Consider the following 57,184-nt stretch of genomic DNA (forward strand, 5'->3'; position numbering starts at 1 on the left):
CCCCCCCCCCCCCCGCCCCCCCCCCCCCCCCCCCCCCCGCGCCGGGGGCGGGCGGCGCCCCCCCCCCCCCCCCGGGGGGGGCGGCGGCGCCCCCCCCACCGCCGATCGCCAGATCGCCGGGCAGCGAGACCTCGAGACGACGGCCACCGACCTCGACGACCACGGTCTGCCGCGGAACGGTGTCCTCTTCCTCGATCGGATCGCCACCGGTGAACGGCTCGACCGTGTTGTTCCACTCGGTCTCGATCCAGCGGGTGTGCACGTCGAACTTTTCTCCGTCGCCGATGAAGGCGGGATCGGAAACCACGGCCCGGTGGAACGGGATCACGGTGGCCAGACCCTCGACATGGAATTCGGCCAGGGCCCGGCGCGACCGGTCCAGTGCCTCTTCACGGGTGGCGCCGGTGACGATGAGCTTGGACAGCATCGAGTCGAACTGGCCACCGATGACCGAACCGGCCTCGACACCCGAATCCAGCCGCACACCGGGGCCGGTGGGGATGTCGTAGCGGGTGACGGGTCCGGGGGCGGGCAGGAAGCCGCGGCCGGCGTCCTCACCGTTGATGCGGAACTCGAAGGAGTGGCCGCGCGGGGTCGGGTCCTCGGTGATGTCCAGCGCCTCGCCGTTGGCGATCTTGAACTGCTGGCGCACCAGGTCGATGCCGGAGGTCTCCTCGGTGACCGGATGTTCCACCTGCAGGCGGGTGTTGACCTCCAGGAAGGAAATCAGGCCGTCCTGGCCGACGAGGTACTCCACGGTGCCGGCGCCGTAGTAGCCGGCCTCCTTGCAGATGCGCTTGGCGGACTCGTGGATCTCCTTGCGCTGCGCGTCGGTCAAGAAGGGGGCGGGCGCTTCCTCAACCAGCTTCTGGAAGCGGCGCTGCAGCGAGCAGTCGCGGGTACCGGCGACGACGACGTTGCCGTGCGTATCGGCGATGACCTGGGCCTCGACGTGGCGCGGCTTGTCCAGGTAGCGCTCGACAAAGCACTCACCGCGGCCGAACGCGGCGATCGCCTCACGGGTGGCCGACTCGAACAGTTCGGGGATCTCCTCCAGGGTGCGGGCCACCTTCATGCCACGACCACCACCGCCGAAGGCGGCCTTGATCGCGACCGGCACGCCGTACTCCTTGGCGAACGCGACGACCTCGTCGGCGTCCTTGACCGGATCCGGAGTGCCCGGCACCAGCGGCGCCTTGGCGCGCGCGGCGATGTGACGGGCGGTGACCTTGTCACCCAGATCGCGGATCGACTGCGGGCTGGGCCCGATCCAGATCAGTCCGGCATCGAGCACGGCCTGAGCGAAGTCGGCGTTCTCCGACAGGAAGCCGTAACCCGGGTGGATGGCGTTGGCGCCGGACTTGGCGGCTGCATCCAGAAGCTTTTCGAAGACCAGGTACGACTCGGCTGAGGTCTGGCCGCCCAGGGCGAAGGCTTCGTCGGCCAGGCGTACGTGCGGTGCATCGGCGTCCGGTTCGGCATAAACGGCCACGCTGGCCAGTCCGGCGTCTTTGGCGGCGCGGATCACCCGAACCGCGATCTCCCCGCGATTGGCGACCAGCACCTTGGAGATCTTTGAGCTGGCGTGGTTGGCCACGGTGCCTCCTCGGCAGTTCTCTAAGAAACGTCTTTAAGAATCTATCGCGGGCAGTTTATGCGCCGCACCTTGAGGCTTTTGAAACCGGTGTCGGTTACCGGTGAGTAGCTTTCGGCTCGGATCTGTCAGGTGCTCCATCGCTCCTGCTGACAGGCAGAATTGCGGTCACGGCCGGCCGTCGCACACGACTCCTCTTGCTCCGTGGGTGAGGGGATCTTCGTCATCGTTGTCGGCGTGTTGGTGGGCGGGATCGTCGCGGCCGCACCGCGGCGCGTGTGGTGGATCCACGCAGTCCCGGAGGTTCGAGAACCCGGAAGCGAACGAACCCAGCGCCATCGCCTACGGGATGACCCGCGCCAGTGGGGTTTTCGTGATCTTTCTCGCGTTGTCCCTTGGCGGATCGATCATCTCGGACCACCTGAAAGCGGAACAACGCCGGGAAGTTCGGGAGCACCCCGACGGTCGCGGCGAAGAACGCGCCACTGGTGGTGAATCCCGAATTGATCGGGGCGCCTGGAGAACTCGGCGACCTCGCGAAGTCCGAACGCTGCCGCGAGGGCATCGGTCGCAAGGTCCATGAAACGTCACGCGTCGTCGACAGCTCGGTCGAACCGCCGCTCGTCAGCGTCCCGAAACTCACCGAGAAGATGTACCCGGACCCGTAACGGTCGGGCCCTCAGCCCGCGCGCAGTCGCCGTTTGATCCGGGCCAGCATGGCCGACATGCCGCGCAACCGCAGCGGGCTGATCAACGCGCCGAGTCCCAGTGCGGTGTAGAAGTCGTCGGGCACCGCCAGGATGTCGTCGGCTGACTGCCCGTCCAGCCCGGTGGCCAGGATCGCGGCGAAGCCGCGGGTGGTCGGGGCTTCCGGGGGAGCGCTGAAGAACAACCGCACATTGGCGCGGTCGGACGTGTCGACATCGAGAAACAGCGGGGACTGGCACTCCGGCACCGGCTCCATCGCCGCCTCTTCGAGGTGGGTCGGCAATGGCGGCAGCTCGTTGGCGAACTCCAACAGCAACTGCAATTTGTCCTGGCCGGCCACCTCCTGGAAGTCGGAGACGACCTCTGCCAGGGCGGCCGGCATCGAAGTCATGAGGCGCCCGGGGCGTCACCTGGATCGGGACCGACCGTCACCGGCACCCGCACGGCGTTGCCCCACTCGGTCCACGAGCCGTCGTAGTTACGCACGCCGGGCAGCCCGAGCAGGTGGGTCAGCACGAACCAGGTGTGGCTGGAGCGCTCACCGATGCGGCAGTACACCACCGTCTCGTCCTCCGGCCGCAGGAAGCTGTACAGGTCTTCGAGCTCGGCGCGGCTGCGGAACTGTCCGCTGTCCTTGGCGGCCTTGGCCCAGGGGATCGACTTCGCGGTGGGGATGTGCCCGCCGCGCAGCGCGCCCTCCTCGGGGTAATCGGGCATGTGGGTGCGTTCGCCGGTGTACTCCTGGGGCGAGCGCACGTCGATCAACGGCTGCTTGCCGAGAATCTCCAGCACGTCGTCGCGGTAAGCCCGGATCGGAGCGTCGTTGCGCTCCACGACCGGATACCCGCTGGACTGCCGGGTGGGCACCTCCAGGGTGGTGTCGCGGCCATGGGAGACCCACAGGTCGCGGCCGCCGTCGAGCAGCCGCACGTCGGGGTGGCCGAACAGGGTGAACACCCACAGGGCGTAGGCGGCCCACCAGTTGCTCTTGTCGCCGTAGATCACGACGGTGTCGTCGCGGCTGATGCCCTTGCGGTCCATCAACTCGGCGAACTGCTCACCATTGATGTAGTCACGGACGTTGGGATCGTTGAGGTCCAGGTGCCAGTCGATCTTGACGGCGCCCGGGATGTGACCGGTGTCGTAGAGCAGGACGTCCTCGTCGGACTCGACGATGGCCAAGCCGGGCCGGCCCAGGTTGCTGGCCAGCCAGTCGGCAGTGACCAGGCGCTCCGGGTGGGCGTACTCGGCAAGAGTGGGGCTGGGATCAGCAGGCAACGGCACACCATGAGCCTACCGCCGGGCCGGTACCCGACGCCGCGCCTATGCGGTGAACGCCACCTCGTAGGCCACGGCGTAGCGGCGGGCACCGTTGTTCGCGCGGAACAGTGAGCCGCCGTTCTGAGACCACGTCACCACCCGCAGCAGACGCTTACCCGGCGACAGGCGCTTGGTGATGATGTCGGCAAATGCGGCGCGCAACCGCTCCAGATCGCATGTTTCGAAGTCGCGTGCGACGCGAACATCCCACATTGTCTCTTCGACTGGCATTGGCCCAGTGTCGGTGCACAGCGGGGCGACCCCGGGCCTTTGACCACGGCGCGCCGCGCTTTGGAATTGTTGCAATTTGGTCACTGCGTTCTGTTTCCGTCGTGAACCACCACCGCCCGCTGCCGGTTTCTCCCGGCCGTGAGCGGGTACGTGACGCGGACCCACGCTTCGGGACTGGAAGGGAGTCGCGTTGAGATACAACGGTTTTGCCCCGTGGCCGATCCGATGAGCGAGGGCCAGATCCGCGCGCAGCTTGAGCAGATCGCCCAGCGGACGTTCGGTTGGTCCGAACTACATCCCGAACAGCTGGCCGCGATGGAAGCCATCATGGCGCACCGCGACGTGCTGGCAGTGATGTCGACCGGTTCCGGCAAGTCGGCGATCTACCAGGTTCCCGCGGTACTGACCGACGGCCTGACCGTGGTGATCTCGCCGCTGATCTCGCTGCAACGCGATCAGATCGATCATCTCGCCGATGTCGATGCGCCCCGGGCGGTGGCGATCAATTCCCGTCAGTCGGCTGGAGAGACCGACAGAAACTGGCAGGCCGTGGAGCACCGGGAGGTCGAGTACGTCTTCTTGTCGCCGGAGCAGTTGGCCAAGGACGAGACGGTCTCGCGTCTTGCCGCCGCGGATGTCTCGTTCATCGTGGTCGACGAGGCGCACTGCGTTTCGGCGTGGGGCCATGATTTCCGTCCCGACTACCTGCGGCTGGGCGATGTGATCGAGCGGCTCGGCCGTCCGGTGGTCGCGGCCCTGACGGCAACGGCCTCACCGATGGTGCGCAGAGAGATCGTCGAACAGTTGCGGCTGCGCGACCCACTGGTCATCGCAAGTGGTTTCGATCGAGAGAATCTACGGCTGGAGGTCGAGCGCCATACGAGCGACGACGACAAGAGGGACGCCGTTCTGTCCTGCGTTGCGGCGCTGGACAAACCGGTGTTGCTCTACACATCGACCAGAGCCGACGCGCAACGGTACGCCGACGAGTTGGGCCATCGCGGGCTTGCGGTCGCGGCCTACCATGCCGGATTGCGGGCCGGTGAACGTGACCGGGTGCATCGGCAGTTCATCGACGACGAAATCGACGTCGTCGCCGCCACATCGGCGTTCGGCATGGGTATCGACAAGCCCAACGTGCGCACGGTGGTGCATGCCTCGGTGCCGGATTCGGTGGACAGCTACTACCAGCAGATCGGCCGGGCCGGTCGTGACGGCGAGGTGGCCTGTGCCCGCTTGTTCTACCGACCGGAAGATCTCTCCCTCGGCCGGTTCTTCAGCACGCACCATCCGGATGAGACCTTGTTGCGCCGCGTGTACCAGGCCCTGGCGGCGGGCGGGCCGAAACGGTTGAAAGATCTGCGCGCCGACCTCGACATCCGCGGCCGACGACTGACCACTGCCGTCAACCTGTTGGAGCAGGCGCGCGCTGTGAGGTCCGGCCGCAAGGGTTTTCGCGCCGGTAATGAGGATGTCGCGACCGCGGTCGGACGAGCCGTGGAGATCGCCGAGAGCAGCGAGCGGGTCGACCGGAGTCGGGTCGAGATGATGCGCGGCTATGCCGAAACCAGGAATTGCCGGCGGCAGAACCTGCTCGGCTACTTCGGCGAAGAACTGTCGCAGCCCTGCGGCAACTGCGACCGGTGCAGCGAGCAACCCGACGCAGCAGCGGACGCCGGGAGTTCACCGGTGCCGATCGACACCCCGGTGGAACACGCTCAGTGGGGCGCCGGGGTGGTGATGGGCGGCGACCGCGACACGCTCACCGTACTGTTCGACCGATACGGTTACCGGACCTTGTCACTGTCGGTGATCCGGGAGAATCAGGTGCTCAAGCTCCCGGACGACCGGTGAGCACGCCCGTCACAGGATCGGCCGGCCGCCGGTGACCGCCACCCGGGCCCCGGAGATGTAGCTGCCGTCGTCGGACGCCAACAGCACGTACGTCGACGCCAATTCGGCCGGCTGCCCGGCCCGGCCGAGCGGGGTATCGTCCCCGAACGACTGGACCTTCTTCGATGGCATGGTCGAGGGGATGAGTGGAGTCCAGATCGGCCCTGGCGCAACGCTGTTCACCCGAATACCCTTCTCGCCCAATAGCTGCGCGAGGCTCGCGGAGAAGTTCGCGATCGCCGCCTTGGTGGCGGCGTACGGGGCCAGCGTCGGTGACGGCATGTCCGAATTGACCGACGAGCTGCCGATGATCGACGAGCCCGGGGCCATGTGCGGTACCGCCGCCTTCACCAGGTGGAAGTAGGCGCCCACGTTGACCTTGAACGTGTAATCCCATTCCTCGTCGTCGATTTCCTCCAACGTCTCGTGCGTCATCTGATACGCCGCATTGTTGACGAGGATGTCGATCCCGCCGAGTTCCTCCACCGTGCGGGCGATCACCGTACGGCAGTGCTCGGGGTCCGACAGGTCGCCGGGAATCAATACGCAGGTTCGCCCTTCTTCCTTCACCAGGTGCGCCACCGACTCCGCGTCCTCGTCTTCGTTGAGGTAGGCGATCGCCACGTCGGCCCCTTCCCGGGCGTATGCAATGGCCACCGCCCGGCCGATCCCGCTGTCACCTCCGGTGATGAGGGCCTTCTTGCCGGCGAGCTTGCCGGACCCGCGGTAGCTGCCCTCGCCACAGTCGGGCACCGGGTTCATCCGGCTCTGTAGGCCGGGCACCGATTGTTGTTGATCGGGAAAGCCCATGCGCTGCTCCCTCCATTTGGCTTCGCGTGGTTTCGCGCGCGGAGTACCCCGGCACCGGCGGCCGAAACGTACCGCCGACCTGCGCTGTTTGCCGTGGCGCCAGCGGGGTATACCGCTTGCGAAATGAAGGAGTCGGGATGAACGCGGTGGCAACCGATCTGGCGGGCCGGAGAGTGCGGTTCGCGCACCAGGTGCTCGACCTCGACGACGGACATCGGGTAGGAGTTTCGATCGGTGGGCACGGTGTACCGATGGTGTTCCTGCACGGCCTGGGCTTGAACCGGCGCCATTACCTGCGGCTGCTCGACCGGATCGCGGCCCTCGGGTTCCTCGTGGTGGCCGTCGACGTCGCCGGCCACGGAGACACCGGAGATCTACCTTGTGACGCAGCAGAATTGGACGACCGCGCTGATCTCGTGATGCGTACGCTCGATGCGCTCGGCATCCGGCGAGCAGTCTTCGCCGGCCATTCGATGGGCGGCCGCATGGCAATCCAACTGGCCGCGACCGCGCCCGATCGCGTCCTGGCGGCACTGCTGTTCGACGCGGCCGCAGGGGCATCGTTCGACGCTGCTCTCGAGACGGTCATGCGCTCGCCAGTTCAGATGGCTCGCACGGTCTTCGGTGCGGTCTGCGACATGTACCGCGACCCGATCCGCATGAAGATGGCAGCCGTCAACCGGTATCTGCGGATGCTGACGGCGGCGTCGATGGGCAGATTCCTGCCGCCCAGCGGGTTCGTCGGTGCGGCGCAGGCCCTCATGCGTTCCGGGGAGTGCGCCGCGTTGCTCAGGGCACTGCGGGAACGGGAAATCCCGACCATGGTGTTGCACGGCGCAAGTGACGGCATCGTGCCGTTCGACTGTGCCCTCGAACTGGCCGACGAGGCCGACGCGACGTTGTACCGGATACCCGACGCGTACCACTCCTGGCTCATCAACGATCCGTGGCGCGGAGCTGACGCGGTACGTCAACTTCTCGAGCGCGAACTCGGTGACGTGCTGTGCGACACGGCCGCGTCGATCGGTATCGAGGACTGGCGCAACGCGCAGGCCTGGGAAGAGGCGTTGATCGAACCGGGTGCCTGGCTGCGTCGGCTCAGCGTCGGCGCCAAGACGGTCGGCGCCGACAAGCCCCGGCGCGTCGAGATGGAACTCCTCCGTCGGGCCAGGCAATCACAGCCGGTGACGCGCATCGCCTCGGTCCGACCGGCGGCGAGAACGCGCATTCCGCGTACCGCGTGACGATTCTTGTGCTGCGGCCGGGCCGACAGCCTCAGTGCCGCGCCGAGGCTTCCCACAGCTGAGCGACCGACAGCCTGGCGTCGGCCAACATCCGGCGCAGCAGCGGCAGGCTCAACCCGATCACATTGGACGGATCACCTTCGATGCGGTCGACGAACCAGCCGCCGAGCCCGTCAAGAGTGAAACCGCCTGCCACCCCGAGAGGTTCGCCACTGTGCAGGTACGCCTGCAGATCAGCCTCGGTCGGCGAGCCGAACTGCACCGCGGTGATCCCGGTGTCGACCACACGATCGGTGACCGACCCGCCACGGACCGCCAACACCGCGTGACCGGTGTAGAGGTGAGCGGTCCGGCCGGCCATGGTCTGCCACTGGCGCCGTGCGGTCTCGACGTCTCCCGGCTTCCCGCACAGTCGGCCGTCGAGAAACAACATGGAATCACAGCCGATGACCACACAGTCCGCCGCGACGGCCGCGGGCAGCCGGGTGAGTACCTCGTCGGCCTTCGCCGCAGCCAGCGCACTGACCACCCGCTCCGGCGCGGCATCCGCCAACGAGGCGATGACCGCATCTTCGTCGACACCTGACACCACTACCAACGGATCGAGGCCGGCCTGGCGCAGAACGCCAAGCCGGCCTGTCGATGCCGAACCCAGGACGACCCGGGTCATCTGACCATCACTAGCGCCGCATGTGGGTGCGCTCCAAGAGCGTGACCCGCTGCCAGCTGAAGATCGAGTACCGCAGCTTGTCGACCGGATGGCCCCACATGTTGCGGTCGCGCAGCACCGGCTCGGCAGCGCCTCCGCCTGCCGTGCTGAGCACCGCCATCAACGCGGCCATCTCCTCGTCGGTGGGCGCGCCACGCAGCACCTTGATGTGTGCCTCGTGGTCGGCTTGCTGGGTGCTCTGCGCGTCCTCGGTCTGTTCAGCCACGGTCGCCTCGCTCGCGCTCACAGTGGAATGTTCCCGTGCTTCTTCGGCGGCATCTGGATGATCTTGCGCTCCAGCAGCCGCAGCGCGTTGGCCACATACCCGCGGGTGTGCGACGGCGGGATGACCGCGTCGACGTAGCCCCGCTCGGCCGCGATGTAGGGGTTGACCAGCGTGTCCTCGTAGGTCTGCTGCAGCTCCAGGCGCAGCGCGTCCACGTCCTCGCCCTTGGAGGCGGCGTCCTTGAGCTGCGAGCGGTAGACGAAGCCCACCGCGCCCGAGGCGCCCATCACGGCGATCTGCGCGGTCGGCCAGGCCACCACCACATCGGCGCCCATGTCCTTGGACCCCATCACGCAGTACGCACCGCCGTAGGACTTACGGGTGATGACGGTGACCTTGGCGACCGTGGCCTCACCGTAGGCGTAGAGCAGCTTGGCGCCGCGGCGGATGATGCCGTTGTACTCCTGGTCGGTACCGGGCAGGAAGCCGGGAACGTCGACCAGCAGCACGATCGGGATGTTGAAGCAGTCGCAGGTCCGGATGAACCGGGCGGCCTTCTCCGAGGCGTTGATGTCGAGGCAGCCGGCGAACTGGGTGGGCTGGTTGGCCACGATGCCCACCGGACGGCCGTCGACCCGGCCGAAGCCGACCACGATGTTGCCGGCGTAACCAGCCTGCACCTCGAGGAACTCGTCGTCGTCGAGGATGCGGGTGATGACCTCGTGCATGTCGTACGGCTGATTCGGCGAATCCGGGATCAGCGTGTCGAGCTCGAGGTCCTCGTCGTTGAGGGTCTCCTCGATCGAGCCCTCCACCGGGGCCACCGGGTAGTGCGGCGGCTCGGCGTAGTTGTTCGGCGGGAGGTAGCTCAGCAGGTCGCGGACGTACTCGAACGCGTCCTGCTCGCCGGAGGCGACATAGTGGGCGGTGCCGGACTTGGCCATGTGGGTGTGGGCGCCGCCCAGCTCCTCCATGGTGACGTCCTCGCCGGTGACGGTCTTGATGACGTCGGGGCCGGTGATGAACATCTGGCTGGTCTGGTCGACCATGATCACGAAGTCGGTCAGGGCGGGGGAGTAGACGTGGCCACCGGCCGCGGCACCCATGATCAGCGAGATCTGCGGGATGACACCCGAGGCCTTGATGTTGTTGTGGAAGATCCGGCTGTACAGGCCGAGGGAGACCACACCCTCCTGGATGCGGGCGCCGGCGCCGTCGTTGATGCCGATCAGGGGGCGGCCGGTCTTGATGGCCAGCTCCTGGACCTTGACGATCTTCTCGCCGTACACCTCACCGAGGCTGCCGCCGAACACGGTGGCGTCCTGGCTGAAGATGCAGACGTCGCGGCCGTCGATGGTGCCGTAGCCGGTGATCACACCGTCACCCAGCGGCCGGTTGTTCTCCAGGCCGAAGTTGGTGCTGCGGTGCTTGGCCAGCGCGTCGAGTTCGACGAACGAGCCCTCGTCGAGCAGGGCGAGGATGCGCTCGCGGGCGGTCAGCTTGCCTTTGGCATGCACCTTCTCGACGGCTGCTTCGCCGACGGGGTGCAGCGTCTCCTCGGCCCGCCTCTTGAGGTCAGCCAGCTTGCCTGCAGTGGTGTGGATGTCCACCTGGTGCTCGGCGGACGGCTCGGTAACGCTCGTCATGGGTCCCGATGTTATCGGTAACCCTAAGACGCGTCTAAGAGTGGTGGACGTGGCGCGCGTCACTATGGCGTGGCGAGTGTGCTGCGGGACGGCCCGCGGCGCCGAGGCGCGCCTACGCTTCGATCGTGACCAACGGGCCCGTTTTGTTGTCCGAGCTGGGCACCGACCCCGCATCGGTGCTGCGACTCGTCGGGCAGTTCGACGCGCTCGAGGAACAGGCCGCCGACGTCGACGCCGCTGTGCGGTTTGCCGCAACGGTCGCGGCGAGTCCGGTCGGCGTCCGCTGGCCTGACGGTGCCGTGGTTCGATACGACGCCTCCGGACAATCGGACTCCAGCGACCGCGCGGTGCCGGCACCGGATCGCAATGACGTCGTCGTGTGGTTGGAACGTGGCGGCCCTGGCCATCCACTCGATCAGGTGTTGCTCGACCGGCTGCGGCGGCTGGTACGGCGATTCGGTGCGCGGCCATCCGTGAGTGAGACCCCACATCTGGGCGACCCGGCGTTGCTTGAGGTCGTGCTGTCGGGCAAGGAACACCGCGAAGACCGGGCTCGGGCCATCCGGCTGCTCGGGCTCGACGAGACTCGGCCGACGTGCGTGCTGGCGGCTTCGGGCCATTCGCCGCCCGAAACGGTCCGGTTCATCACCGATGAACTGCCCGCGGCGGCCGTGCGGACGGCGGTGATCGGCAATGCCACCGCCATCGTGTGCCAGGGCGCTTTCGACATGCGTGAGCTCTCGGACCGGCTGGAGCAGCGCATCGTCGAACGGTTTCCCGCGGTGGTCAGCACGCACACGGCATCCGGCCCTTGGGTCGGAATCGGTTCTGCCGGAAGTGCTTTCAATGCCTCGACGTCGTGGAACGAAGCCGTGCGGGCGCTGCGGTTCGCGTCGTCGACCGGTTTTGGCAGGCGTGTGGTGGCCTACGAGCGGCTGAGTTCGTTGGAGTTGCTGGCCGACCTCCCGGCCGATCGGGTGCGCCGCAACCGAGATGTGGTCCGGATCGACGAGATCGCGTCGACGCCCTCCGGCGATCTGGATGTGCAGACGACCGAGGCCTTCTTCGTCTATGGATCGTTGCGACGCACCGCTGCCGAACTTCATGTGCACCACAGCACCGTGGCGGCGCGCCTGGCTCGCGTGCAGGCTGCGATGGGTTGGGATTTCGAAGACCCGGTGGATCGCTTCCTGGGCACGCTGGTGCTCATGGTCCGGCGGATCGCGCTGTCGTCGGCCGAACTCGCCGACGCCGACTTGTTGTAGGCGATCACAGCGTTGTTCTTTCGTTGTTCGCAGCGGCCCGACGCGCGTCGGGAAATCTGCGGACATCACCCGACGCGTGGCGGGTGACGAGCATCACCTCATTGGCCAAGATTGCGATGCAACGCCTAGCCCCGAAGGAGACCGACATGGCCGTCATCGATTCCACCCGCACCTGGCAACCGCTCGAAGAACGCCTGGCCGTCACGACCGACGAACGTCACCGGGTGGTCCTCGGCACGGTTATCGCACACATGAAAGCCGAGGCCGAACCGAACCTGGAACGGCTCATGGCCACCGTTGCACCCGAGGCGGACTACCACTTCTGGGCGACCGGCACAGACGACATCGGCCCGAAGTCCAAAGCCGGGGTACAGGCCTACTACGAGGCGTTCGTTGAGGGCGGCAGCAACGTGCTGGAGTTCGAGATCACCCGCCTCGTCGTGGACGATCACTGCCTGGTCACCGAGGGCTTTCTCAAGCAGATCTATCCCGGTGCGGCGGCCGCCGCGATCGGAATCCCCGTCGACGACGAGGCGGCCGATTATCTGGTCGTGTTCCGCCAGCTGCTGTTGTGGCCGATCGACGAAAACGGCCTCGTGCTCGGTGAAGACTCGTATAACCCTGGAGTGGTGAACGTGACGAAGCTGTCGCAAGAAGACCTGCCGCAGGCCTACCTCGATCTGCGGACCAGTGCCTGATGCCTGACCCGCTGCGGGACTCGATCGGTGCAATGCTGCTGGACCGGGTCGGCGACCAACACCTGGGATTGCGTACCCGCGACCGGGATTGGACCTGGGATGAGGTGGTCGCCGAATCGGCCGCGCGCGGGGCACTGGCCCAGGCGTTGCGCGTAGCCGGGCCGTTTCACATCGGGGTACTGCTGGAGAATGTGCCCGACTTCGTGTTCTGGTTGGGCGGTGCGGCGCTGGTCGGCGCGTCCATCGTGGGGATCAACCCGACTCGCGGTGCGGCCGAGCTGACGGCAGAAATCCGGCTCGCCGATTGTCAATTGATCGTCACCGACACCGCAGGCGCCGAGCGGTTGCGCGGCCTCGATCTCGGGTTGGCCCCCGACCGGTTCCTGGTGATCGACGCTCCGGACTACGCCGAGGCGCTCGACGCGCACCGGGTGGCGCCCGCGCTGGCGGATGGGGTCGATGCCGACTCCCTGATGCTGTTGCTGTTCACCTCCGGCACCACGGGCGCCTCCAAGGCGGTGATCTGCACGCAGGGCCGGCTGGCTGTCATCGCCTACGCGGCCGCCGAAAAGTTTGGTCACGTGCGCGACGACGTGGAGTACTGCTGCATGCCGCTGTTCCACGGCAACGCGATCATGGCGTTGTGGGCGCCGGCGTTGTCGGTGGGTGCCACGGTGTGCCTGACGCCGACATTCTCGGCGTCGGGATTCCTGCCCGACGTGCGGTACTTCGGCGCGACGTTCTTCACCTACGTGGGCAAGGCGCTCGGCTATCTGATGGCGACCCCGGAACAACCCGACGACGCCGACAACCCGTTGGTCCGCGGCTTCGGCACGGAGGCCTCGCCCGACGATCAGAGGGCGTTCCGCGGCCGCTTCGCCGCCGAGTTGTTCGAGGGTTACGGCTCCAGCGAAGGCGGTGGGGCAGTGGTGCTGGCGCCGGACATGCCGCCGGGCGCGCTGGGGCGACCGGCGCACGCCGGGGTGGCAATCGTCGATCCGGAGGCACTGACCGACTGTGCCCCAGCGGTTTTCGATGAGCACGGCCGGGTGCTCAATCCCGACGAGGCCGTGGGCGAGATCGTCGACAAGTTCGGCACCCGCACGTTCGAGGGCTATTACAAGAACGACGAGGCCAACGCCGAACGCATCCGAAACGGCTGGTACTGGACGGGCGATCTCGGTTATCTCGACGAAAACGGCTTCATCTACTTCGCCGGCCGGCGCGGCGACTGGATCCGGGTGGACGGTGAGAACACCTCGGCGCTGACCATCGAACGAGTGCTGCGCCGTCACCCCGATGTGGTGGCGGCCGGTGTGTACGCGGTGCCCGATCCGCGGTCGGGTGATCAGGTGATGGCCGCGATCGAGGTGGCCGATCCCCCCGGCTTCGATGCTGCGGCATTCGTGTCCTTCCTGGCCGGCCAGGATGACCTGGGCGCCAAGGGGTTCCCGCGGTTCCTGCGGATCTCGAAGAACCTGCCCGTCACCGGATCGAACAAGGTCCTCAAACGTGAACTGCAACGGCAGCGCTGGCACACCGACGACCACGTGTATCGGTGGATGGGACGCGGCGCGCCGGAATACCGGCTGATGGATGACGATGACGCGCAGGCGTTGGACGCCGAGTTCGCACAGTACGGGAGGCAGCGGTACCTATGAAGTGGGATGACCAGTGTGACGTCTTGATCGCCGGGTCCGGGGGAGGAGGCGTGACCGGCGCCTACACGGCCGCACGCGAAGGGCTGTCGGTGATCCTGGTGGAGGCCAGCGACAAATTCGGCGGCACCACGGCGTATTCCGGTGGCGGCGGGGTGTGGTTCCCGTGCAATCCGGTGCTGACGCGGGCCGGCACCGACGACACCATCGAGGACGCCCTGGAGTACTACCACGCCGTCGTCGGTGACCGCACGCCGAGAGAACTACAGGACACCTATGTCCGCGGCGGTGCCGGCTTGATCGAATACCTGGAAGCCGACGACAACGTGAAGTTCGCGCCGATGCCGTGGCCCGACTACTTCGGCAAGGCGCCCAAGGCCAGGACCGACGGGCAGCGCCACATCGCGGCCCGTCCGCTCAAGGTGGAGAAGGCCCCGCATCTGCGCGAGCTGGTGCGCGGACCGCTCGACGCCGACCGGCTCGGTGCCGAGCAGCCCGACGACTACTTCATCGGCGGCCGGGCGTTGATCGCCCGGTTCCTGAAAGCCATTGAGCAGTACCCGGATAACTCACTGCGGCTGAATACCGCACTGGTGGAGCTGGTCGTCGAGGACGGGGCCGTCACCGGCGCGATCGTCGAAACCGACGGGGTACGGCAGGCGATCCGGACGCGGCGCGGTGTGCTGCTCGCGGCAGGCGGCTTCGAGGGCAACGACGAGCTACGGCAGGAATATGGGGTGCCCGGGGTCGCCCGCGACACCATGGGCCCGCCGGCGAACCTGGGCCGTGCTCACCAGGCGGCGATGGCCGTCGGCGCCGACGTGGATCTGATGGACCAGGCCTGGTGGTCACCGGGCCTGACGCATCCCGACGGACGGTCGGCGTTCGCGCTGTGGTTCACCGGTGGCATCTTCGTCGACCAGAACGGGCAGCGCTTCGTCAACGAGTCGGCGCCCTACGACCGGATCGGCCGGGCGATCCTGGCGCGGCTCGACGACGGTTCGATGACGCTGCCGTATTGGATGATCTACGACGATCGTGAGGGCCTGGTGCCACCCGTCAAGGCCACCAACGTCTCGATGGTCGACTCGCAACGCTACGTCGAGGCCGGGCTCTGGCACACCGCCGACACGCTCGACGAGCTCGCCGCCACGATCGGTGTGCCCGCCGAGAACCTGGCCGCCACCGTCGAACGCTTCAACGCATTCGTCGCGTCCGGCACCGACGAGGACTTCGGGCGCGGCGACGAGGCGTATGACCGGGCGTTCTCCGGCGGCGCGTCCCCGCTTGTCGCGATCGAGAAGGGACCGTTCCACGCCGCCGTGTTCGGGATCTCCGACCTCGGCACCAAGGGCGGGTTACGTACCGATACCGCCGCCCGGGTGCTCGACGCCGACGGGCAGGTGATCGCCGGTCTGTACGCCGCGGGCAACACCATGGCCGCACCGAGCGGCACCACCTATCCCGGCGGCGGAAATCCGATCGGAACAAGCATGCTGTTCAGCCACCTGGCGGTCAAAGACATGCTACGCAGGAAGCCATGACCGATATTCGGGAAATCGACGCCGGCACCGAGATGACACGGTTCGCCCGAGGCTGGCATTGCCTCGGGCTCGCCGAGACGTTCCGGGACGGGCAGCCGCACGGGATCGAGGCGTTCGGCACCAAGCTCGTCGTCTACGCCGACTCCGCCGGCGCGCTGCACGTGCTGGATTCCTATTGCCGGCACATGGGCGGCGACCTGTCGATGGGGACGGTCAAGGACGACAACCTGGCCTGCCCGTTCCACGACTGGCGCTGGGGCAGCGACGGAAAGTGCAAGCTGGTGCCGTACGCCAAGCGCACGCCGCGGCTGGCGCGAACCCGCAAATGGCAGACCACCGAGGTCAACGGTCAGCTGCTGGTCTGGCACGACCCGGAAGGATCCATTCCGCCCGCCGAGCTGACCCCGCCCACGATCGAAGGTTACGACGAGGGCATCTGGTCGCCCTGGCAATGGAATTCCATCCTGATCGAAGGGTCGCACTGCCGCGAGATCGTCGACAACAACGTCGACATGGCGCACTTCTTCTACATCCACCACGCCTACCCGACGTTCTTCAAGAACGTCATCGAAGGCCACACCGCCAGTCAGTTCATGGAGTCCAAGCCGCGTCCGGATTACGCCACGCGCGAGCTCTGGGACGGTACCTATCTGCGTTCAGAGGCAACGTATTTCGGTCCGGCGTACATGATCAACTGGTTGCACAACGATCTCGCCCCGAACTTCACCGTCGAGATCGCCCTGATCAACTGTCATTACCCGGTGACACACGACTCCTTCGTGCTGCAGTGGGGCGTCGCCGTCCAGCAGAATCCTGCTCTACCCGGCCAGAAGGCGGAGAAACTCGCCGCGACGATGAGCCGCAGTTTCGGCGACGGCTACATGGAGGACGTCGAGATCTGGAAACACAAGGCCCGCATCGACAATCCGCTGCTGACCGAGGAGGACGGCCCCGTCTACCACCATCGCCGGTGGTACGAACAGTTCTATGTGGACCTCGCCGACGTCACCTCCGAGATGACCGATCGCTTCGAGCAGGAAGTCGACACCACCCACGCCAACGAACTCTGGCAGCAGGAGGTGGCCGACAACCTGGCCACCACGGCGAATCACCCGGGGCGGACCCGGTAGCGGCCGGTGGCAAGATCCTCGCTCAAAACCCCCATCGGGCTGTCGATCACATGCTCGGTCATGCTCAGGCTGTCCCGTTCGAAGTAGGCGCCCGGGGTCTCGCGCTTCCAGGTTGCCGGCGAACCCGCGTAGAGGCCGCGCTTCGGTTCCGGCGCCGATCGTTGGGTCATGGTGGAATTGGCCGCCAATACCGACTGATCGGGCAGTTGGCTGTCCTTGAGCATCACGGCGCCGCTGCCGACGAGCGAGTGGTGCCCGACTGTCACTCGTCCCACCGTCTGCCGCTTGTGTACGAAGTCGGGCTCGTGTGTCTGTAGGAGACAACGGTTTCCGCCGACAGCGGCGTACTCACGCAGGACGATCGTGCCGGAACAGTCCGCGTAGTGCCTGCTGCCCAGCTTCGCGCCGTAGCCGACGAACAACGTGCCGGCCTTCGCGTCGATCTGCTGGTAGCTCGGATGCGCCGAGATCCAATTCCACGATTCCATCGCCGCGTGCTCCTCGAAGCGGACCAAACTCAGTCCCCGGACAACGTTGAACAATCCGAACCGGACACCTTCGCCCACCTCGAACCGATCGACGTTCAGTACGAGCGTGGGCCCGATTCTGGCCGTGGCGGCGACGGCATGCCCGAACGACCTCAGTACCCGGTTCTTGAACGCTGACGGTGGCAGAAGAAGCCAGCAAAGCATTTCCAGCATGGGTGCACCTTTCTTGCGGTGTCATGCCAACGGCATGACGGCCAGGATCGGGCAGTCCGTGCCGAATCTACTGAAAATCCCGGACCTCCCGGAACCGAGCACGGCCCGCGTGGACAACTGTGGCGCTCGTCACTCACCCCGGCGAGCGTGCCGATGTGCGTCAGTGCGTGGTCTGCCAGGGGTTTTCGCGGTCTTCAGTGCGGGCGGGGCGCAGTACACCGCGGTCTGACGCCCCGTTCTGCGGCGTTCGATACGCGGGGGCTGCTGCGAGATCCGGTTCAGTTGCGTAAGGTCGGTCTGCGTAAGGTCGGGGCGCCGGGGTCGAATCAGACCGGGTGTCGATGACCTGGACCAGCGACGGAGATCGTAGCCACACGTGCCGGTACGGCGCCGCTGGATGTCCACAAGCAAACATTGTCGGGTCGAGTTGCACAGCTACAACGTGATTCTCGCCATGGACGTCCGCGTGTCGCCCAAGTGACGGGAGCTTGCCACTGATCGCACCAACGTCAACACCCTCATCGATCGCGCCACCGCCGATCGGCAATCAATTCTCGCTCGCCGGTTTCACCGGCCGGGGTTACGACCGGGGCCGGAGCCTGCCGATACAGCTCGTCTGGTTACTCGTCTCGAGATCCGTGCTGTTCCGGTGGTGGATGCCGAACCGGTTACGGATTGCGGTACTTCGGGTATTCGGCGCCACGATCGGCCGCGGCACGCTCATTCGGCATGACGTGAAAATCCACTGGCCGTGGAAGCTTGAGGTCGGCGACAGTTCGTGGATCGGTGAAGACGTCTGGATTCTCAATCTCGAAAAGGTGACGATCGGCTCGAATTCGTGTGTCTCCCAAGGCGTGCTGCTGTGTACCGGAAGTCACGACCGCACCAGCGCCACATTCGAATTCGACAACGGTCCCATCGCGATCGGTGACCGGGTCTGGGTGGCCGCGCGCTCCACCGTGCTGCGCGGCGTGCACATCGGTGACGGGGCAACGATTGCCGCAACCACGCTCGTCACACACGACGTTCCGGCCGCCGCGACGGTGTTTCCGCCACGGGCGACGAGAGGGACGACATGCGGGTGACGATCGTCGGAATCAACTACGCGCCCGAAGTGACCGGGATCGCCCCGTACACAACAGGTATCGCCGAAGGCCTGGCCACCCGCGGGCACGATGTCACGGTGATCACCGGGGTGCCGCACTATCCCCAGTGGCGGGTCGCAGACCAGTACCGCGGCGTCCGGCGGCGCACCGAAAGTGCGGCGGGCGTGACCGTGCACCGGGTCGGGCATCACGTACCGACCGAGCACAGCAACCGCGGGCGGATCCGGATGGAAGCCTCGTTCGGTACGGCTGCCGCCACGCACAAGTGGGATGATCCCGACGTCGTCATCGTCATCAGTCCGGCGTTGCTTTCCGCCGCCGCAGTGGTGTTGCGGGCCAGGCTGTCCCGGGTGCCCGTCGGGGTGGTGGTGCAGGATGTCTACAGCAAGGGTGTGGTGGAGACCGGAGCCGCCGGAGGCCGCTCCGCAGCGGCGACCGCACGGCTGGAATCTGCGGTGTTGCGGATGGCGGACGCGGTGGCGGTGATTCACCCCCGCTTCGCCGACCCACTGGCGGAGATCGGGGTGGACACCGGTGACCTGGAGGTCATCCGCAATTGGACGCACATCGCCGATGAGGCCCCCGTGAGCGGACCGGCGGCCGTGCGGCAGAAGTTCGGGTGGCGGCCCGACGAAACCGTGGTGCTGCACACCGGCAACATGGGCGTGAAGCAGGGCCTGGAGAACGTCATCGCCGCAGCTGCCGTGGCCGAGAGCGGGCACCCTCACCGCGGCGGAATGCGATTCGTGCTGATCGGCGACGGCAACCAACGCGCCATGCTCGACGATCTGGCGCGGGACACACCGACCGTTCAGCTGATCGATCCGTTGCCGGGCGACGAGTTCCGTGCCGCCCTGTCCGCTGCGGACATCCTGCTCGTCAACGAGCGGGCCGGCGTGGGGGAGATGGCCGTGCCGAGCAAGTTGACGTCATACTTCATCGCGGGCAAGCCGATACTCGCGGCCACGGACCCGACGAGCGGAAGTGCCGACGAACTCCGGGCTTCCGGCGCCGGACTTGTCATTCCGCCCGGTGATCCGCACGCTCTGGTCGAGTCGGTGCGGCAGTTGGCCGGAGACGAGCAGAGTCGACAACAGTTCGCCGGCCGTGGCGCGGCGTATGCCCGGGAGCGTCTCAGCGCGTCGAATGCGGTTGCGCGGTATGAGAAGTGGATCACCGGTCTGGCGCACCGTCGGCGGGACAACGCGGCATGAGCGTGAAGGTGAGCCGTAACGACTGCTTCTACGCCGGGCAGTCGGCGACCTATCTGGTGGGTCCGCTGGAACGAGTACTCGACCCCCAGCAGCTCAAGGCACGCTTGCAGAGCATTGCCGCAGCGGGTCCGCAGCATCGGCTCGGCCTGCGGCCCAGCCGTGCGTCACGTCAGTGGGATTTCGACCCCGACTGTGGCGGGATCGTGGTCACTGCCGGGCCGATGCCGGATATGACCGATCCGGCCCGGGCGATGCTCGACCTGCTGGCCGACGGGCCCGCGGTGCCGCCGGCCACCGTGCACATTCACATCGCCGACCGCTGGCTGTTCCTCGACTTCGATCACGGACTGGGCGGGGGCCGGCTGTTCAGCGAGGTGATCGCCGCAGCCGGCGACGGTGGAACCGGATTCGCCGAACCGGCGCCCGCCACGGCGAGCCGCAACCCGGGTCTGCGCGCCCTGATGCACACCATCCGGACCCAACCGAGGCGACTGATCGGTGCGCTGGACGAGCCGTTTCGAAGTGGCGGCGCCGCTGTGGTCCCCACCGGGCAGTTCGATGACCGGGAAGCGCTGGCGTACAGGCGAAGTCAGCCCGGCTTCCTGGACCTGGTGCGGGCTTACCGTGACGGATACCTGCCGCGCGCGCCGCTGTCCGCCCTCATCCTCTCGGCGTTCATGCGGGCCCTGCACTCTTCCGGGATAACGCCGGAAGACGACGTCGCCCTGCTGGTGGATCTCGGCAGGTATCTGCCATCCGGAGTGGGCACGTTGTCGAATTTCGTGGGTGTCGCACCGATTCAGGTCGCAGCGCCGTACGAGGCGGGATCGATCGCCGCCGCCGTCCACGAGTACACCCACGGTTGTCGTGCCCTGGTCCGATACGGGATGGGTTACGCCGCACGGCTGCGGACCCGTCCCGCCGATCTGCCTCGGTGGCAGACCGGTAGCCGCCGCGCCCGGATCGTCGTCACAGACCACGCCAATTCGGCGGCAGGCAACAAGATTTCCTGGGCCCACACGTCGGACGGTCACCATTTCGTCCGCAAGGCGCCGGTGCGTTACTCGAATCAGATCTCGTTGGCCATCAACCGGGTCGGGTCCGAACTGCACCTCACCGCGTCGTACTACGCCGGAACCTTCGACCCGGCCACGATCGACGCCGCCCTGGCCGCCATCGTGGCGGACGACTCGCAATTGGTGCTCGCCGGAGCCAGCGGTGCGCGAAAGGGGCGGTGACATGGCCGCTGAGCTCACCCGGTCGCCGGGAGGGCGATCGACAGCGGTGGTCACCACCGCCGACCAAGTGCTCTCGAGCGCCAGCAATGCGTTGATGGTCTTTGCGGTAGCGCAAGTTTCACCGGCCGAACAGTTCGGCATCGTCGCCCTGCTCGTCACGGTCGCCACCACCTGGATCGGATTCAATCGAGGTGCGCTGGGTACTGCCCTGTTGCTCACCAGCAACATGCGCCGGGCGGAGATCTCGGTAGAAGGCGGGTACGCGACCAGCCTTTCGCTGGTGACGGCGGCCGTCGCCGGCGGAGTGTTGCTGGCCCTGTCCTCGGCATTCGGACAATTCTGGATCGGCCTGGCGTTCGCCGTCAGCATGGTCGGTGTCCTGGGCCAGGATGTGTTGCGATTCGTCGCCATCGCCCAGGGCCGGCCACTCGTCGCCGCGATCTGCGATGGGCTGTGGGCAGTCTGGATCGTGACGATCTACCTGATGAACCTCCTGACGTCCGGAGTCTCGGCGGCGGCCACGGTGTACCTGTGGGGCGCGGGTGGCCTGCTGTCTGCCCTGGCGCTCATGTCGGTGTTGGGCACTTACCCGCGCCGCCACCGTCTGACCGACTGGTGGCGAGAGTATGGCCGGGCCCGGTTGAGATTCGGAATTGTCTATGCGCTCAACCAGGTTGGGGCCAGCCTGGTGACATTGACCGTGACGGTGGTGGTGAGCGGCACGGCCGCGGCCGGCCTTCGCGGGGGTGCGACGTTGTTCGGCCCGATCGCGATGCTGGTGTCCGCGCTGCCGCTGGTGTTCGTCCCCCATGCCCGCCGGATGTCGTCCTCGGCCGATCAGCAGTGGCGTGTGCTCGTGAAAACCTCGATGCTCACATCGGGTCTCACCCTGCTGGCGGGCGTGTGCCTGGCCGCTGTCCCGGCGAAGCTCGGGTCGGTCATCCTCGGGGATACCTGGACGTATGCCAGTGCCCTTGTGGTCTATCTCGGGATCGAGTGCGCGGCGATGTGCTGGATGGTGAGTGTGTACAGCTTCTTCCAGGCGCAGGGCATGAGCACAACGGTATTGCGGGTCAAGCTGTTCCAGATCTGCCTTCAGCTCGGTCTCTGTCTGGGCGCCGGGGTGCTGGTGGGCACGGCAACCGGCGTCGCCATCGCACTGGCGGTCTCCGGCACCGTTGCGGCGCTGGTCGGTGTCACCTTGGTACGGCGCGCGGCCAGGCAGGCCACCGACATCGAGGCCGGACCACCGCGGCGCACCGACGGGACCGACATCCCCGCCGTTGCCGTCGCTCCGGGACGCGAACCGTGGCCGAGCATCGATGTGCTCGCGGCGGAGATGGTTGACGGCGGGAGTCGGCGGTGACGTCAGCGCTGCACGTCGTCACCCTGATCACGCCCGACGGTGCCTACGGCGGACCCGTCCGGGTGGCGTTCAACCAGGCCCGCCAACTGCGTGCGGATGGCCATCACGCCGTCGTGGCCGGTGCGGTCCGCGGTTACCGCGAGATCCCCACCCGCCTCGACGGTGTTCCGGTCCGGCTCAGCAAGGCGCGCACCGTGATTCCCATGCTCGGTTTCTCCGGACTCCTCGCCCCGGCCATGTTGCTGTGGATGGTGCGCCACCGCAAAACCTTCGACGTGGTCCATGTCCACCTGGCGCGCGACCTGATCACCCTGCCCGCCGCGCTGATCGCGCTGATGCTGCGCAAGCGGCTGATCGTGCAGACGCACGGGATGGTCGCCGACAGCGACCATCCGATTGCACCGCTCTTGGACCGCATTCTGGTCCGGCCCATTCTGCGCCGGGCGGCTGCCGTTCTCTACCTGACCGAGGCGGAGCGGGCGGCACTGCTGCGTGTGCAACCGGCGGCCGCGGTGCAGCATCTGCCCAACGGCGTCCCTGGCTACGAACCCGGTCCCGACGTGGGTGCCGACCGAGTTGCCGACAACGACGTGGAGGTGCTCTACCTGGCGCGGCTGCAGGCGCGAAAACGGCCCGCCCTGTTCGTGCGAGCGGCTACACGTCTGCTGGCGCAGGACTGCGCGGCCCGATTCACCCTGATCGGTCCCGACGAAGGCGAGGGCGCCGCCGTGCGTGCGGCGATATCACAGTCCGGTGCCGATGAGGACGCGATCGCCTGGGAGGGGGCACTGCCGCCCGAGCACACGACCGAGCGGATGGCCGCCGCGTCGGTTTACGTGCTGCCGTCGGTGGCCGAGCCCTTCCCGATGTCGGTGCTCGAGGCGATGTCCGTCGGTCTGCCCGTCGTGGTCACCGAAAGCTGCGGGCTCGCGAATGCAGTGCGCGACAGTGGGAGTGGCATCGTGGTCGACGAATCCGAGGAGGCGCTCGTCGAGGCGATCCACATGTTGATCGCCGATCGTGGGCTGCGCGAGCGGATGAGCGCCGCCGCGCGACGGACCGCGACCGAGGTGTTCAGCATGGCAGCCGTGGCCCGTGAACTTCTCACGTTGTACGCCGACGTTCGATCCGACGCCCGACAGGTGGACAGGCAGCCCGCGTGACAGACGAATCGAACGGCGACACTGCGACGGTCGCAGACAACGGACGGCGATGGCGGCGTCTCGCGCGTCGAGCACTGACGGTCATCGCCACCATTGTGATGGTGGGCCTACTGATCGTGGCAGGCACCGGAACCGTGGTGTTCCGTCATGCGGCACAGGATGATCTGCGTCATGCCGACGCCGTTTTCGTGCTCGGCGGCGAACACGACGGTCGTGAGGACTACGGTCTCCAGTTGGTGCGCGACGGAGTTGCACCGGTGCTGGTGCTGTCCAACCCGTACCGCGCCTCGGATCCGGTGATCCGGCGGGCGTGCGAAACCCGGGTGCGCGGTGTCGAAGTGCTGTGCGTGAAACCGAAACCCTCTACCACGCTGGGCGAGGCACTGCTGATCCGTCAGTTGGCCCGCGAAAGAGGTTGGAAGACAGTCGTGGTCGCATCGTGGCAGTACCACCTGCCCCGGGCTCGCTTCATCTTCCGGCGGTGCTTCTCGTCGTCGCCGGAATCCACGATCATGCGGGCGGTGCCCCGCGACTACCACCTGACCGCGGGCTCATGGGAATACACCTACCTGTACCAGTTCTTCGCACTGGGCAAGGCGGTCATGGAGTCGGGAAAGTGTGAATGAGCTCCACCGCCGCTCGGCTACCACTTCAACTTGTACTGCACACCGGCGAATACGTACACACTCAGATAACCCAGTAGGGCAAATGCGCTGCAATACAACCCGGTTATCGCCAGTGCCCGGCCCGCGCGCCGAATCGCCTGCCAGGTGTGGGTGCGGTCGCTGAAGGCGGCCATCGGTAGCAGCACGGTGGTGATGGGCGCGGCGGTCACCAACAGGCCCTCACCGACGAGCAGAAGGGCGGGCGGCGAGTCCGCCGTGGATTGCACCGCGGTGAGACAGCCCAAAAGCGCACACACCACGCAGTTGAACGCAGTGATGCGCCAGCGATCGGCATTTCGGTAGAGGTAGACCGCCGCCGGGGCACCGACCGCGGCCCCCAGGCCGACCAGCGCGAGATCGGTGATCATGAGTCACTATCCCCATGCGCAGTGCCGGGTAACGCCAATCCGGCACGTGCACCGGCACACAACCCCGCCAATATGCACACCGGTGTCAGCACAAGATAGGCGATCGTGGCAGAGGCCGGCTGGTCCATCGCCAGTGCGGTATATCCGCTGAGGCTGGCTGCCGCTCCGGCCAGCCCCATGACGAACCCGCGAACCTGGGTGCGGACCCGCCATGTGAGCACGGACCCGATGGCGGCACCGCAGACGGCGGCCACGATCAGCGTGACCAGCAAGAGCGCGCCAGGAGAGTGCCATATTTCGAATAACAGATGGCGGGCAACGGCTCCGGCTACCGCGCCCACGATCATCCACCGCAGCTGCCCATCGCCGGCAGAACCCGATCGCACCATCGGAATCAGGTTAACCACCAATCGGCCACCTGAGCGATCCGGGTTGTGCCGCCTCGTCGTTCGATACGGCCTTGCGCTGTTTGGATATGACATTGCGCTGTTTGGATATGACACTGCGCTGCCTAAACGTGAGAAACATCGCGTTGTTCGGCAGTATCGGAGCACCGGTGAGCCGACACTGTGGGCCGTCAACTGCTAGATTGCGAAACGTACCGCTTGATCGAATAGATGGCGCCTATGGCTGCGCGGTTTCTTGTCGTACTGATTGTCGCAATTGCGCTTTGAGTGGATTGTTGAGCATCGCTGCCGGCCATGGGCCGGAGAGGTGCACGATTCGGAATGACGGTCGTCACGATGCCGCGAGAAGTCTTCACCCGCACTCGCTGGCAGCGGCAATACCTGGTGAACATCTTCGTCACCGACGTCCTGGTGGTGTGCGCTGCGGTGATACTGGCGCAGTACGTCCGGTTCGGGCAGGCACCGGATCTGTCGAGCACCGATGGCTACATCACGGCGGTCTCGATTCTTTTTGCGGCCATCTGGCTGTTGGCCCTGTCGATCTGCCGCACGAGATCGACGCGGGTGATGGGGGCCGGTGCCGAGGAGTACAAACGGGTTGCCGCCGCCTCGTTTTGGACTTTCGGCGGGCTGGCGATCATCACGTTCCTGGTCCAACTTGAGGTGGCCCGCGGTTACCTGGCGGTGGCACTGCCGGCCGGCACCGTGGCATTGTGTCTGAGCAGGTGGCTGTGGCGCCGGTATCTGGCCAAGAAGCGGGCCGAGGGCCACTATCAGACGGCTGTCATGGCGATCGGCGACGCCGACGCGGTCAGTTATCTGGCACAGGAGCTGACTCGTGACCCGCGCAACGGATACGACGTTGTCGCAGTAGGTATCCCGGGCTATGGCGCGCCGCGCGGCGAGACGTTGCGAGTCGGAGATCGTGACATCCCGATCATGGGCGGCGAAGCCTATGCCCTCGACGACATCCGGGAATCCGGCGCCGACACCGTGGCCATCACCGGCACGGAGCATTTCGGTTACGACGGTATCCGGAAACTCATGTGGGACCTGGAGGCCATGGGAATTGATCTGGTGGTGTCGCCGGGTGTTATGGACGTATCCGGGGCGCGTCTGGAGATGCGGCCGGTGGCCGGATTCCCACTCGTTCACGTCGAAAAGCCGCAGTACGACGGCGCAAAGCGAATTGAGAAGCGGGCCTTCGATTTCCTGTTCGCGTTGTTCGCGCTGGTGATGTCGTCACCGATTCTCCTGGTCGCCGCGATCGCCATCAAACTCGACAGCCGCGGCTCGGTCTTCTACACCTCCGAACGCATCGGGATCGACGGTCAACCGTTCGCAATGTTGAAGTTCCGTACCATGGTTTCGGATGCCGACCGTCAGCTGGAGAGTCTGCAGCAGCTCAACGAGAGCTCAGGCGGTGTGCTCTTCAAGATCAAAGATGATCCGCGTATCACGTCGGTGGGCCGGATCTTGCGGCGGTACAGCATCGACGAGCTGCCTCAGTTCATCAACGTGCTCAGGCAGGAGATGAGCGTGGTCGGGCCTCGTCCTCCGCTGCGGCAGGAGGTCGAGACCTACGACGGCGACGTCCAACGCAGATTGTTGGTCAAGCCGGGAATCACCGGTCTGTGGCAGGTCAGCGGGCGATCGGACCTGTCCTGGCAGGAATCGGTGCGGCTGGATCTTTCCTATGTCGAAAACTGGTCGATGGTGGCCGATCTTGTCATCATCGCGAAAACCGTACGCGCGGTACTGCTGAGTGACGGGGCCTACTGACGCTCCGAAAGACCTACCGCCCAGCGCTTTTGTGCGTGCACAGAAAGGAATGTCGCAGTGACGCAGGCGAAGAAGAAAGCCTTGATCACCGGAATCACGGGACAGGACGGTTCTTATCTGGCCGAGCTCCTGCTCAACAAGGGCTACGAGGTGCACGGGCTGGTCCGCCGGTCCTCGTCCTTCAACACCGACCGGATCGATCATCTGTACGTCGATCCCCACGAGCCACATGCACAACTGTTTCTGCACTACGGTGACCTCAGCGACGGCGCCCGGTTGGTGACGCTGCTCAGCAGCATCGAACCCCACGAGGTCTACAACCTGGCCGCACAGTCACACGTGCGGGTCAGCTTCGACGAGCCTGAACATACCGGTGACACCACAGGAATCGGTTCGGCCCGGCTGTTGGAGGCGGTGCGAATCTCGAAGATTCCGTGCCGTTTCTATCAGGCCTCCAGTTCGGAGATGTTCGGCGCTTCGCCGCCTCCGCAGAACGAAGAGACGAACTTCTATCCGCGTTCGCCGTACGGTGCGGCGAAGGTCTACTCGTACTGGATGACCCGGAACTACCGCGAGGCCTACGGGATGTTCGCCGTCAACGGCATCTTGTTCAACCACGAGTCGCCGCGGCGGGGTGAAACTTTCGTGACCAGGAAGATCACCCGGGCGGCCGCGCGGATCAAAGCCGGTCTGGACGAACACCTTTACCTCGGCAACCTCGACGCGATCCGCGACTGGGGTTATGCCCCCGAGTACGTGGAAGGCATGTGGCGCACGTTGCAGGCCGACGAGCCTGGTGATTACGTGCTGGCCACCGGGGACAACTACACGGTGCGCGATTTTCTCGTCGCCGCCTTCGATCGTGCGGGCCTGGACTGGGAGAAGCATGTCCGCTTCGACGAGCGTTACCTGCGACCGACCGAGGTCGATGCGCTCATCGGCGACGCCGACAAGGCAGACCGGGTGCTCGGCTGGCGCCCGACGGTGCGGACGCCGCAGCTGGCCCAGATCATGGTGGACGCCGACATCGCCCGGCTGGAATGTCAGGGCAAGCCCTGGTGCGATACGCCGGCGCTGGCAGGCTGGAGCTGAGATGCCACCGAATGGAAAAGGCCACGAGGGGATTTCACTCGACCCGGCCGCTCCCACGTTCGTCGCGGGTCATCGCGGCATGGTGGGATCGGCGATTCACCGCAAACTCCGAGCGGAGGGTTTCAGTGATCTCATCGTGCGGTCGCGCACCGAACTCGATCTGACCGACCGAACGGCGACGTTCGAGTTTTTCGCCCGGTCGCAGCCACGCGTGGTGGTCCTGGCGGCAGCTCGGGTCGGCGGAATCCTGGCGAACAGCCAGGCGCCGGTGGACTTCATCTCCGAGAACCTGCGTATTCAGACCAATGTGCTGGACGCCGCGCTCCAACACGGCACCGAACGGCTGCTCTTCCTCGGATCATCGTGTATCTACCCGAAATTGGCACGGCAACCGATCACCGAGGACGCGCTGCTGACCGGCCCGCTCGAGCCGACCAATGACGCGTATGCGATCGCCAAGATCGCCGGCATCCTTCAGGTGCAGGCCGTCCGGCGCCAGTACGGCCTGCCGTGGATCTCGGCGATGCCGACGAACCTGTACGGGCCCGGCGACAACTTCTCCCCGGAAACCTCGCACGTGCTGCCGGCATTGATCCGCCGCTACGACGAAGCGCGCGAGAACGGTGAGCCCCAGGTGACGAACTGGGGGACCGGAACCGTGCGCCGCGAGTTCCTGCACGTCGACGACATGGCCTCGGCGTGTCTGCATCTGCTGCGACATTTCGACGGCCCGCAACAGGTCAACGTGGGTACCGGTGTCGATCACACGATCCAGGAAACCGCCGAGATGGTCGCGGCCGCAGTGGGATTCGACGGTGATACCGCCTGGGACACCGGCAAGCCCGACGGTACCCCACGAAAGTTGTTGGACATCAGCACGTTACGCGGCAGCGGCTGGCAGCCGTCGATCTCACTGCGGGACGGTATCGAGCAGACGGTGGACTGGTATCGGCACAATCGCGCCTCGGTCCGGCGGGTGGCGCTCACCTGAGGGCGGCCCGGTGCTCGCCGGGCTGCCCGTAAGCTGACCAGCGATGAACACGAGACCACCGTTGGATGTGACTGCACTGCGGGACGAGCCGGCCGGGGCGCCGGCGGCCTCGGGATGGCAGCGCATCGACGTCGTCGCAGAGACCGGATCCACCAACGCCGACCTCCTGGCCCGTGCGGCATCCGGCGAGGACATCGCCGGCGCGGTGTTGCTCGCCGAGTACCAGAAGGCCGGCCGGGGCCGGCACGGCCGGGCGTGGACGGCCCCGCCGCGCTCACAGGTGGTGGTCTCCTTCGGTGTGGATGCCGCCGCGGTGCCCGTCGACCGGTGGGGCTGGTTGCCCCTGGCCACCGGGCTCGCGATCGTCGACGCCGTCGGCGAGGTCACCGGTGTGCAGGTAGCCCTCAAATGGCCCAACGACGTCGTCGTCGACGGCGGCGACTCGTTGCGGAAACTGGCCGGCATCCTGGCCGAGGTGGCCTCCCCGGCACAGGTCATCGTCACCGGCCTCGGTCTCAACGTCACCCTGACCGCCGAGGAGGCACCCGATCCGCGGGCCATCTCCCTGGCCCAGTTGCAGGCCACCGACCTCAACCGCACCACGTTGGCCCGAGCGCTGCTCCGTCGCTTCGGGGATCGGGTCACCACCTGGCGCAGCACCGATCCGGCCGCCCACGAGCGTCTCGCCGCCGACTACCGCAGGCACAGCGTGACCATCGGCAGCCGGGTCCGCGCGATCCTGCCGGGCGACAACACCTTGGAGGGCACGGCGATCGACGTCGACGCACTCGGGCGCCTCATCATCGACACCGGCTCGGAACGCGTGACGGTGTCCGCTGGTGACATCACCCACCTGCGCGCCTCCGAGTCGTAGAGTGCTGCCGTGGGTTACCCGGACAATGTGCTGGCCAACGACGAGCAGGTGGTGCTGCACCGGCACCCGCACTGGAAGCGCCTGATCAGAGCGATCCTGGTGCTCATCCTGGCCACCGCGGCCTCGGCGTTCGTCGCTGCCGTGGTCAACACGATGGAATGGCAACCGACGGCCAAGAACGTGCTGTTCATCGTGATCGGGGCGATCTGGCTGATCGTGGTCGGCTGGCTGACCCTATGGCCGTTCCTGAACTGGTGGACCACCCACTTCGTCATCACCGACCGCCGCGTGATGTTCCGGCACGGTGTGCTGACCCGCTCGGGCATCGACATCCCGCTCGCGCGGATCAACAGTGTCGAGTTCCGCCACGGACTCACCGACCGGTTGCTGCGCACCGGCACCCTGATCATCGAATCGGCGTCGCAGGATCCCCTGGAATTCCACGACATTCCGCGCGTGGAACAGGTCCATTCACTGCTGTATCACGAGGTCTTCGACACCCTGGGATCCGAAGAATCACCCAGCTGACACCGGCGGCGAATGCGCGTTTGGCGCCTACCGTGCCGGGGCAACCTCCATGCGAGCACAACAGGCCAAGATCCTGAGGAGGAACGCATGAGTGCCATGGACAAGGCCAAGAACAAGGCCGAAGAACTTGCCGGCAAGACCAAGGAAAAGATCGGTCAGGCCACCGGGGACAAGGACACCGAGGCGGAGGGCCGCACGGACCACGCCAAAGGCAATCTGAAGCAGGCCGGCGAGAAGGTCAAAGACGCCTTCAAGAAATGACGTAGGTTCCCACCGGCGCCGCGGCGATGGTCAGGAACTCTTCGACACGGGGTCGGAATCGTCGCCCAGCTGACGCGCTTTCGTGCGTCGGCTCGGGCGGCGCAACGGCGTCACCGTTGCGGACTTGTGCAACTCGGCATGATCTTCCAGCGCCTCGGCGATGCCGCCGCCGGTCAGTGTGGACTCCAGCGCGAGATCGGGCTTGTCGACGAATTCGTCGGGGAACACCCAGCGCCGGAACGCCCAGAACCGGAACGCCATCTGCAGCAAGTTGCCCAGGATGTACGCCGAGATGAAGTCGGCGATGTTCTCGACCGTCAGAGAGACCTCGGGGACCCGCAGCCCGAGCACATAGCTGGAGAAGTACAGCGGGAGCATCGACAACAGCACACCCACGCCGCTGAACGCGAAGAACAGCAGGGCCTCGTGGTGGCGTTCCCGGCCACCGCGGTTCTGGAAGCTCCATTCCCGGTTCAGGATGTAGGAGGCGATGACGGCGACGATGCCGGCGATGATCTTGGCGGTGACCGGCTTGGGTTCGAGCACCGTGAGTTTGAGGGTGTAGAAGATCGCCGAATCGATGACGAACGTCGTCGCGCCGACGATCGCGAACTTGATCAGTTCGTGATGCCGCTCGGCGAACGGACGGACGAATCGCGGCAATCGAGCGATTGTCGCATCGGCGAAGGACACAGCTAGGCAGTGTACGGAAATGCGCCCGTCGTTGCCGCATCGCTGTGCAGCCAGGCCTTAACCGCAGGTCAATGCGCCGGCCACGACAATGACACGAATCGCCGAGACGAATCGGCGCATGACACCATGGAGCGCGTGCCGACAATTCCTAAGAAGCCGTCCCCGGCCGACGGGCCGTCTCCGGTAGTGGCGATGATCGGCGGCGGCCAGCTCGCCAGGATGACGCACCAGGCGGCGATCGCGCTGGGGCAGACCCTGCGGGTGCTCGCCGCCGGGCCCGATGAATCCGCTGCTCAGGTAACGCCCGACGTCGTCATCGGCTCCCACACCGACCTGGACGCGTTGCGCCGCGCGGCCGACGGCGCCGCGGCATTGACATTCGACCATGAGCATGTGCCCACCGAACACCTCGAAAAGCTGGTGGCCGAGGGTGTCACGGTCAACCCGCCGCCCCAAGCGCTGGTACATGCCCAGGACAAGCTGCTGATGCGTCGCAAGCTGAAGGCCCTGGGCGCCCCGGTGCCACGGTTCGCCGAGATCACCTCCGTCGAGGACGTCGAGGCGTTCGTGGCCGAGATCGACGGCCCGGTGGTCATCAAGACCGTGCGTGGCGGCTACGACGGCAAGGGCGTGGTGATGGCCGACGATCTGGCCGCCGCGCGCGATGTCGTCGCCGGGTATCTGGCCGACGGGGTACCGGTGCTGGCCGAGGAACGCGTGGCGATGCGCCGTGAGCTTGCCGCGCTCGTCGCACGCTCGCCGTTCGGGCAGGGCGCGGCCTGGCCGGTGGTCGAAACCGTGCAGCGTGACGGAATCTGCGTCGAGGTGTACGCCCCGGCTCCCGGGTTGTCCGATGAACTCGGTTCGGCGGCACAGGAACTCGGTCTGCGGCTGGCCGACGAGCTCGGCGTGGTCGGGGTGCTGGCCGTGGAACTGTTCGAGACGGTCGACGGTGGGCTTTTGGTCAACGAGCTGGCCATGCGTCCGCACAACTCCGGACACTGGACCATGAACGGCGCGGTCACCAGCCAGTTCGAGCAGCATCTGCGGGCGGTATTGGATTACCCGCTCGGGGACACCTCGGCCATCGCACCGGCCGCGGTGATGGCCAATGTGCTGGGCGCACCGGAGACACCGGCGATGTCGATGGATGAACGGTTGCACCACCTGTTCGCGCGGATCCCCGACGCGAAGGTACATCTGTACGGCAAGGGGGAGCGGCCCGGACGCAAACTCGGGCACGTCAACATCATCGGCGCCGACATGGATGAACTACGCGAACGCGCGGTACGGGCGGCGCACTGGTTGTCACACGGCGAGTGGACTGACGGATGGGATGAACACGGTGACTAGCGAAGCGACGGGATCGGGCCCCAAGGTCGGACTCATCATGGGCAGCGACAGCGACTGGTCGGTGATGTCGGATGCGGCCACCGCGCTCGCCGAGTTCGAGGTGCCGTTCGAGGTCGGGGTGGTCTCGGCGCACCGCACCCCGCAACGCATGCTCGACTACGCCAAGACCGCGGCCGAGCGCGGTATCGAGGTGATCATCGCCGGCGCGGGCGGCGCCGCGCATCTGCCCGGGATGGTGGCGTCTGCCACACCACTTCCGGTGATCGGGGTGCCGGTGCCGCTGGCCCGCCTCGACGGAATGGACTCGCTGCTGTCCATCGTGCAGATGCCCGCCGGGGTACCGGTGGCCACGGTTTCCATTGGCGGAGCTCGCAATGCGGGCTTGCTGGCAGTGCGGATCCTGGGCTCGGCCGACGCCGCCGTGCAGGCCCGGATGGTCAAGTTCCAGGCCGATCTGGAAGCCATGGTGCTGGCGAAAGACGCCGCCTTGCGTGATCGCCTGTTGGGCGACGGCTGAATTCAGGAGTCAGTCCCCGATGAGCCCGCGAATGCGTGGCGTCAGGGACTCGATCGGTTCATCGGTCGACATCACCACCACTGCGGTGCGGCCGCCGCCGCCCCGGTAGATCGGCCACGTTGCGGCCAGCGCCTCGGCCAGGTCCGATCGTGGGTTGGTCGAGTCGCCGCGCAGCCATCGGCGCAACACATGGTTGTGGGCGGCGACCACGGCGTTGGCGAACAGTTCGGCGCGCAGATCCGCCGTCCAATCCGCGGTCTGCGCGGTCCGAAGGTGCTTGGTGAACAGCCGGACATACCGTGACACCACGGCCGTTTCGAAGTCGCGCAGGGCTCCTACCGTGCGGGTGAGCCGATAGCGCGTCCGCGCGCGCTCACCCTCGGCGAGGTAGTTCTCGAATACCGACGTGGTTGCCACCGCGATGACCTCGGCGGGGAGCGCTTCGGCCGGCACCGCCGAGAGTCTCTCGTCGGCGCGGCGCAGCAACGCCTCGTGATCGGGAAAGATCATCGCTTCTTTCGACCCGAACTGACGAAATGCCGTGGTGCGTCCCACCTGCGCCCGGGCCGCAATGTCGTCGACGCTGGTGGTCTCGTACCCGCGTTCTTCGAACAGCTCGAACGCCGCGCTCACCAGGCGCTCCCGAGTGCTTGGCAGACCGGGCATGGGGTACACCTCCGTCGGGTACTGAGTGCCAATGATATGGTACTCAGTACCAAAAGTAGCAGGGCGATGTACTCGATGTGCAGTCCGGGCAACGATGGAAACCAAGAGAGCCAAAAGCTGAAAGCGAAGGAGAAGATCATGGCTGGTTGGGCCGGAAACCCATCTTTTGATCTGTTTCAGCTGCCGGAGGAGCATCAGGAGCTTCGGGCGGCCATCAGGGCGCTGGCGGAGAAGGAAATTGCCCCGCACGCTGCCGACGTCGACGAGAATGCGCGCTTCCCGGAGGAAGCTCTGCAGGCCCTGAATGCCTCGGGTTTCAACGCGATTCACGTGCCCGAGGAGTACGGCGGCCAGGGCGCCGATTCGGTCGCGGCCTGCATTGTGATCGAGGAAGTGGCCCGGGTGGACTGCTCGGCCTCGCTGATCCCGGCAGTCAACAAGCTGGGCACGATGGGGTTGATCCTGCGCGGCTCCGACGAGCTCAAGAAGCAGGTGCTGCCGTCCCTGGCGTCCGGTGAGGCGATGGCCTCCTACGCGCTGTCCGAACGCGAAGCCGGATCGGACGCGGCGGGCATGCGGACCCGCGCCAAGGCCGACGGGGACGACTGGATCCTCAACGGCGCCAAGTGCTGGATCACCAACGGCGGCAAGTCGAGCTGGTACACCGTGATGGCGGTGACCGACCCGGACAAGGGCGCCAACGGCATCTCGGCGTTCATGGTGCACAAGGACGACGAGGGCTTCTCCGTCGGACCCAAGGAGAGAAAGCTCGGCATCAAGGGGTCGCCCACCACCGAGCTGTATTTCGAGAACTGTCGGATCCCCGGCGACCGGATCATCGGTGAGCCCGGTACCGGTTTCAAGACCGCGCTGGCCACCCTCGATCACACCCGGCCCACCATCGGTGCCCAGGCCGTCGGGGTCGCCCAGGGTGCGCTGGACGCGGCGATCGCCTACACCAAGGACCGCAAGCAGTTCGGCACGGCGATCGCCGATTTCCAGGCCGTGCAGTTCATGCTGGCCGACATGGCGATGAAGCTGGAAGCCGCGCGGTTGATGGTCTACCACGCCGCTGCCCGCGCCGAGCGTGGCGAGACCAACCTCGGGTTCATCTCGGCGGCGTCGAAGTGCTTGGCCTCCGACGTGGCCATGGAAGTCACCACCGACGCGGTGCAGCTGTTCGGCGGCGCCGGCTACACAGTGGACTTCCCGGTCGAGCGGATGATGCGTGACGCCAAGATCACCCAGATCTACGAGGGCACCAACCAGATCCAGCGCGTGGTGATGAGCCGCGCCCTGCTCAAGTAGGTACCGCGAGTAACCCGCGGAAGGAACTCAGCCGCGCAGCAACTGGACGGTGTGCAGGGGCCGACGGTCCGGCGCCAACTCACGAATCTGGGTACGGCAGCTGAACCCGTCGGCCACCACCGTGGTTTCGGCGGGCGCCTGGCGCAGGGCAGGTAGGAGCTTGTCCTCGGCGCAGGCCACCGACACGTCGTAGTGGCCGCGCTCGAACCCGAAATTGCCTGCCAAACCGCAACATCCGGCATCGAGTACATCGAGATCGACACCGGCGCTCTCCAGCAGGGCGCTCTCGTGCCGATAGTGCAGCACCGCGTGCTGGTGGCAGTGCTGCTGGACCACGGCGGTGTCCGACCGCGCCGGTGGTCGCCAATCCGGGGCGCGCAGCCGCAGGATCTCACCGATGGTGTGGGTCTGCGCGGCGAGCCGGTGCGCGTCCTCGTCCCCGTGCAGCAGCTCGGGCAGATCCGACCGGAAGACCGCAGCGCAGCTGGGCTCCAGCACGACCACGGGGGTACCGGCATGCAACGCCGGCCGCAGCGCCCGCAGGGTGCGGCGCAGTACACGTTTGGCTGTGCTCAGCTGGCCGGTGGAAATCCAGGTCAGCCCGCAGCACAACGCACCGCGGGGCACCTCGACGGCAAAACCGGCCGATTCGAGCACATGGACGGCATCCTGGGCGATCTGCGGGTCGAAATTGTTGGTGAACGTGTCGGGCCACAACACCACCGGCCCCAACGGTGCGTGCGGCGGCGCCACATGGCCGGCGAACGACGCACTGAACCGCTGCCGGGCGAACACCGGGATACCGCGGCGTTCGTCGATTCCACCGAGTCGCTTCACCGCGGCACCAAGGCTTTTGGTCTGCGCGGTGCGATTCACCAGCCCCGGTGCGGCCGCGGCCAGCCTGGCCCACAACGGAATCCAGCCCATCGAGTAGTGCGCCATCGGACGCAGCCGGTTGTGGTAGTGATGGGACAGGAACTCGGCCTTGTAGGTCGCCATGTCGACATTGACCGGGCAGTCGCTGCGACATCCCTTGCACGCCAAGCACAGGTCGAGCGCGTCACGCACCTCTTCGGACCGCCAGCCCTCGGTGATCACGTCACCCTGCAGCATCTCGAAGAGCAGCCGGGACCGGCCGCGGGTGGAGTGCTCCTCCTCACCGGTGGCGCGGTAGCTCGGGCACATCACCCCGGATTCGTGGCCGCGGCAGTTGCCGACGCCGACGCAGCGGGCCGCCGCGTGGGAGAACCGGTGCTCGTCGTCGGGATAGCTGAAGTGCGTAGACGGATCGGCCGGGCGGTAGTCGGGTCCGTAGCGCAGGTTCTCGTCGAGCCGGTACGGGTGCACGATCTTGCCCGGGTTCATCCGGTTGCCGGGATCGAACAGCGCCTTGGTCCGCTCGAATGCGGTGACGACACGCTCGCCGAACATGATCGGCAGCAACTCGCCGCGGGACTGCCCGTCGCCGTGCTCGCCGGACAGGGACCCACCGTAGTCGACCACGAGCCGCGCGGCGTCGTAGGCGAACCGCCGATACTTTGCCACGCCTTCGGCGGTACGCAGGTCGAACGGGATGCGGGTATGGATGCAGCCCTGGCCGAAATGTCCGTACAGCGAGGCGCTTTCATAGTCATAGCGGGTCAGCAGGGCGCGGAAATCTCGCAGGTAGTCGCCCAGCCGGTCCGGCGGTACGGCGGCATCCTCCCACCCCTCATGTGTTTCGGGGCCGGTCGGTGGATACGCAGTGGCGCCGAGGCCTGCTTCGCGGGCGGCCCAGACCTCCTTCTTGCGCACCGGGTCGTCGAGGACCGCGCCGTCGGTCTTCTCGCCCAACGCCGCGATCATCGTCTTCGCCGCACGGTCGGCCTCCTCCTGCGTGTCGCCGTTGAACTGCACCATCAGCCAGGCCTTGCCGTCGGGCAGTTCGCGTAAGGCCTTCTCGGCCAGCCGCCGAGAATGTTCGAGTTCGACGAGGCGATGGTCGAGACCCTCCAGCGCGGCGGGACGATGTTCGAGCACCGCGGGCACCGCATCCCCGGCGGTGGTGATGTCGTCGAACCCGAGCAACGCCAGTGCGCTCGCGGCCGGACGCCGCACCAACTGCAGCTTGGCCCGCAGGACCGTGACGAGGGTGCTCTCGCTGCCGACGAGGGCCGTGGCCAGGTTGAAGTGGTTCTCCGGCAACAGGGAATCGAGGTTGTAGCCCGACACCCGACGCGGGATGTGCGGGTAACGAGACCGGATGTCGTCACCGTACTCCTCGATGATCGCGCGCAGCCCCTGGTACAACGCTGCGTCGCGGCCGCCGGCGGCGATGATCCGGTCGTATTCCTCGGCGGTGGTCTCAGCGACCCAGCGGCGGGTGCCGTCGTAGGTCAGGATCTCCAGCCCCAGAACCGAATCCGCCATTTTTCCGTAGGCCTGCGCGGTGGAGCCGCAGGAGTTGTTGCCGATCATGCCACCGATGGTGCAGTTGACGTGAGTGGATGGCTTAGGCCCGACCATCCAGCCCGACGACGCCAACTGGTCGTTGAGCACGTCGAGCTTGATGCCGGGCTCGACGACGACGGTGCCCTCGTCGGTGTCGACCGGCCCGATTCGCGTGCAGTACTTGCTCCAGTCCAGCACCACCGCGGCGTTACAACATTGGCCGGCCAGGCTGGTGCCGCCGCCTCGGGACAACACCGGCACATCGTGGTCGCGGCACACCGCGATCGCGGCGGCGGCCGCATCCGGGGTCCTCGGCACCACCACCCCGATCGGGACCTGGCGGTAGTTGGAGGCGTCGGTCGAATAGGTGGCCCGGGAGCCCGGATCGAAACGGACTTCTCCGATGACCCGCTGCCGCAAATCGGCGGCCAGGGACTCGAACAGCAGTGCAGTCATGGTGATCCTCGGTGGATTGTCAAAGCACACGGTGATTTTCGAGGTCGGCCCGACGCAGGGTCAGGCCGTGACCCGGCCGTTCCGGCGACAGCCGCAGCATCCCGTCGACCGGTGGTGCCGCGCCCTCGAAGTAGCGCAGTGCAATCCGCGCGTGGTCGTGAAACCACTCGAGGTGACGCAGGTTGGGTACGCAGGCCGCGACATGGGCGTGCAGGTAGGGCGCACAGTGTGCCGAGATCTGCAGATGGTGCGCGGCGGCGACGGTGGCGACGCGCAGCCATTCGGTGATGCCGCCGCACCGCGACGCGTCGGCCTGCAGGCAGTCGAGGGCCTCGCCGGCACACATCCGCCGGAAGTAGGTGAGGTCGTAGCCGTATTCGCCCGCAGCCACGTCGGCATCGACGGCCTCGCGTACCGCGCGTAGGCCGGCCAGGTCGTCGGAGGACACCGGTTCCTCGAACCAGGCCACGTGGCAGTCGGCGACGTCACGCATCAACCGCACGGCCTGCTTGACCTGGTACCCGCCGTTGGCGTCCACATACAGCTCGCACTCCGACCCGATCACGTGGCGCGCCTGGCGGATTCGGCTCATGTCCCGCGGAATCCGATCACCCCAGGACTCGCCGATCTTGATCTTGACCCGGGGGATCCCCAAATTCTGTGTCCACTCGGTCAACTGACCGCGCAGCTGGTGTTCGGTGTAGGTGGTGAACCCGCCGCTGCCGTACACCGGAACGGCGTCGCGGACCGCCCCGATCAACCGGTGCAGCGGCAGCTCGAGCAGTCGCGCTTTCAGATCCCACAGGGCCACGTCGACCGCGGAGATCGCCTGTCCCGCCACTCCGCTGCGGCCCGCGTTGCGGACTGCCCGGACCATGGCATCGAGGCCACCGGCCACGTCGAACACATTGCGCCCCACGACCTGTGGTGCCAACAGCTCGCGGATCAGTGGCACCGCTGCCGTGGGCCCATAGGTCCATCCGGTGCCCGTTGCCCCGCCGCAGTGGACGGTGACCACCACCAGCGTGGTGCTGTCCCAGCTCAGGGTGCCGTCGGCCTCGGGGGAGTCGGTGGGGATGGTGTAGGCGGCTGCGGTGAGGTCGGTGACCGGTGCGGTGGGGCCGTGCATGACGATCCCCGGGTCAGCTGTTGCGGTGCGGGACGAATTCCTGCGCCTTGGCCTTGATGCCCTCCTTGATGAAGCCCCAACTGTTCTCGTCACCCTCCAGTACCGCCGAAGCGGTCGACTTGAACTGTTCCCAGGTGGCGTGCGGCGGGATGGGCGGCAGGTCGGGATCGGTGTGGACATCCAGCACCATGGGTTTCTGCGCCGAGAGGGCGTGACGCCACGCGTCGGCGAGTTCCTCGGGATCTTTGACCGTCATCGCCTCAAGTCCCAGGCTGGCGGCGAATGCGGCATAGTCGACGTCTGGAAGTGCTTGCGACTCGGTGAATTTCGGTGCGCCGCTCATGGCCCGCATCTCCCAGGTGACCTGGTTCAGATCGTTGTTGTGCAAGATGGCCACGATCAGTCGAGGATCGGACCATTCGTGGTGATAGCGCTTGATGGTGATGAGTTCGGCCATCCCGTTCATCTGCATGGCGCCGTCGCCGACGAACGCGATCGCCGGGCGGTCCGGGTGGGCGAACTTCGCCCCGATGGCATACGGCACCCCCGGGCCCATGGTGGCCAGGTTCCCCGACAGGGAGCCGCGCATGTCACCGCGGAACCGCAGTTGGCGTGCATACCAATTGGCCGATGACCCGGAGTCTGCGGTGACGATCGCATTGTCGGGCAACATCGGGGATACTTCGGCGAACAGCCGCAGAGGGTTGACCGGGTGGGCGCCGACCATGGCCTGCAGGTGCATCGTCTCCCACCATCGGGACACGTTCTTCTCGATGGTCTCGCGCCACGACCGGTCCGTCTTGCGCTTCAGGTGCGGAATCAGCGCCCGCAGCGCGGTTTTGGCATCCGCGACCAGGTTCACCTCGTACGGATAGCGCATGCCGATCATCTTCGGGTCGATGTCGATCTGCACGCCGCGGGCCTGGCCGTACTCCGGCATGAACTGCGAGTACGGGAAGCTGGAACCGATCGTGAGCACGGTGTCGCAGTCGCGCATCATCTCGTAGCTGGGGCGGGTGCCCAACAGGCCGATGGAGCCGGTCACCCACGGTAGCTCGTCGGACAGGACGTCCTTGCCCAGCAATGCTTTTGCCGCACCGGCACCGAGCAGGTCGGCAACCTCGGCCACCTCGGCGCGCGCGTCGCGGGCACCGGTGCCGACCAGCATGGCGACCTTCGCGCCGGAGTTGAGCACTTCGGCCGCACGGGTGATGGCCGCGTCGTCGGGCGCGATGTCGGGCCAGTCGATGCCCAGGCTCGACGGCACCATCTTGAACTCGTGGGTCGGCGGGGTATACGGCAGTTCCTGGACGTCGGCCGGGATGATCAGCGCGGTGGGCGCGCGCTCGGCCAGTGCGGTGCGGATGGCGCGGTCCAGGACGTTGGGCAGCTGTTCGGCCACGTTGACCGTCTCGACGTAGGCTCCCGCGACATCCTTGTACAGGTTCGCCAGGTCCACCTCCTGCTGGTAGGAGCCGCCCATCGCGCTGCGGTTGGTCTGTCCGACGATCGCCACCACCGGCACGTGGTCGAGTTTGGCGTCGTAGAGGCCGTTGAGCAGATGGATCGCCCCCGGCCCGGACGTGGCCATGCACACGCCGATCTTGCCGCTGAACTTCGCGTAGCCGACGGCTTCGAACGCGCTCATCTCCTCGTGCCGGGCCTGGATGAAGCGAGGACAGTCCTCGGCTCGCCCCCAGGCCGCCAGGATGGCGTTGATGCCGTCGCCGGGGAAGGCGAAGACATCTCTCACATCCCATTCCCGTAGGCGTTGCAGTAGGTAATCGGCGACTTTTTGCTCAGCCATGGGTTCCTCCTCTGCGGTGGCGGACGATGCGGTCCGGGTACCCGCTTTCGTTGTTGGTATGCAATTGTTGTTGTCAAGCAAATAACTGACCGGCGTCAGCGGGTCTTCAGGTGCTGTTCGTGGCCGCGGGCCGACGTCGTGGTGCGGTGACCGCTGAGGTGACGGGCGGTGTTGATGAGTCCGACCAGGCTGAAGGCCTGTGGAGTGTTGCCGATCTGACGATGTGCGACGGTGTCGTACTCCTCGCTGAGCAGACCGACGTCATTGCGCAACCGCAGCAGCCGCTCGAACAGCTCGGTCGCCTCCCCGGTCCGCCCGATGCCGGCCAGCGCGTCGGCCAGCCAGAAGCTGCAGGCCAGGAACACGCCCTCGCTACCGGGCAACCCGTCGTCGGTCTTCTGCGGGTGATACCGCAGCACGAACCCGTCGTGGCACAACTCCTCGCGCACGGCTTCGACGGTGCCGATCACCCGGGGGTCATCCCAGGGCAGGAACCCGACCCGGCCGATCAGCAACAAGGCGGCATCCAGGTCCGGCGCACCGTACGACTGTGTGAAGGTGTTGCGGTCGGCGTCATAGCCGTTGGCGCACACATCACGGTGGATCTCGTCGCGCAGCGCGCGCCACCGGTTGACCGGACCGTCGAGATGGTGGTTGGCGACGGTGCGTACGGCGCGGTCCACTCCGGCCCACGCCATCACCTTGGAATGGACGAACTGTCGACGCGGTCCGCGTACCTCCCACAATGAGCTGTCGGCATCGCGCCAGTGACCCTCGAGGTAGTCCAGCAGGGCACGCTGCACATCCCAGGCCGTGTCGTCGGCCTCCATACCGGCCTCGCGGGCCAGGTGCAGCCCGTCGAGGATCTCGCCCCAGACGTCGAGCTGGAACTGCGCGGCCGCAGCGTTGCCCACCCGCACCGGCTGCGAATTCTCATACCCGCCAAGCCAATCGAGGTTGAACTCGGGGAGCCGGCGCCGACCGTCGAGGCCGTACATGATCTGCAGGTCGGCCGGGTCGCCGGCCACTGCGCGCACCAGCCACTCCCGCCAGGCCTGCGCCTCCTCGACGAACCCCGTGCCCAGCAGGGCCTGCAGGGTGAACGTCGCGTCGCGCAGCCAGCAGTAGCGGTAATCCCAGTTGCGGGGGCCGCCGATCTGTTCGGGCAGTGATGTGGTGGCCGCCGCGACGATCCCTCCGGTGGGGGCGTAGGTCAACGCCTTGAGCAACAGCAGCGAACGCTGCACCTCCGATTGCCAGCGACCGGTGTAGCTGCACCGCGACATCCACTGTGCCCAATACTGTCCGGTTTTCTCCAGCGCCTCCTCGGCGTCGACCGGATCCGGCCTCGACAGATGCGACAGCTGATACGTGAGGACGAAGGGGATTCGTTGCCCGGCCGCCACGTCGAACTCGGCCACGGTGGCCATCTCCCGGCCGTGCATCGGTACCGGGGTCCGCAGCCACACCGCATCGGGTCCGGCGATCGCGGTCAGGTCCTCGCCCTGGCGGCGCACCCACGGTACGACGTGCCCGTAGTCGAACCGCAGTTTCAGGTTCATCCGCATCGGGACCCGGCCACGTATGCCCTCGACGATGCGCACCACATCCGCCGCGATGCCGCGCGGCGGCATGAAGTCGATGAGCCGCACCGCGCCCTCGGCGGTCTCCCAGACGGTTTCGAGCACCAGGGAGTCGTCACGGTACTGCCGGTGGGTGGCCGCACCACCCGAGGCCGGCGCCAGCAGCCAATTGCCGGCGTCGGTTTCGTGTTCGCCGCCGTCATCGACCAGCGCGGCAAAACATGCCGGCGAATCGAATCGGGGCAGGCACAGCCAGTCGATCGAGCCGTAACGGCTGACGAGCGCGGCGGTCTGCAGATCGCCCAACAGGGCATAGTCTTCGATCGGCGCCATGCTCACCTCCCGGCGCTCAGATCGATGACCACCTTGACGTCGTCCGGACCGGCGTTGAACGCATCGGTGGCGCGCTCCAGGGGTACCCGGCGTGTGATGAGACTCGACAGCCAATCCACGTCGGCCTTGGCCAGCGCGGCAGCGGCCTGGTGGTAATGGCGCAGATTCGCGTTCACCGAACCCACGACGGCGTCGTTCTCCAATACCAGTTCGCGGTTCACGTCGCCGGCATCGATGCGCAGCGTGCGCCCCACCGGTGACACCCCGGTCAGACACACGATGCCGTAGGGCGCGGTGTTGGAGATCGCGCCGAATACGACCGGTCCGGCACCGGTGGCTTCGATCACCACATCGGGTTTCAGCTTGCCCGCGACATCGGCGATGTCGTCGTGGTGATACGTGGCGCCGAGCGCCTTGACGATGGCGGGCTTGGGACCGTCGGTGTGGCGGTCCAGGACATGGGTTTCCAGGCCCTGCTGTACGCCCAGCATCGCCGCCAGCAGCCCGATCGGTCCGGCGCCGGTGACCAGCACACTCTTGGGTTCGAACCAGGCACGTTCGCCGATCCGGTGCACCTGCTCCCAGGCCTTGGCCACCACCGTCGTCGGTTCCATCAGCATGCCGACCGGTTCCAGGTGCGGGTCCAGCCGCACCGCGTAATCCGTTTCCACACACCACTGCTGGCTTCCGTAACCGTCGATCTCCTTGATCCCGCGCTCGGTGTAGCGACCGTTGCGGCACATGTCGAATTCACCGTGCGCGCAGGCCCCGCACGGCTCCGGGTCGGGGCGTCGCACCACACCGACCACCAGATCGCCGGTCTGAAACGAGCTGTCCCGCGGTGCATGCACCACCCGGCCCAGGGATTCGTGGCCGAGGATCAACCGGTCGCGGTGCGGCGGTGCCCAGCCGTATTCGCCGCGGGCGATCTCTTTGTCGGTGCCGCACACACCGAGCGCCAGTCCGTCCACCAGCAGCTCGTCGGGCCCCGGCTGGGGATCGGGCACCTCGCAAACCTGCAGTGAATCCGCGTGCATGGGCGCAATCGTCAGTGCACGCATCTGCGCCACCACCCCTTCCGGCCGATGGGAAAGATTGTTGTGATGGGTGAATGGTTGCCCTGAAGCAACGAAACTAAACCGTCCCGGAAATAGTTGCCTCTGAGCAACGATTACCGGCATGATCCACCTATGACGACGGTGGCCGGCCGTGAAGCCGAGAATGTCTCAGGTGCCCAGATCGACGCGGTGATGCGCGCGTCGCGCGCGTTGGTCGGTATTGCCGCGGCGTCGGTCGCCGAGGTGGACGATCTGGTGACGTTGCCGCAACTGCGGGTGCTGATGATGATCGCCACCCGCGGTCCGCTGAATCTCGGCGCGGTGGCCGCGGGCCTGGATGCCGGCGCGCCGAACGCCAGCCGGATCTGTGACCGGCTGCTCAAGGCCGGGTTCCTGCACCGTCAGGACGATCCGAACGACCGCCGGTCGGTGACGCTGACGTTGACCACCGAGGGCCGGGCGATCGTCAACCGCGTGAACCGGCACCGGCGCAGTGCGGTGCGAAAAGCGCTGCGCGGCATGTCCGTCGATGACCGCGAACGGGTGACCGCTGCGCTGGATGCCTTCGCCGAAGCGGCCGGGGAACCGTTCGAGCCCGACACCCTGACCGTCGTCTAACCGCGGGTGACCTTCTCGGTTTCGCGGCGCCGGGCCTGAGCGCCGGCATCGGGGTTGGCCACCTGCACCAGAGAGGCGCCGACGGCGAACACGGCGAGCAGATTCGCGATCAGTTCGTCGGGTGTGTCCCACGACGCCGAGGACAGCACCCGGTCACTCGAGGTGAAACCCGCTGCGGCAGCGGCACTCTGGGCCGCCTCGAGCACCTCGGCCACCGACCGTCCGGCCAGCGCCGGACCGGGGGAGCGCTCGGGCACGATCTGATCGCCGTGCACCCGCACCGCCGTCGCGTAGTCGGTGACCCCGATCGGCAGATCCTCGGCCGGCTTGCCGAACGGATCCAACGACAGCACGGCGACCTCACCGCCGGAGACCGCCTCGTCGGCCTCGTCGAGCCGGTCCCGGGTGCACAGGGCCACGTCGGCGGCAGTGTCGGAACCACCGCCCAACACCACTTCACTGCCGATCCACCAGATCCCGAACAGCACGGCAGCGGTCTGCCAATGCGCGGGCAGCAGCACCGCCACCCTGGTGCCGGGGCCGGCGCCCATCTCGTCGCGCAGCAGGTTGGCGGTCTTGGCGGCCCAGTTGGCCATCGTGACGGTCGACAATTCGATGCGCTCGCCGGTGGCGTCGTCGTAGAAGGTGATGCGTGGCCCGGCGGGATCCGCGGCCAGCAAGGGATCGAGGACGGCGGCGCTGACTGTGCTCATAACCTCTGGTTGTACTCGGACGGCGGTCAGTTCACGCACTTGGGATCGTCGGAACCCGCGGTGAGGATCGGCGACGGCGGCGGGGGCGGGCTCTGCTCACCGGTGTCGTCGGCGGCGGCCGGATCCACGATCCCGGCGCTCGGGTCCATGCCGTCGGAGCCCGGCCCGGTGTAATCCGCGGCGAGCACCACCCGCACCGCGCCCGGCGCCAGCGCGGAATCCTCGTTGATCGGCAGACCGCCGAGATCCTTGGACACGGCTTGTGCACCCAGATCGTCGGACTTGGCGGCCAGCACCTGGCTGGACGCCGGTGGCGCACCTTCGTGGTTGCCGGTGGCGCCGGGGACGAAGCCCTTGTTGGCCAGCACCTGCGACACCGCGGCCGCCAGGCCGTTGATGTCGGTGGCGTTGACCACCTCGACCGTGGTGTTGTCCGGTGAGTAGCTGAGTTGTTCGGTCTTGCCCTCGTCCTGGTCCTGCAGCAGGCTCGACACCCAGTCGTGGACCTCGATCGGATCCACCCGCACCACACTTTGCATCCCGTCGTCGCTCCAGCCGTCCTCCCGCAGGATCGGGATGGTGGCGAATGCGACACTGCCCGCGGCCAGTTTCTGCAGCTGCTCGACGAAATCCATGATGTCCCAGCCGTCGGAGATCACCACCGAGCGCTGCACGGCATCCTGCAGCCGTCCGAGTGTGGCGGGGCTCGACAGGGTCTTGCTGGAGATCACCTCGTGGGCCAGCGACGCCATCACCGACTGCTGGCGGGTCACCCGGTCGAGGTCACCGCGTGGCAGGTCGTGACGTTGCCGCACGAAGCTCAGCGCCTGCGGGCCGTTGAGCTTCTGCCAGCCGGCCGGGAAATCCGCGCCCGACAGCGGTTCGTACACAGCATCTTTGAGGCAGACGTTGACGCCGCCGAGAGCATCGGTGATCAGCGCGAAGCCGAGCAGCCCGATCTCGGCGTAATGGTCCACGGTGACACCGGTCAGCCCGGCGACGGTCTGGATCAGTTCCTCACGGGCGGCTTCGGTGGCCTTGGGTTCAGCGGTGGCCGGATCTTCGCCCTCGACCTCGACGAGCTGTTTCATCCGGTCGAGCTTGACGTCGCCGAACACGCCGTTGATCTTCATCTTCCCCCAGCCCGGCGCCTCGACGTAGGAGTCGCGGGGGATCGAGATGGCGGTGGCGGACTTCCCGTTGTTGGGGATACGGATCAGGATGATGGTGTCGGTGTTGGTCGACACGTCGTCACCGGCGCGCAGCGTCTCCAACTCCTCCGCCGACAGCGGGTTGCCATGGGCATCGGTGCGGCTGTCCATCCCGACCAGCAGGATGTCGATGGCGCCGTCCTCGCCGCCGCCGCCGAGGGCCGCGGAGCTGATGTGATTGATGCCGGACTCGAAGGAGCGGATCTGGGACCAGGCCACCCCTGTTCCGAGCACGACAGCCGACGCTGCGGCGACAGCGACGGTGCGAAGCAGGGGGATCGGCACGTGCCCAGGCTAACCGCGGCCCGGACGTGAGCCGGGTAACGCGGACCGGCGTGCCAGACTCGAACACATGGCGCAACGGATTGTCATCACCGGGGCCGGCGGTATGGTCGGCAGCGTATTAGCTGGTCAGGGACGTCGTCGAGGTCACGAGGTGCTGTCTTTGACCTCGAAAGAATGTGACATCACCGACGCCGACGCGCTGCGCCACGTCGTCGAATCCGGCGACGTGGTGATCAACTGTGCGGCATATACGCAGGTGGACGCGGCCGAGGACGACCAGGCGCGGGCCTACGCCGTCAACGCCACCGGTCCGGGCCACATCGCCGCGGCGTGCGCGCGAGCCGGTGCCGGTCTGATCCACATCTCCACCGATTACGTGTTCGGTGCCGACGCGGACCGCCGCACCCCCTACGAGGTCGACGAGCAACCTGCGCCTGTCAACGTCTACGGACAGTCCAAGCTGGCCGGGGAAGAGACGGTACTGGCCGCCAAGCCCGACGCCCACGTGGTGCGCACCGCATGGGTGTACCGCGGCGGCGACGGAAAGGATTTCGTGGCCACCATGCGCCGGCTGGCAGCCGGTGACGGACCCATCGACGTCGTGGCCGATCAGATCGGCTCACCGACGTACACGGACGACCTGGTGGATGCGCTGCTGCAGATCGTCGACGGCGACGTGCGTCCCGGCGTCCTGCACGCCGTCAACGCCGGGCCGGCCAGCCGGTTCGAACTGGCCCGGGAAACGTTCGCCGCGCTCGGTGCGGATCCGGAGCGGGTGCGCCCGGTCGGCAGCGACCGGCACCCGCGGCCGGCGCCCCGGCCGGCCTACACCGTGCTGTCCGCCGACCGGTCCGCCGAGGCCGGCCTGATCCCGCTGCGGGATTGGCGGGAAGCGTTGTCGGCCGCCGTGGGAAACCCAGCGGCTGGAAAAGAGCCAACCTCTGGACCGTTAACCTCTACGCCGTGACTGAGGATGCGGTCCGCCCGCTCGTGGTGGTGACGGTGACGTACTCGCCCGGCCCACATCTTGACCGTTTCCTGGCCTCGCTGTCGTTGGCCACCGACCGCCCGGTCAAGGTCATCGTGGTCGACAACGGTTCCACCGACGGCGCACCCGAACGGGCAGAACAGCGCTATCCCAACGTGGAGTTGCTCCGCACCGGCAGCAACCTGGGTTACGGCAGCGCCGTCAACCGCGGCGCCGGGCTGGTATCGGATGCGGACTGCCCCGAATTTTTTGTCGTCGCCAACCCGGATGTGCAGTGGGGCCCCCGGTCGATCGAATTGCTGCTCGACGCCGCCGGGCGCTGGCCGCAGGCCGGGGCGTTGGGGCCGATGGTCCGTGATCCCGACGGTTCGGTCTACCCGTCGGCACGTCACCAACCCAGCCTGATCCGTGGCGGTATGCACGCCGTGGTCGGCCCGTTCTGGAAGTCGAACCCATGGACGGCGGCCTACCGCCAGGATCGTGAAGAGCCCAGCGAACGTCAGGTCGGCTGGCTGTCGGGCTCGTGTCTGCTGGTGCGCCGCGCGGCGTTCGACGCTGTCGGTGGGTTCGACGAGCGCTACTTCATGTACATGGAAGACGTCGATCTCGGTGACCGGATCGGGCGGGCCGGTTGGCAGAACGTCTATGTCCCCTCGGCCGAGGTGTTGCACGACAAGGGGCACTCCACCGGCCGCGACCCCGCACGCAACTTGGCCGCTCATCACCGCAGTACCTACACTTTCCTCGCTGATCGATACCCGGCGCCCTGGCAGGCGCCGCTACGGTGGACAATTCGGGGCGCGCTGGCAGCACGTGCGGGCCTGGTGGTCGGTAGTTCTCGACGTAAACAGGCGAAAGGGCGCTGACGTGATCAATCCCGCGGAGGTGGACGCCGTCGTCCTCGTCGGTGGACGTGGCACCAGGCTCCGGCCCCTGACCCTCTCGGCGCCCAAGCCGATGCTGCCGACGGCCGGTGTTCCGTTCCTGACCCACCTGTTGGCGCGCATCGCCGAAGCCGGCATCAAGCATGTGGTGATGGGCACCTCGTACAAGGCCGAGGTGTTCGAGGAGGCCTTCGGCGACGGATCCGACCTCGGCCTCGAGATCGAATACGTCACCGAGACCGAGGCTCTCGGCACCGGTGGTGCCATCGCCAACGTGGCGGACAAGCTGCGTTACGACACTGCCATGGTGTTCAACGGTGACGTGCTGTCCGCGGCCGACCTCAGCGCGCTGCTGGAGTCGCATGACGCCCACCAGGCCGACGTCACGCTGCACCTGGTGCGGGTCAGCGATCCGCGGGCGTTCGGCTGTGTGCCCACCGATGCCGACGGCCGCGTGACGGCGTTCCTGGAGAAGACTCAGGATCCACCGACCGATCAGATCAACGCTGGTTGCTACGTGTTCAACCGCAACGTGATCGACGAAATCCCCCGGGGCCGAGCCCTTTCGGTCGAACGCGAGATCTTCCCCGAGGTGCTCTCCCGCGGGTTGAAGATGTGCGGCTACGTCGACGCGTCCTACTGGCGCGACATGGGGACCCCGGACGATTTCGTGCGTGGCTCAGCCGATCTGGTGCGCGGCATCGCCCCGTCGCCCGCCCTCGACGGCCAGCGGGGTGAATCGCTGGTGCACGAAGGGGCAGCCGTCGCCCCCGGTGCCCTGCTGATCGGCGGCACCGTCGTGGGCCGTGGCGCCGAGATCGGCGCCGGCGCACGACTGGACGGCGCGGTGATCTTCGACGGAGTGCGTGTGGAAGCCGGTGCCGTGATCGAACGTTCGATCATCGGCTTCGGCGCCCGCATCGGCCCGCGGGCCCTGATCCGTGACGGCGTGATCGGCGACGGTGCCGACATCGGGGCGCGCTGCGAGCTGTTGCGCGGCGCCCGGGTGTGGCCCGGGGTGGCCATCCCCGACGGCGGTATCCGGTACTCGACCGACGTCTGACGCCGCGCGGCTGCGTCTGCGCCGCCCAGCTCTGCAGAGAAAACGTCTTTGCCCTGTCGCCGCTGCGCTTAGGCTGTAGTGACGACAGGGAGGGGTCAGGCTCATGGGGGCACGTAGCGGGTGGAAAGTCAGCAGACGCACAGCGGTGGCGCCGATCATGGCGGCACTGGTGTTCGGAGCGGTTTTCGGGGCCGCGGCCCCGGAGGCGGGCGCCTGGCCGATCACGCTGACCGCGGAGGACCAATCTTTCCTCAACGCCACCCGCGGGGTGTTTCCCGGCGATGACGATCAATTGCTGACTGTCGGTCGGCAGATGTGCCGGCTGCTGTACACCGGTACCCCCGCGCAGGCGGTGATCGACCAGATGGCGGCCCAGTACGGTGCCAGCCCCGATCAGGCGGGGGTGGCGCTGCGGGCAGCCCGCCGGTCGTATTGCACGCAGGCGCCGGGTTAGACCAACCGCGCCGAGGCGGCGAGTTGGAGCAGCCCGAAGTCGGTGCCTTCGGGCAGCGCCTGCAGTGGCCACCAGCGCAGGTCCAAAGACTCGTCACTGCAGGCGATTTCGGCATCGGCCGGAGCGCGCACCACAAACTGCAGATCCAGGTGGCGGGTCGGCACTCCCAGCGAGCAGGTCACCGGATGCACGTGCAATGCGGCCAGTTGGGGATCGATGCTCAGCCCGGTGATGCCGGATTCCTCGGTGGCCTCGCGCAGCGCAGCCGCCCGGACATCGGCATCGGTCTCTTCACAGTGCCCGCCGAGCTGCAGCCAGCGGCCGAACCGCGGATGCAGGGTCAGCAAGGTCTGAGTTCCGGTGTGGTCGACCACCAGTGCCGAGGCGGTGATGTGGCCGGGCACGCATGAGCGCAGGCAGGCATCGGGCCGGGCGGCCAGAAATGACAACACCGCGTGGCGCAGCGTGTCCTGGCCGGGATCGGTTGTCTGCCAACGCGTCAGCAGGTCGACGGCGGAGGCGTGCAGGCTCTCGGTGCTCATCTGGGTTGGATTCTCTTCGCGCAAGCGCTCATCGACGCACCAGCAGGCCTTCTGTCGACACCGGCTCACGCGCCGGTTGCGGATCGGCAGCGTGACCGATCACGATGGCACCCAACGGTTCCCAGTCCGCGGGCAGATCGAGCTCGGTGCGCACCAGGTCGCCGGCGAAGATCGTCGAGCCGATCCAGCAACTGCCGACCTCACGTACCGCCAGCGCGACCAGCAGGGCCTGGACCGCGGCCCCGACGGCGACGGTGAACATGGTGTGCTCGGCCTCGGTACGGGCGGCATCGGGATAGCTGTGCGCACCATCGGGAACGAGGAACGGGATCACGAGTTCGGGTGCGTCGTAGAGAATCTGGCCACGGCCCAGCCGCCGCTCCACGGAGTCGGGATTCCGGCCGTCGCCGGTCAGGTCGGCCCGCCATTTCTCCCTCATGCGATCGAGCAGCCGAGTGCGGGTGGCGCGGTTCTGCACCCAGACGAAGCGCACCGGGCGGGTGTGGTGCGGCGCCGGCGCGGTAAGTGCCTCGGCGACAGCAGCTTCGATGAGCGCGGGGTCGACGGGTTCTGAGCTGAACGTGCGCACCGAGCGGCGCAGCAACTGAGCCTGCGTCCGCCCCATCTGAATTGCCTCGGCGGTGCCGAGCCAGAACAGGTCGTCTTCACCCGGGCGCAGCAGCGTGCGGGCGTTCGACCCGTCGTCGGGCAGGTCCAGCCCGCGCACCACGGCGACCGGGATCGCGGTGAGCTTGCCCTTCACCAGATCGGCCGCGGCGGCGATCTCGTCGGCCACCGCGACCTCGGTGACCAACAGCTCGTTGCCGTGCCGGTCACGCGCACCGGCATAACCGTGCAGCACGGTGAGTCCGCTGGCGCCGATGGCGAAGTCGGCTTGGCCGTTGCGCCAGGCCCGGCCCATGGTGTCGGTGATCACCACGGCCACGGTGACGCCGAGTCGCTCACGCAGGCCCGCGCGCAGTGCCGCCGCGCTGCCGTCGGGGTCGACCGGAAGCAGCGCCAATTCGGTGGAATCCACATTCGAACCGTCGACACCGGCGGCGGCCTGAACCAGGCCGATGGCGTTCTCGGTGATCAGGGTCCGCCCCTTGCGGGCCAGCACCCGGACCGCTTCGGTGTCGATCAGCTTGCGCCGTAAGGTGTCCCGTTCCTCGGGATCGGACGGCGCGGTGATGATCCGGCCCTCGCACTTGGACACGATCTTGCTGGTGACCACCAGCACATCGCCGTCGGCCAGCCACGGTGCCGCCCCGGCGAGGGCGGCGGCCAGATCGTCTCCGGGACGGAACTCGGGAAGTCCTGGCACCGGGAGAATCTCGACCCGGTCGGCGGATCCGTGTTCGGGGTTCACCTCAGTGGTCACCAGGGCACACCTGCGAGGTCCAGCCCGGCCCGCACCATCTCGGCGGTGGCCGACGGATCGGTCATCAGCAAGGGGACCGCGCGCACCTGTACGCCCTCGATCTCGGCTCGATCCCCTTCGTGCACGAGCCAGCCGTCCAACAGTCCGGTTCCCGAGCGGGCGCCGAAGAACTCGCCGACGCCCTGCGAGGTCGATTGGACACCGATGATTCGCAGGCACTCATCTGCCATGCCGCGCAAAGGTTTTCCGTCGATGATGGGGGAGTAGCCGATGACCGGTGCCCGGGTCGAACGCAGGGCGGCGCGGAGGCCGGGAATCTGCAGGATCGGGCCGATACTCACGACGGGATTTGACGGTGCCAGCAACACCACGTCGGCCTCGGCGATGGCCTCGGCGACGCCTGGCGCGGCGGTTGCCTGTTCTGCACCGACGAACGCAAAGCTGTGCGAGGGCACCTGGGCGCGGTAGCGCACCCACCACTCCTGGAAGTGGATCGCGCGTCGAGAACCATCGTCGGGGTCGGTGATCACCACATGCGTCTCACTACGGTCGTCGGTGACCGGCAGCAACCGCGCCCCCGGTGACCAGCGCTTGCACAATGCCTCGGTGACCTGCGACAGGGGGTAGCCGGCGCGCAGCATCTGAGTGCGGACCAGGTGGGTGGCCAGGTCGCGGTCGCCCAGGCCGAACCAGTCGGGTTGCACCCCGTAGGCGGCCAGTTCTTCCTTGGCATGCCAGGTTTCATCGCGGTGGCCCCAGCCGCGGTCAGGGTCGATACCGCCGCCCAGGGTGTACATGCAGGTGTCGAGGTCCGGGCAGATCCGGACGCCGTGCATCCAGGCGTCGTCGCCCACGTTCACGATCGCGGTGAGTTCATGCTTGCTGTCGGTCTCACCGAAAGCCCCGAGGCCCAACAGGTGCTGTACCCCCAGCAAAAACCGGGCGCCTCCGACGCCGCCGACCAGAACGGTGATCTTCACAACGTCCGACCCTAAGCGCTGAGGGGCTGCGGATGGAAACGACGTCGTCACGGCCAGGACACGCCGTTGTTGCGACGCGCCGATTTGACATTACGAGATGGTATGAAATCGCGGCATTCCGCTTGACCCTGGCAGCTAACACGTGTGTAATCACAGATGTGTCATTTCCCGGTTGGTGACCGATTCCAGTGTCGCGGACCGAGATTCGATCAACTGTTCGAATGGGGTGACCGCGCATCGCAATGGTGGGGCTCCACTTAGGATCTACGAGACCGAGTGAGGAGGCGGGGGATAATGTCTTATGAGAGCGGCGATTTCGATCATGTGGTCCGGTTTGACGGCCGGCTGCTCGGCTCGGTGGACAACGCACCGCACATCAACACGGGAATGGCACCGCTGGAGACGGCCGGACGTCCCCAGCTGAGTCTGGTTCCCGAACACATTGATGTTGATCCGGAAGTAGAAGACGACCAATGGCAGGAACGTGCACTCTGTGCACAGACCGACCCGGAGGCGTTCTTCCCGGAGAAGGGCGGGTCTACCCGCGAGGCCAAGCGCATCTGCCAGGGCTGCGAAGTCAAGGATGCCTGCTTGGAGTACGCGCTCGCGCACGATGAGCGTTTCGGTATCTGGGGAGGACTGTCAGAACGGGAGCGTCGCCGCCTCAAACGCGGCATCATCTGAGGCTCTCGACAGAGCGCTCATGGTGGGCGCTCGACGTCAGTCGTCGTCGATCATCGGGTCGATGACTGACGGTTCAACTCCCAGATAGGTGGCCACCTGGGCCACCAGGATTTCATGCAGCAAATCAGCAAGCTCATCGGATCCTTTGACCCGGCGCTCGATGGGCTTGCGGAACAAGACAATTCGAGCCCGGGTCGCATTTCCTCTGATGTCGACCCCAGCCGGTATCAGCCGCGCCAATGCGATCGGGCCATCGGCGATGACCTCTGGCGGCCACTGCACACTGTCCGGGTCTTTCGGGGACATCCGGGGAATCTCGTCCACCGCGACGTCTAAATTTTTCAACCGCGACGCCCACCGGCGTTCGATCGGTTCATAGGCTTCCAGGACCGCCATGTCGAACCGCTCGGCGCGGCTGCGCCACCCCGGAACCGAACGCGGGAGCAGCGGCCCGCGGATCTCGCGACCGCGACGCGACCGCCATGGGTTTCGCTGGACCACGGCGATGATCGTAACGGTTCGGGATCGGGGAACCGACGGCTGCGCGTGTCCGGCAGCGCACAGCGATCGTCCACAGTAATCTCGGGTGCGTGAATGTTCCCCGTCGCTGCTGCCGGCCCGGGTGCCCGCACTATGCCGTGGCGACGCTGACTTTTGTCTACTCCGACTCCACGGCGGTGGTCGGACCCCTGGCCACGGTTTCTGAGCCCCACTCCTGGGATCTGTGCGTCGGCCATGCCGGCCGTATCACCGCGCCGCGCGGCTGGGAGCTGGTTCGTCACGCCGGGCCACTGCCCACCAATCCCGACGAAGACGACCTCGTGGCCCTGGCCGACGCGGTCCGCGAGGGCCAGGCCGGTGCCGTCCCGCGTGGCGGAGTGGTCGCCGGATTCTCCGATCCCGCCACCGGTGTGGGCGCCAGTGCGGTGATCGCGCCGCAAGCGCGTCCCTCGGAGACCAACGGGCGTCGTCGCGGTCACCTGCGGGTGCTGCCGGACCCCGACAACTAGCACGGACTGGTATCGACTGGCCCTGATCGGACAACAGCCGGGCGACGAGTAGTGAACGTGTCGACGCCACCCGGCGGTTAGGCTGGCGCCAACGATCCCGTTTCACAAGGAGCTATATGTCTAGGCCAGCGGCGGCTGTTCACGATGTCATCAAGGCCTATGACGTCCGTGGACTGGTCGGTACGCAGATCGACGAGGCGTTCGTGGCCGAGGTCGGTGGAGCGTTCGCCCGCCTGGTCCGTGCCGAGGGCGCCACCCAGGTCGTGATCGGTTACGACATGCGGGAGAGTTCACCGACGTTGGCGGCCGCGTTCGCCGATGGTGTGACGGCCCAGGGCCTCGACGTGGTCCGGATCGGCCTGGCCTCCACCGATCAGCTGTATTTCGCCTCCGGTCTGTTGGACTGCCCCGGGGCGATGTTCACCGCCAGCCACAATCCCGCGGCCTACAACGGCATCAAACTGTGTCGCGCCGGTGCCAAGCCGGTGGGCAAGGACACCGGTCTGACCGTGATCGCCGATGAGGTGATCGCCGGCGTGCCCACCTCCGACGGGCCGCCCGGCGTGATCTCCGACCGGGATGTGCTGGCCGATTACGGCGCCTTCCTCCGCTCGCTGGTGGAGCTCAGCGGCCTGCGGTCGCTGCGGATCGCGGTGGACGCGGGCAACGGCATGGCCGGCCACACCACACCCGCGGTTCTCGCACCGATACCGGGCGTCACCGTGCTTCCGCTGTTCTTCGAACTCGACGGCACCTTCCCCAATCACGAAGCCAACCCGCTGGATCCGGCCAACCTGGTCGACCTGCAAGCTCACGTACTGGCCACCGGCGCAGATATCGGCCTGGCATTCGACGGGGACGCCGACCGGTGCTTCGTCGTCGACGAACTCGGTCGCCCGGTGTCGCCGTCGGCAGTGACCGCACTGGTGGCCGCCCGCGAACTCACCCGCGAGATCGGTGCCACCGTCATCCACAACCTGATCACCTCGCGCGCGGTTCCCGAGTTGGTGGTCGAGCGGGGCGGAACACCCGTGCGCTCGCGCGTCGGGCATTCCTATATCAAGGGGCTGATGGCCGAGACCGGAGCGATCTTCGGTGGCGAGCACTCGGCGCACTACTACTTCCGGGATTTCTGGGGCGCCGATTCCGGCATGCTCGCCGCGCTGCACGTGCTGGCCGCACTGGGGGAGCAGGATCGACCGCTCTCGGAGTTCATGGCGGATTATCAACGGTACGAGGCCTCCGGCGAGATCAACTTCACCGTCAGCGACGCGCCGGAATGCGTGGACGCCGTACTCAAGTCGTTCGGCAGTTCGATCCAGTCCATCGACCACCTCGACGGTGTCACCGTCGACCTGGGTGACGGTTGCTGGTTCAACCTGCGTTCCTCCAATACCGAACCGCTGCTTCGCCTGAACGTGGAAGCGCGCACCGCCGAGGATGTCGCCGCGCTCGTCGACAGGGTTTCGGCGCAGATCCGTGGGGTGAGCGAGCCGGTGCCGTGAACACCGTGGACGCCACGGTCGACCTGGACGACGGAGACGGACTTCTCGCCGCCGATCGCAACGGTCTGCTCCGGGCTGCGGCCATGGCGGGAGCCCAGGTGCGGTCCACCGCCGCAGCCATGGCCGAAGGCGTACTCGATCCACTGCGTGCCGATCATCCGCCGCGCACAGTGATTTGGGTGGCCGGCCGCGGGACCGCCGAGACCGCGGGCGCCATGTTGGCCGCCGTACTCGGTGGATCGGTCGCGGCACCCATCGTGGTGGCCGCCGAGACTCCGCCGTGGCTCGGAGCGCTGGACGTGGTGATCGTGGCCGGCGACGATCCGGGCGATCCGGTTCTGGTCAACGCGGCCGCCGCCGGCGTGCGCCGCGGTGCACGGGTGTTGATCGCGGCACCTCATGAGGGGCCGCTGCGTGACGTCGCGGCCGGACGCGCGTCGGTCCTGGCTCCGCGGTTGTGGGTGCCCGACGACTTCGGGCTGACCCGGTACCTGGCCGCCGGTCTGGCTGCCATGCACGTGGTGGACCCTGGGTGGCGAGTCGATCTGGCCGCACTGGCCGACGAGCTCGACGCCGAAGCCCTGCGCAACAGTGCAGGACGCGACTTGTTCACCAACCCGGCCAAGACTCTGGCCGAACGGATGTCGGAGTGCGCTGTCGTACTGGCCGGGGACAATCCCGCCACGCTGGCGTTGGCCCGGCACGGTGCGGCCGCGATGTTGCGTCTGGCCGGGGAAGTCGTCGCCGCTACCGGACTGGGCGACGTGCTCGCCGCCGTGGCCGGCGGGGTGCTCGGGGCACCCGCGGCCCGATCACTGTTCCACGACGAGCAGATCGACGGGCCGCTGCCGCCTCGCACGCGTAGCTTCGCCTTGATCACCGATACCGAGCGGCAATCGGTGGGGGCCCGGGTCAGTGGCTTCGACGACATCGTGATGATCGGTGCCGAGGATGTGCCGGAACCGGCCGGGACGGCCCCGCCGTCCACCGGGCGCCCGGAGCAACAACTCGCGATTCTGGCCCTCCGTCTGGAGATGACGGCCGTATATTTGAAACTGGTTCGAGGATAAGCAAGTGCACCTGCTACGCGGAGTGGTG

General features: G+C 66.9%; 57 protein-coding genes (1 of these 57 cut by a window edge). 33 read left to right on the forward strand and 24 right to left on the reverse strand.

Features of this window, described 5'->3' with window-relative positions; translation table 11 throughout:
* On the reverse strand, positions 1-1,597 hold a 1,597-nt coding region (locus A5740_RS03500; protein WP_254849066.1), incomplete at its 3' end, for an acetyl/propionyl/methylcrotonyl-CoA carboxylase subunit alpha.
* 485 nt (positions 1,598-2,082) lie between these two features.
* Between A5740_RS03500 and A5740_RS03505 the strand changes: the two genes are divergently transcribed.
* Positions 2,083-2,262, forward strand: coding sequence for a hypothetical protein (locus A5740_RS03505; RefSeq protein WP_076191537.1), 180 nt, complete (start codon positions 2,083-2,085; stop codon positions 2,260-2,262).
* 11 nt (positions 2,263-2,273) lie between these two features.
* Here A5740_RS03505 and A5740_RS03510 read toward each other — a convergent pair whose 3' ends face one another.
* Genes A5740_RS03510 through A5740_RS03520 form a run of 3 tightly spaced genes read right to left on the reverse strand, consistent with a single transcriptional unit; the run spans position 2,274 to position 3,853 of the window.
* The gene (locus tag A5740_RS03510) at positions 2,274-2,693 is read right to left on the reverse strand and encodes a SufE family protein (RefSeq protein WP_076191539.1); all 420 of its coding nucleotides are present in this window, start codon (positions 2,691-2,693) and stop codon (positions 2,274-2,276) included.
* Complete coding sequence (locus tag A5740_RS03515; protein ID WP_076191541.1) at positions 2,690-3,586, reverse strand: sulfurtransferase; 897 nt, start codon at positions 3,584-3,586, stop codon at positions 2,690-2,692. Before A5740_RS03515 ends, A5740_RS03510 begins: the two co-directional genes overlap by 4 nt.
* Before the next feature lie 39 nt (positions 3,587-3,625).
* Entirely contained in the window at positions 3,626-3,853 is a 228-nt protein-coding gene (locus A5740_RS03520) for a hypothetical protein (RefSeq protein ID WP_231965657.1), read from the reverse strand.
* A gap of 225 nt (positions 3,854-4,078) precedes the next feature.
* Here A5740_RS03520 and A5740_RS03525 point away from each other — a divergent pair, with 225 nt between their 5' ends.
* Complete coding sequence (locus A5740_RS03525) at positions 4,079-5,707, forward strand: ATP-dependent DNA helicase RecQ (RefSeq protein WP_076191767.1); 1,629 nt, start codon at positions 4,079-4,081, stop codon at positions 5,705-5,707.
* Positions 5,708-5,716: 9 nt separating this feature from the next.
* On the opposite strand, the gene A5740_RS03530 is transcribed toward A5740_RS03525, so the two are convergent.
* Entirely contained in the window at positions 5,717-6,556 is an 840-nt protein-coding gene (locus tag A5740_RS03530) for an SDR family oxidoreductase (protein ID WP_076191543.1), read from the reverse strand.
* A gap of 137 nt (positions 6,557-6,693) precedes the next feature.
* Between A5740_RS03530 and A5740_RS03535 the strand changes: the two genes are divergently transcribed.
* Positions 6,694-7,800 carry an alpha/beta fold hydrolase gene (locus A5740_RS03535; RefSeq protein WP_076191545.1) on the forward strand — a complete coding sequence of 369 codons (1,107 nt, stop codon included), beginning with the start codon at positions 6,694-6,696 and terminating at the stop codon, positions 7,798-7,800.
* 31 nt (positions 7,801-7,831) lie between these two features.
* Here A5740_RS03535 and A5740_RS03540 read toward each other — a convergent pair whose 3' ends face one another.
* The 3 genes from A5740_RS03540 to A5740_RS03550 are packed head-to-tail and all read right to left on the reverse strand — an operon-like array spanning position 7,832 to position 10,381.
* Positions 7,832-8,470, reverse strand: a complete 639-nt coding sequence (locus A5740_RS03540; protein ID WP_076191546.1) for a nucleoside triphosphate pyrophosphatase — start codon at positions 8,468-8,470, stop codon at positions 7,832-7,834.
* Between the two features lie 10 nt (positions 8,471-8,480).
* Positions 8,481-8,735, reverse strand: a complete 255-nt coding sequence (locus tag A5740_RS03545) for an acyl-CoA carboxylase subunit epsilon (RefSeq protein ID WP_076191769.1) — start codon at positions 8,733-8,735, stop codon at positions 8,481-8,483.
* Between the two features lie 17 nt (positions 8,736-8,752).
* Positions 8,753-10,381 (reverse strand): acyl-CoA carboxylase subunit beta, encoded by a 1,629-nt coding sequence (locus tag A5740_RS03550; RefSeq protein ID WP_076191548.1) that lies wholly within the window; start codon positions 10,379-10,381, stop codon positions 8,753-8,755.
* Between the two features lie 125 nt (positions 10,382-10,506).
* Between A5740_RS03550 and A5740_RS03555 the strand changes: the two genes are divergently transcribed.
* From A5740_RS03555 to A5740_RS03575, 5 genes are all read left to right on the forward strand, one after another.
* Positions 10,507-11,646 carry a CdaR family transcriptional regulator gene (locus A5740_RS03555; RefSeq protein WP_076191550.1) on the forward strand — a complete coding sequence of 380 codons (1,140 nt, stop codon included), beginning with the start codon at positions 10,507-10,509 and terminating at the stop codon, positions 11,644-11,646.
* 146 nt (positions 11,647-11,792) lie between these two features.
* Positions 11,793-12,344, forward strand: a complete 552-nt coding sequence (locus A5740_RS03560) for a nuclear transport factor 2 family protein (RefSeq protein ID WP_076191771.1) — start codon at positions 11,793-11,795, stop codon at positions 12,342-12,344.
* The gene (locus A5740_RS03565) at positions 12,344-14,005 is read left to right on the forward strand and encodes an AMP-binding protein (protein WP_076191552.1); all 1,662 of its coding nucleotides are present in this window, start codon (positions 12,344-12,346) and stop codon (positions 14,003-14,005) included. Before A5740_RS03560 ends, A5740_RS03565 begins: the two co-directional genes overlap by 1 nt.
* Positions 14,002-15,546 (forward strand): FAD-binding protein, encoded by a 1,545-nt coding sequence (locus A5740_RS03570; RefSeq protein ID WP_076191554.1) that lies wholly within the window; start codon positions 14,002-14,004, stop codon positions 15,544-15,546. The genes A5740_RS03565 and A5740_RS03570 overlap by 4 nt, the downstream gene beginning before the upstream one ends.
* Positions 15,543-16,676, forward strand: coding sequence for a Rieske 2Fe-2S domain-containing protein (locus A5740_RS03575; RefSeq protein ID WP_076191555.1), 1,134 nt, complete (start codon positions 15,543-15,545; stop codon positions 16,674-16,676). Before A5740_RS03570 ends, A5740_RS03575 begins: the two co-directional genes overlap by 4 nt.
* Here the strand turns inward: A5740_RS03575 and A5740_RS03580 are convergent.
* Positions 16,655-17,377, reverse strand: a complete 723-nt coding sequence (locus A5740_RS03580) for a hypothetical protein (protein ID WP_076191557.1) — start codon at positions 17,375-17,377, stop codon at positions 16,655-16,657. The two genes, A5740_RS03575 and A5740_RS03580, sit on opposite strands and share 22 nt — an antisense overlap.
* 656 nt (positions 17,378-18,033) lie before the next feature.
* Here A5740_RS03580 and A5740_RS03585 point away from each other — a divergent pair.
* The 6 genes from A5740_RS03585 to A5740_RS03610 are packed head-to-tail and all read left to right on the forward strand — an operon-like array spanning position 18,034 to position 24,090.
* Positions 18,034-18,462: a DapH/DapD/GlmU-related protein gene (locus tag A5740_RS03585; RefSeq protein ID WP_371454710.1), complete on the forward strand. Its 429-nt coding sequence runs from the start codon at positions 18,034-18,036 to the stop codon at positions 18,460-18,462.
* Positions 18,453-19,697, forward strand: a complete 1,245-nt coding sequence (locus A5740_RS03590; protein WP_076191559.1) for a WcaI family glycosyltransferase — start codon at positions 18,453-18,455, stop codon at positions 19,695-19,697. Before A5740_RS03585 ends, A5740_RS03590 begins: the two co-directional genes overlap by 10 nt.
* A complete protein-coding gene (locus tag A5740_RS03595) occupies positions 19,694-20,935 on the forward strand; it encodes a hypothetical protein (protein WP_139334905.1) in 1,242 nt (413 codons plus the stop codon). The genes A5740_RS03590 and A5740_RS03595 overlap by 4 nt, the downstream gene beginning before the upstream one ends.
* A 1-nt stretch (position 20,936) precedes the next feature.
* Positions 20,937-22,301, forward strand: a complete 1,365-nt coding sequence (locus A5740_RS03600) for a hypothetical protein (protein ID WP_139334906.1) — start codon at positions 20,937-20,939, stop codon at positions 22,299-22,301.
* Positions 22,298-23,464, forward strand: a complete 1,167-nt coding sequence (locus A5740_RS03605) for a glycosyltransferase (RefSeq protein ID WP_139334907.1) — start codon at positions 22,298-22,300, stop codon at positions 23,462-23,464. Before A5740_RS03600 ends, A5740_RS03605 begins: the two co-directional genes overlap by 4 nt.
* The gene (locus A5740_RS03610; RefSeq protein ID WP_254849067.1) at positions 23,461-24,090 is read left to right on the forward strand and encodes a YdcF family protein; all 630 of its coding nucleotides are present in this window, start codon (positions 23,461-23,463) and stop codon (positions 24,088-24,090) included. The genes A5740_RS03605 and A5740_RS03610 overlap by 4 nt, the downstream gene beginning before the upstream one ends.
* A gap of 17 nt (positions 24,091-24,107) precedes the next feature.
* Here the strand turns inward: A5740_RS03610 and A5740_RS03615 are convergent, their stop codons facing one another.
* Positions 24,108-24,497 (reverse strand): hypothetical protein, encoded by a 390-nt coding sequence (locus A5740_RS03615; RefSeq protein WP_076191564.1) that lies wholly within the window; start codon positions 24,495-24,497, stop codon positions 24,108-24,110.
* Positions 24,494-24,886: a hypothetical protein gene (locus A5740_RS03620; RefSeq protein ID WP_076191565.1), complete on the reverse strand. Its 393-nt coding sequence runs from the start codon at positions 24,884-24,886 to the stop codon at positions 24,494-24,496. Before A5740_RS03620 ends, A5740_RS03615 begins: the two co-directional genes overlap by 4 nt.
* 339 nt (positions 24,887-25,225) lie before the next feature.
* On the opposite strand from A5740_RS03620, the gene A5740_RS03625 reads away from it, so the two are divergent.
* The 6 genes from A5740_RS03625 (at position 25,226) to A5740_RS03650 (ending at position 30,432) form a co-directional block, all read left to right on the forward strand.
* Positions 25,226-26,686 carry a sugar transferase gene (locus A5740_RS03625; RefSeq protein ID WP_076191567.1) on the forward strand — a complete coding sequence of 487 codons (1,461 nt, stop codon included), beginning with the start codon at positions 25,226-25,228 and terminating at the stop codon, positions 26,684-26,686.
* A 57-nt stretch (positions 26,687-26,743) separates the two neighbouring features.
* Positions 26,744-27,778 (forward strand): GDP-mannose 4,6-dehydratase, encoded by a 1,035-nt coding sequence (gene gmd, locus A5740_RS03630; RefSeq protein ID WP_076191569.1) that lies wholly within the window; start codon positions 26,744-26,746, stop codon positions 27,776-27,778.
* Between the two features lies 1 nt (position 27,779).
* Entirely contained in the window at positions 27,780-28,769 is a 990-nt protein-coding gene (locus A5740_RS03635; RefSeq protein WP_076191570.1) for a GDP-L-fucose synthase, read from the forward strand.
* A 43-nt stretch (positions 28,770-28,812) separates the two neighbouring features.
* Positions 28,813-29,643 carry a biotin--[acetyl-CoA-carboxylase] ligase gene (locus A5740_RS03640; RefSeq protein ID WP_076191572.1) on the forward strand — a complete coding sequence of 277 codons (831 nt, stop codon included), beginning with the start codon at positions 28,813-28,815 and terminating at the stop codon, positions 29,641-29,643.
* Between the two features lie 9 nt (positions 29,644-29,652).
* Positions 29,653-30,171 (forward strand): PH domain-containing protein, encoded by a 519-nt coding sequence (locus A5740_RS03645; protein ID WP_076191574.1) that lies wholly within the window; start codon positions 29,653-29,655, stop codon positions 30,169-30,171.
* 87 nt (positions 30,172-30,258) lie between these two features.
* Complete coding sequence (locus A5740_RS03650; RefSeq protein WP_076191576.1) at positions 30,259-30,432, forward strand: CsbD family protein; 174 nt, start codon at positions 30,259-30,261, stop codon at positions 30,430-30,432.
* Between the two features lie 30 nt (positions 30,433-30,462).
* Here the strand turns inward: A5740_RS03650 and A5740_RS03655 are convergent, their stop codons facing one another.
* Positions 30,463-31,125 carry a GtrA family protein gene (locus A5740_RS03655; RefSeq protein WP_076191578.1) on the reverse strand — a complete coding sequence of 221 codons (663 nt, stop codon included), beginning with the start codon at positions 31,123-31,125 and terminating at the stop codon, positions 30,463-30,465.
* A gap of 126 nt (positions 31,126-31,251) precedes the next feature.
* Here A5740_RS03655 and A5740_RS03660 point away from each other — a divergent pair, with 126 nt between their 5' ends.
* Positions 31,252-32,478, forward strand: coding sequence for a 5-(carboxyamino)imidazole ribonucleotide synthase (locus tag A5740_RS03660; RefSeq protein WP_083653927.1), 1,227 nt, complete (start codon positions 31,252-31,254; stop codon positions 32,476-32,478).
* Positions 32,462-32,995, forward strand: coding sequence for a 5-(carboxyamino)imidazole ribonucleotide mutase (gene purE, locus A5740_RS03665; protein ID WP_175616151.1), 534 nt, complete (start codon positions 32,462-32,464; stop codon positions 32,993-32,995). Before A5740_RS03660 ends, purE begins: the two co-directional genes overlap by 17 nt.
* Before the next feature lie 9 nt (positions 32,996-33,004).
* Here purE and A5740_RS03670 read toward each other — a convergent pair whose 3' ends face one another.
* The gene (locus A5740_RS03670) at positions 33,005-33,661 is read right to left on the reverse strand and encodes a TetR/AcrR family transcriptional regulator (RefSeq protein WP_076191579.1); all 657 of its coding nucleotides are present in this window, start codon (positions 33,659-33,661) and stop codon (positions 33,005-33,007) included.
* A gap of 138 nt (positions 33,662-33,799) precedes the next feature.
* On the opposite strand from A5740_RS03670, the gene A5740_RS03675 reads away from it, so the two are divergent.
* Positions 33,800-34,969: an acyl-CoA dehydrogenase gene (locus tag A5740_RS03675; protein ID WP_076191781.1), complete on the forward strand. Its 1,170-nt coding sequence runs from the start codon at positions 33,800-33,802 to the stop codon at positions 34,967-34,969.
* Between the two features lie 27 nt (positions 34,970-34,996).
* On the opposite strand, the gene A5740_RS03680 is transcribed toward A5740_RS03675, so the two are convergent.
* The 5 genes from A5740_RS03680 to A5740_RS03700 form a co-directional block, all read right to left on the reverse strand.
* On the reverse strand, positions 34,997-37,855 hold the full coding sequence (locus tag A5740_RS03680) for an FAD-binding and (Fe-S)-binding domain-containing protein (protein WP_076191581.1): 2,859 nt from the start codon (positions 37,853-37,855) through the stop codon (positions 34,997-34,999).
* Between the two features lie 19 nt (positions 37,856-37,874).
* Positions 37,875-38,984: an enolase C-terminal domain-like protein gene (locus tag A5740_RS03685; protein WP_076191583.1), complete on the reverse strand. Its 1,110-nt coding sequence runs from the start codon at positions 38,982-38,984 to the stop codon at positions 37,875-37,877.
* 13 nt (positions 38,985-38,997) lie between these two features.
* Positions 38,998-40,791, reverse strand: a complete 1,794-nt coding sequence (locus tag A5740_RS03690) for a thiamine pyrophosphate-requiring protein (protein ID WP_076191585.1) — start codon at positions 40,789-40,791, stop codon at positions 38,998-39,000.
* A gap of 95 nt (positions 40,792-40,886) precedes the next feature.
* Complete coding sequence (locus A5740_RS03695) at positions 40,887-42,707, reverse strand: glycoside hydrolase family 15 protein (RefSeq protein ID WP_076191587.1); 1,821 nt, start codon at positions 42,705-42,707, stop codon at positions 40,887-40,889.
* Between the two features lie 2 nt (positions 42,708-42,709).
* Positions 42,710-43,768 carry a glucose 1-dehydrogenase gene (locus tag A5740_RS03700; RefSeq protein WP_076191782.1) on the reverse strand — a complete coding sequence of 353 codons (1,059 nt, stop codon included), beginning with the start codon at positions 43,766-43,768 and terminating at the stop codon, positions 42,710-42,712.
* Positions 43,769-43,897: 129 nt separating this feature from the next.
* On the opposite strand from A5740_RS03700, the gene A5740_RS03705 reads away from it, so the two are divergent.
* Positions 43,898-44,383, forward strand: a complete 486-nt coding sequence (locus A5740_RS03705; protein WP_076191589.1) for a MarR family winged helix-turn-helix transcriptional regulator — start codon at positions 43,898-43,900, stop codon at positions 44,381-44,383.
* Here A5740_RS03705 and A5740_RS03710 read toward each other — a convergent pair.
* Entirely contained in the window at positions 44,380-45,096 is a 717-nt protein-coding gene (locus tag A5740_RS03710) for a TIGR03089 family protein (protein WP_076191590.1), read from the reverse strand. The two genes, A5740_RS03705 and A5740_RS03710, sit on opposite strands and share 4 nt — an antisense overlap.
* Positions 45,097-45,122: 26 nt before the next feature.
* Positions 45,123-46,592: an LCP family protein gene (locus A5740_RS03715; RefSeq protein ID WP_076191592.1), complete on the reverse strand. Its 1,470-nt coding sequence runs from the start codon at positions 46,590-46,592 to the stop codon at positions 45,123-45,125.
* A gap of 67 nt (positions 46,593-46,659) precedes the next feature.
* Between A5740_RS03715 and rfbD the strand changes: the two genes are divergently transcribed.
* From rfbD to A5740_RS03735, 4 genes are all read left to right on the forward strand, one after another.
* Positions 46,660-47,559 carry a dTDP-4-dehydrorhamnose reductase gene (rfbD, locus tag A5740_RS03720; RefSeq protein WP_076191594.1) on the forward strand — a complete coding sequence of 300 codons (900 nt, stop codon included), beginning with the start codon at positions 46,660-46,662 and terminating at the stop codon, positions 47,557-47,559.
* Complete coding sequence (locus tag A5740_RS03725) at positions 47,556-48,446, forward strand: glycosyltransferase family 2 protein (protein WP_076191596.1); 891 nt, start codon at positions 47,556-47,558, stop codon at positions 48,444-48,446. Before rfbD ends, A5740_RS03725 begins: the two co-directional genes overlap by 4 nt.
* Position 48,447: 1 nt before the next feature.
* The gene (locus A5740_RS03730) at positions 48,448-49,527 is read left to right on the forward strand and encodes a sugar phosphate nucleotidyltransferase (RefSeq protein WP_076191598.1); all 1,080 of its coding nucleotides are present in this window, start codon (positions 48,448-48,450) and stop codon (positions 49,525-49,527) included.
* 103 nt (positions 49,528-49,630) lie between these two features.
* Positions 49,631-49,981 (forward strand): DUF732 domain-containing protein, encoded by a 351-nt coding sequence (locus A5740_RS03735; protein ID WP_083653928.1) that lies wholly within the window; start codon positions 49,631-49,633, stop codon positions 49,979-49,981.
* On the opposite strand, the gene A5740_RS03740 is transcribed toward A5740_RS03735, so the two are convergent.
* From A5740_RS03740 to cofD, 3 genes are read right to left on the reverse strand one after another with little or no spacing between them, the layout of a single operon-like run.
* Positions 49,978-50,523 (reverse strand): NUDIX hydrolase, encoded by a 546-nt coding sequence (locus A5740_RS03740; RefSeq protein ID WP_076191602.1) that lies wholly within the window; start codon positions 50,521-50,523, stop codon positions 49,978-49,980. The two genes, A5740_RS03735 and A5740_RS03740, sit on opposite strands and share 4 nt — an antisense overlap.
* Before the next feature lie 28 nt (positions 50,524-50,551).
* Complete coding sequence (locus tag A5740_RS03745; protein ID WP_175616155.1) at positions 50,552-51,895, reverse strand: coenzyme F420-0:L-glutamate ligase; 1,344 nt, start codon at positions 51,893-51,895, stop codon at positions 50,552-50,554.
* Positions 51,896-51,903: 8 nt separating this feature from the next.
* Positions 51,904-52,887, reverse strand: a complete 984-nt coding sequence (cofD, locus tag A5740_RS03750; RefSeq protein ID WP_076191605.1) for a 2-phospho-L-lactate transferase — start codon at positions 52,885-52,887, stop codon at positions 51,904-51,906.
* A gap of 294 nt (positions 52,888-53,181) precedes the next feature.
* Between cofD and A5740_RS03755 the strand changes: the two genes are divergently transcribed.
* Positions 53,182-53,571, forward strand: coding sequence for a WhiB family transcriptional regulator (locus A5740_RS03755; protein ID WP_076191607.1), 390 nt, complete (start codon positions 53,182-53,184; stop codon positions 53,569-53,571).
* Positions 53,572-53,607: 36 nt separating this feature from the next.
* On the opposite strand, the gene A5740_RS03760 is transcribed toward A5740_RS03755, so the two are convergent.
* Complete coding sequence (locus A5740_RS03760) at positions 53,608-54,030, reverse strand: metallopeptidase family protein (protein WP_076191783.1); 423 nt, start codon at positions 54,028-54,030, stop codon at positions 53,608-53,610.
* 131 nt (positions 54,031-54,161) lie between these two features.
* On the opposite strand from A5740_RS03760, the gene A5740_RS03765 reads away from it, so the two are divergent.
* From A5740_RS03765 to manA, 4 genes are all read left to right on the forward strand, one after another.
* On the forward strand, positions 54,162-54,581 hold the full coding sequence (locus tag A5740_RS03765; RefSeq protein WP_076191608.1) for a DUF3499 domain-containing protein: 420 nt from the start codon (positions 54,162-54,164) through the stop codon (positions 54,579-54,581).
* Positions 54,582-54,697: 116 nt separating this feature from the next.
* Entirely contained in the window at positions 54,698-56,086 is a 1,389-nt protein-coding gene (locus A5740_RS03770; protein ID WP_076191610.1) for a phosphomannomutase/phosphoglucomutase, read from the forward strand.
* Positions 56,083-57,156: a TobH protein gene (locus tag A5740_RS03775; RefSeq protein ID WP_076191611.1), complete on the forward strand. Its 1,074-nt coding sequence runs from the start codon at positions 56,083-56,085 to the stop codon at positions 57,154-57,156. Before A5740_RS03770 ends, A5740_RS03775 begins: the two co-directional genes overlap by 4 nt.
* Positions 57,157-57,160: 4 nt before the next feature.
* Positions 57,161-57,184 carry the 5' portion of a mannose-6-phosphate isomerase, class I gene (manA, locus tag A5740_RS03780; RefSeq protein WP_076191613.1) on the forward strand. 1,203 nt of this gene lie beyond the right edge of the window, so the window shows 24 of its 1,227 coding nt (coding positions 1-24); it begins with the start codon at positions 57,161-57,163; its stop codon lies off the right edge, out of view.

It is taken from the genome of Mycobacterium sp. GA-1841, assembly GCF_001954135.1.
GTDB lineage: Bacteria > Actinomycetota > Actinomycetes > Mycobacteriales > Mycobacteriaceae > Mycobacterium.

Coding starts and splice junctions, on each gene's coding strand:
- A5740_RS03670 (WP_076191579.1), bottom strand. CDS start 33,661: ATGCCCGGTCTGCCAAGCACTCGGGAGCGCCTGGTGAGCGCGGCGTTC.
- rfbD (WP_076191594.1), top strand. CDS start 46,660: ATGGCGCAACGGATTGTCATCACCGGGGCCGGCGGTATGGTCGGCAGC.
- A5740_RS03560 (WP_076191771.1), top strand. CDS start 11,793: ATGGCCGTCATCGATTCCACCCGCACCTGGCAACCGCTCGAAGAACGC.
- A5740_RS03675 (WP_076191781.1), top strand. CDS start 33,800: ATGGCTGGTTGGGCCGGAAACCCATCTTTTGATCTGTTTCAGCTGCCG.
- A5740_RS03660 (WP_083653927.1), top strand. CDS start 31,252: ATGGAGCGCGTGCCGACAATTCCTAAGAAGCCGTCCCCGGCCGACGGG.
- A5740_RS03650 (WP_076191576.1), top strand. CDS start 30,259: ATGAGTGCCATGGACAAGGCCAAGAACAAGGCCGAAGAACTTGCCGGC.
- A5740_RS03580 (WP_076191557.1), bottom strand. CDS start 17,377: ATGCTGGAAATGCTTTGCTGGCTTCTTCTGCCACCGTCAGCGTTCAAG.
- A5740_RS03530 (WP_076191543.1), bottom strand. CDS start 6,556: ATGGGCTTTCCCGATCAACAACAATCGGTGCCCGGCCTACAGAGCCGG.
- A5740_RS03575 (WP_076191555.1), top strand. CDS start 15,543: ATGACCGATATTCGGGAAATCGACGCCGGCACCGAGATGACACGGTTC.
- A5740_RS03570 (WP_076191554.1), top strand. CDS start 14,002: ATGAAGTGGGATGACCAGTGTGACGTCTTGATCGCCGGGTCCGGGGGA.
- A5740_RS03770 (WP_076191610.1), top strand. CDS start 54,698: ATGTCTAGGCCAGCGGCGGCTGTTCACGATGTCATCAAGGCCTATGAC.
- A5740_RS03600 (WP_139334906.1), top strand. CDS start 20,937: ATGGCCGCTGAGCTCACCCGGTCGCCGGGAGGGCGATCGACAGCGGTG.
- A5740_RS03685 (WP_076191583.1), bottom strand. CDS start 38,984: ATGCACGGCCCCACCGCACCGGTCACCGACCTCACCGCAGCCGCCTAC.
- A5740_RS03550 (WP_076191548.1), bottom strand. CDS start 10,381: ATGACGAGCGTTACCGAGCCGTCCGCCGAGCACCAGGTGGACATCCAC.
- A5740_RS03510 (WP_076191539.1), bottom strand. CDS start 2,693: ATGACTTCGATGCCGGCCGCCCTGGCAGAGGTCGTCTCCGACTTCCAG.
- A5740_RS03680 (WP_076191581.1), bottom strand. CDS start 37,855: ATGACTGCACTGCTGTTCGAGTCCCTGGCCGCCGATTTGCGGCAGCGG.
- A5740_RS03690 (WP_076191585.1), bottom strand. CDS start 40,791: ATGGCTGAGCAAAAAGTCGCCGATTACCTACTGCAACGCCTACGGGAA.
- A5740_RS03755 (WP_076191607.1), top strand. CDS start 53,182: ATGTCTTATGAGAGCGGCGATTTCGATCATGTGGTCCGGTTTGACGGC.
- A5740_RS03525 (WP_076191767.1), top strand. CDS start 4,079: ATGAGCGAGGGCCAGATCCGCGCGCAGCTTGAGCAGATCGCCCAGCGG.
- A5740_RS03740 (WP_076191602.1), bottom strand. CDS start 50,523: ATGAGCACCGAGAGCCTGCACGCCTCCGCCGTCGACCTGCTGACGCGT.
- purE (WP_175616151.1), top strand. CDS start 32,462: ATGAACACGGTGACTAGCGAAGCGACGGGATCGGGCCCCAAGGTCGGA.
- A5740_RS03590 (WP_076191559.1), top strand. CDS start 18,453: ATGCGGGTGACGATCGTCGGAATCAACTACGCGCCCGAAGTGACCGGG.
- A5740_RS03595 (WP_139334905.1), top strand. CDS start 19,694: ATGAGCGTGAAGGTGAGCCGTAACGACTGCTTCTACGCCGGGCAGTCG.
- A5740_RS03565 (WP_076191552.1), top strand. CDS start 12,344: ATGCCTGACCCGCTGCGGGACTCGATCGGTGCAATGCTGCTGGACCGG.
- A5740_RS03695 (WP_076191587.1), bottom strand. CDS start 42,707: ATGGCGCCGATCGAAGACTATGCCCTGTTGGGCGATCTGCAGACCGCC.
- A5740_RS03705 (WP_076191589.1), top strand. CDS start 43,898: ATGACGACGGTGGCCGGCCGTGAAGCCGAGAATGTCTCAGGTGCCCAG.
- A5740_RS03535 (WP_076191545.1), top strand. CDS start 6,694: ATGAACGCGGTGGCAACCGATCTGGCGGGCCGGAGAGTGCGGTTCGCG.
- A5740_RS03635 (WP_076191570.1), top strand. CDS start 27,780: ATGCCACCGAATGGAAAAGGCCACGAGGGGATTTCACTCGACCCGGCC.
- A5740_RS03585 (WP_371454710.1), top strand. CDS start 18,034: ATGCCGAACCGGTTACGGATTGCGGTACTTCGGGTATTCGGCGCCACG.
- A5740_RS03700 (WP_076191782.1), bottom strand. CDS start 43,768: ATGCGTGCACTGACGATTGCGCCCATGCACGCGGATTCACTGCAGGTT.
- A5740_RS03625 (WP_076191567.1), top strand. CDS start 25,226: ATGACGGTCGTCACGATGCCGCGAGAAGTCTTCACCCGCACTCGCTGG.
- A5740_RS03620 (WP_076191565.1), bottom strand. CDS start 24,886: ATGGTGCGATCGGGTTCTGCCGGCGATGGGCAGCTGCGGTGGATGATC.
- A5740_RS03640 (WP_076191572.1), top strand. CDS start 28,813: ATGAACACGAGACCACCGTTGGATGTGACTGCACTGCGGGACGAGCCG.
- A5740_RS03735 (WP_083653928.1), top strand. CDS start 49,631: ATGGGGGCACGTAGCGGGTGGAAAGTCAGCAGACGCACAGCGGTGGCG.
- A5740_RS03710 (WP_076191590.1), bottom strand. CDS start 45,096: ATGAGCACAGTCAGCGCCGCCGTCCTCGATCCCTTGCTGGCCGCGGAT.
- A5740_RS03615 (WP_076191564.1), bottom strand. CDS start 24,497: ATGATCACCGATCTCGCGCTGGTCGGCCTGGGGGCCGCGGTCGGTGCC.
- A5740_RS03540 (WP_076191546.1), bottom strand. CDS start 8,470: ATGACCCGGGTCGTCCTGGGTTCGGCATCGACAGGCCGGCTTGGCGTT.
- A5740_RS03520 (WP_231965657.1), bottom strand. CDS start 3,853: ATGCCAGTCGAAGAGACAATGTGGGATGTTCGCGTCGCACGCGACTTC.